The 57,671-nt window shown below is 39.3% G+C and carries 52 protein-coding genes, 7 tRNA genes, 3 rRNA genes and 2 pseudogenes (1 of these 64 running past the window's edge); 49 read left to right on the plus strand and 15 right to left on the minus strand.

Annotation, left to right across the window (positions count from 1 at the left end):
- The first annotated feature begins 383 nt into the window (after positions 1-383).
- From AC0L3W_RS00005 to rrf, 5 genes are all read left to right on the plus strand, one after another.
- Positions 384-1,926, plus strand: a 16S ribosomal RNA gene (locus AC0L3W_RS00005).
- A gap of 109 nt (positions 1,927-2,035) precedes the next feature.
- Positions 2,036-2,112, plus strand: a tRNA-Ile gene (locus tag AC0L3W_RS00010).
- 44 nt (positions 2,113-2,156) lie between these two features.
- A tRNA-Ala gene (locus AC0L3W_RS00015) sits at positions 2,157-2,232 on the plus strand.
- A gap of 476 nt (positions 2,233-2,708) precedes the next feature.
- Positions 2,709-5,597 (plus strand): 23S ribosomal RNA (locus tag AC0L3W_RS00020).
- Between the two features lie 148 nt (positions 5,598-5,745).
- Positions 5,746-5,861, plus strand: a 5S ribosomal RNA gene (gene rrf / locus AC0L3W_RS00025).
- Together the 16S, 23S and 5S rRNA genes with 2 tRNA genes alongside form the textbook arrangement of a ribosomal RNA operon.
- A gap of 501 nt (positions 5,862-6,362) precedes the next feature.
- Here rrf and AC0L3W_RS00030 read toward each other — a convergent pair.
- A tRNA-Arg gene (locus AC0L3W_RS00030) sits at positions 6,363-6,439 on the minus strand.
- Positions 6,440-6,663: 224 nt separating this feature from the next.
- On the opposite strand from AC0L3W_RS00030, the gene AC0L3W_RS00035 reads away from it, so the two are divergent.
- Both AC0L3W_RS00035 and AC0L3W_RS00040 read left to right on the plus strand, forming a co-directional pair.
- On the plus strand, positions 6,664-7,422 hold the full coding sequence (locus tag AC0L3W_RS00035) for a FlgO family outer membrane protein (protein WP_290040068.1): 759 nt from the start codon (positions 6,664-6,666) through the stop codon (positions 7,420-7,422).
- 295 nt (positions 7,423-7,717) lie between these two features.
- Entirely contained in the window at positions 7,718-8,197 is a 480-nt protein-coding gene (locus AC0L3W_RS00040) for an LPP20 family lipoprotein (protein WP_409439967.1), read from the plus strand.
- 45 nt (positions 8,198-8,242) lie between these two features.
- On the opposite strand, the gene flgN is transcribed toward AC0L3W_RS00040, so the two are convergent.
- From flgN to flgA, 3 genes are all read right to left on the minus strand, one after another.
- A complete protein-coding gene (gene flgN / locus AC0L3W_RS00045) occupies positions 8,243-8,662 on the minus strand; it encodes a flagellar export chaperone FlgN (protein WP_409439966.1) in 420 nt (139 codons plus the stop codon).
- Positions 8,663-8,686: 24 nt separating this feature from the next.
- Positions 8,687-9,007 (minus strand): flagellar biosynthesis anti-sigma factor FlgM, encoded by a 321-nt coding sequence (gene flgM / locus AC0L3W_RS00050; RefSeq protein WP_290040065.1) that lies wholly within the window; start codon positions 9,005-9,007, stop codon positions 8,687-8,689.
- Positions 9,008-9,091: 84 nt separating this feature from the next.
- Positions 9,092-9,781 carry a flagellar basal body P-ring formation chaperone FlgA gene (flgA, locus tag AC0L3W_RS00055; protein ID WP_473574089.1) on the minus strand — a complete coding sequence of 230 codons (690 nt, stop codon included), beginning with the start codon at positions 9,779-9,781 and terminating at the stop codon, positions 9,092-9,094.
- A gap of 105 nt (positions 9,782-9,886) precedes the next feature.
- On the opposite strand from flgA, the gene AC0L3W_RS00060 reads away from it, so the two are divergent.
- The 9 genes from AC0L3W_RS00060 (at position 9,887) to AC0L3W_RS00100 (ending at position 17,871) form a co-directional block, all read left to right on the plus strand.
- The gene (locus tag AC0L3W_RS00060) at positions 9,887-10,792 is read left to right on the plus strand and encodes a chemotaxis protein (protein ID WP_290040063.1); all 906 of its coding nucleotides are present in this window, start codon (positions 9,887-9,889) and stop codon (positions 10,790-10,792) included.
- 106 nt (positions 10,793-10,898) lie between these two features.
- The gene (locus AC0L3W_RS00065) at positions 10,899-11,729 is read left to right on the plus strand and encodes a CheR family methyltransferase (protein WP_409439965.1); all 831 of its coding nucleotides are present in this window, start codon (positions 10,899-10,901) and stop codon (positions 11,727-11,729) included.
- 276 nt (positions 11,730-12,005) lie between these two features.
- A complete protein-coding gene (gene flgB / locus AC0L3W_RS00070) occupies positions 12,006-12,407 on the plus strand; it encodes a flagellar basal body rod protein FlgB (protein WP_290040061.1) in 402 nt (133 codons plus the stop codon).
- 20 nt (positions 12,408-12,427) lie between these two features.
- The gene (flgC, locus tag AC0L3W_RS00075; RefSeq protein WP_113820364.1) at positions 12,428-12,844 is read left to right on the plus strand and encodes a flagellar basal body rod protein FlgC; all 417 of its coding nucleotides are present in this window, start codon (positions 12,428-12,430) and stop codon (positions 12,842-12,844) included.
- A 10-nt stretch (positions 12,845-12,854) separates the two neighbouring features.
- Positions 12,855-13,550: a flagellar hook assembly protein FlgD gene (locus tag AC0L3W_RS00080; protein ID WP_290040060.1), complete on the plus strand. Its 696-nt coding sequence runs from the start codon at positions 12,855-12,857 to the stop codon at positions 13,548-13,550.
- Positions 13,551-13,565: 15 nt separating this feature from the next.
- Positions 13,566-14,939: a flagellar hook protein FlgE gene (gene flgE, locus AC0L3W_RS00085; RefSeq protein WP_290040059.1), complete on the plus strand. Its 1,374-nt coding sequence runs from the start codon at positions 13,566-13,568 to the stop codon at positions 14,937-14,939.
- 195 nt (positions 14,940-15,134) lie between these two features.
- Positions 15,135-15,881: a flagellar basal body rod protein FlgF gene (locus AC0L3W_RS00090; protein WP_290040058.1), complete on the plus strand. Its 747-nt coding sequence runs from the start codon at positions 15,135-15,137 to the stop codon at positions 15,879-15,881.
- Between the two features lie 36 nt (positions 15,882-15,917).
- Positions 15,918-16,706 (plus strand): flagellar basal-body rod protein FlgG, encoded by a 789-nt coding sequence (gene flgG, locus AC0L3W_RS00095; RefSeq protein ID WP_290040057.1) that lies wholly within the window; start codon positions 15,918-15,920, stop codon positions 16,704-16,706.
- A gap of 40 nt (positions 16,707-16,746) precedes the next feature.
- Positions 16,747-17,871, plus strand: coding sequence for a flagellar basal body P-ring protein FlgI (locus AC0L3W_RS00100; protein ID WP_409439964.1), 1,125 nt, complete (start codon positions 16,747-16,749; stop codon positions 17,869-17,871).
- A gap of 83 nt (positions 17,872-17,954) precedes the next feature.
- Here the strand turns inward: AC0L3W_RS00100 and AC0L3W_RS00105 are convergent, their stop codons facing one another.
- Entirely contained in the window at positions 17,955-19,280 is a 1,326-nt protein-coding gene (locus tag AC0L3W_RS00105) for a Na+/H+ antiporter family protein (RefSeq protein WP_290040055.1), read from the minus strand.
- Between the two features lie 178 nt (positions 19,281-19,458).
- On the opposite strand from AC0L3W_RS00105, the gene flgJ reads away from it, so the two are divergent.
- The 4 genes from flgJ (at position 19,459) to AC0L3W_RS00125 (ending at position 26,078) form a co-directional block, all read left to right on the plus strand.
- The gene (flgJ, locus tag AC0L3W_RS00110) at positions 19,459-20,487 is read left to right on the plus strand and encodes a flagellar assembly peptidoglycan hydrolase FlgJ (RefSeq protein ID WP_290040054.1); all 1,029 of its coding nucleotides are present in this window, start codon (positions 19,459-19,461) and stop codon (positions 20,485-20,487) included.
- Complete coding sequence (gene flgK / locus AC0L3W_RS00115; protein WP_409439963.1) at positions 20,480-22,489, plus strand: flagellar hook-associated protein FlgK; 2,010 nt, start codon at positions 20,480-20,482, stop codon at positions 22,487-22,489. The genes flgJ and flgK overlap by 8 nt, the downstream gene beginning before the upstream one ends.
- Before the next feature lie 65 nt (positions 22,490-22,554).
- Entirely contained in the window at positions 22,555-24,042 is a 1,488-nt protein-coding gene (gene flgL / locus AC0L3W_RS00120) for a flagellar hook-associated protein FlgL (protein WP_409439962.1), read from the plus strand.
- A gap of 302 nt (positions 24,043-24,344) precedes the next feature.
- Complete coding sequence (locus AC0L3W_RS00125) at positions 24,345-26,078, plus strand: flagellin N-terminal helical domain-containing protein (RefSeq protein WP_290040051.1); 1,734 nt, start codon at positions 24,345-24,347, stop codon at positions 26,076-26,078.
- Between the two features lie 138 nt (positions 26,079-26,216).
- Here the strand turns inward: AC0L3W_RS00125 and rrtA are convergent, their stop codons facing one another.
- On the minus strand, positions 26,217-26,789 hold the full coding sequence (gene rrtA, locus AC0L3W_RS00130; protein ID WP_409439961.1) for a rhombosortase: 573 nt from the start codon (positions 26,787-26,789) through the stop codon (positions 26,217-26,219).
- A 33-nt stretch (positions 26,790-26,822) separates the two neighbouring features.
- Between rrtA and AC0L3W_RS00135 the strand changes: the two genes are divergently transcribed.
- From AC0L3W_RS00135 to AC0L3W_RS00145, 3 genes are all read left to right on the plus strand, one after another.
- Entirely contained in the window at positions 26,823-27,440 is a 618-nt protein-coding gene (locus tag AC0L3W_RS00135) for a tRNA-uridine aminocarboxypropyltransferase (protein ID WP_409439960.1), read from the plus strand.
- Positions 27,440-27,865, plus strand: a complete 426-nt coding sequence (gene arfB, locus AC0L3W_RS00140) for an alternative ribosome rescue aminoacyl-tRNA hydrolase ArfB (protein WP_409439959.1) — start codon at positions 27,440-27,442, stop codon at positions 27,863-27,865. The genes AC0L3W_RS00135 and arfB overlap by 1 nt, the downstream gene beginning before the upstream one ends.
- A 167-nt stretch (positions 27,866-28,032) precedes the next feature.
- Positions 28,033-28,338, plus strand: coding sequence for a hypothetical protein (locus AC0L3W_RS00145; protein ID WP_409439958.1), 306 nt, complete (start codon positions 28,033-28,035; stop codon positions 28,336-28,338).
- A 132-nt stretch (positions 28,339-28,470) separates the two neighbouring features.
- Here AC0L3W_RS00145 and AC0L3W_RS00150 read toward each other — a convergent pair whose 3' ends face one another.
- Entirely contained in the window at positions 28,471-29,106 is a 636-nt protein-coding gene (locus AC0L3W_RS00150; RefSeq protein WP_409439957.1) for a carbonic anhydrase, read from the minus strand.
- Positions 29,107-29,208: 102 nt separating this feature from the next.
- On the opposite strand from AC0L3W_RS00150, the gene AC0L3W_RS00155 reads away from it, so the two are divergent.
- The 8 genes from AC0L3W_RS00155 to cydX all read left to right on the plus strand — a co-directional run bounded on the left by AC0L3W_RS00155 (position 29,209) and on the right by cydX (position 37,117).
- Positions 29,209-30,150, plus strand: a complete 942-nt coding sequence (locus tag AC0L3W_RS00155) for a LysR family transcriptional regulator (RefSeq protein ID WP_290040045.1) — start codon at positions 29,209-29,211, stop codon at positions 30,148-30,150.
- A 189-nt stretch (positions 30,151-30,339) separates the two neighbouring features.
- Positions 30,340-30,861, plus strand: a complete 522-nt coding sequence (gene ruvC / locus AC0L3W_RS00160) for a crossover junction endodeoxyribonuclease RuvC (protein ID WP_409439956.1) — start codon at positions 30,340-30,342, stop codon at positions 30,859-30,861.
- A gap of 60 nt (positions 30,862-30,921) precedes the next feature.
- Positions 30,922-31,809 carry an EamA family transporter RarD gene (rarD, locus tag AC0L3W_RS00165; RefSeq protein WP_409439955.1) on the plus strand — a complete coding sequence of 296 codons (888 nt, stop codon included), beginning with the start codon at positions 30,922-30,924 and terminating at the stop codon, positions 31,807-31,809.
- 90 nt (positions 31,810-31,899) lie between these two features.
- Complete coding sequence (ruvA, locus tag AC0L3W_RS00170) at positions 31,900-32,523, plus strand: Holliday junction branch migration protein RuvA (RefSeq protein WP_409439954.1); 624 nt, start codon at positions 31,900-31,902, stop codon at positions 32,521-32,523.
- Between the two features lie 48 nt (positions 32,524-32,571).
- On the plus strand, positions 32,572-33,585 hold the full coding sequence (ruvB, locus tag AC0L3W_RS00175) for a Holliday junction branch migration DNA helicase RuvB (RefSeq protein WP_409439953.1): 1,014 nt from the start codon (positions 32,572-32,574) through the stop codon (positions 33,583-33,585).
- A gap of 698 nt (positions 33,586-34,283) precedes the next feature.
- A complete protein-coding gene (locus AC0L3W_RS00180; RefSeq protein ID WP_409439952.1) occupies positions 34,284-35,849 on the plus strand; it encodes a cytochrome ubiquinol oxidase subunit I in 1,566 nt (521 codons plus the stop codon).
- A complete protein-coding gene (gene cydB, locus AC0L3W_RS00185) occupies positions 35,849-36,988 on the plus strand; it encodes a cytochrome d ubiquinol oxidase subunit II (protein WP_409439951.1) in 1,140 nt (379 codons plus the stop codon). The genes AC0L3W_RS00180 and cydB overlap by 1 nt, the downstream gene beginning before the upstream one ends.
- 15 nt (positions 36,989-37,003) lie before the next feature.
- Positions 37,004-37,117 (plus strand): cytochrome bd-I oxidase subunit CydX, encoded by a 114-nt coding sequence (gene cydX / locus AC0L3W_RS00190; protein ID WP_409439950.1) that lies wholly within the window; start codon positions 37,004-37,006, stop codon positions 37,115-37,117.
- A gap of 289 nt (positions 37,118-37,406) precedes the next feature.
- Here the strand turns inward: cydX and cydC are convergent, their stop codons facing one another.
- Positions 37,407-39,206, minus strand: coding sequence for a heme ABC transporter ATP-binding protein/permease CydC (gene cydC, locus AC0L3W_RS00195; protein WP_409439949.1), 1,800 nt, complete (start codon positions 39,204-39,206; stop codon positions 37,407-37,409).
- The gene (cydD, locus tag AC0L3W_RS00200; RefSeq protein ID WP_409439948.1) at positions 39,206-41,017 is read right to left on the minus strand and encodes a heme ABC transporter permease/ATP-binding protein CydD; all 1,812 of its coding nucleotides are present in this window, start codon (positions 41,015-41,017) and stop codon (positions 39,206-39,208) included. The genes cydC and cydD overlap by 1 nt, the downstream gene beginning before the upstream one ends.
- 517 nt (positions 41,018-41,534) lie before the next feature.
- On the opposite strand from cydD, the gene ybgC reads away from it, so the two are divergent.
- The 15 genes from ybgC to AC0L3W_RS00275 all read left to right on the plus strand — a co-directional run bounded on the left by ybgC (position 41,535) and on the right by AC0L3W_RS00275 (position 51,104).
- A complete protein-coding gene (ybgC, locus tag AC0L3W_RS00205; protein ID WP_290040035.1) occupies positions 41,535-41,939 on the plus strand; it encodes a tol-pal system-associated acyl-CoA thioesterase in 405 nt (134 codons plus the stop codon).
- Complete coding sequence (gene tolQ / locus AC0L3W_RS00210) at positions 41,929-42,612, plus strand: protein TolQ (protein WP_290040034.1); 684 nt, start codon at positions 41,929-41,931, stop codon at positions 42,610-42,612. Before ybgC ends, tolQ begins: the two co-directional genes overlap by 11 nt.
- Before the next feature lie 5 nt (positions 42,613-42,617).
- Positions 42,618-43,049, plus strand: coding sequence for a protein TolR (tolR, locus tag AC0L3W_RS00215; protein ID WP_290040033.1), 432 nt, complete (start codon positions 42,618-42,620; stop codon positions 43,047-43,049).
- The gene (gene tolA, locus AC0L3W_RS00220; RefSeq protein WP_409439947.1) at positions 43,050-44,198 is read left to right on the plus strand and encodes a cell envelope integrity protein TolA; all 1,149 of its coding nucleotides are present in this window, start codon (positions 43,050-43,052) and stop codon (positions 44,196-44,198) included.
- A 3-nt stretch (positions 44,199-44,201) separates the two neighbouring features.
- Entirely contained in the window at positions 44,202-45,521 is a 1,320-nt protein-coding gene (tolB, locus tag AC0L3W_RS00225) for a Tol-Pal system beta propeller repeat protein TolB (protein ID WP_409439946.1), read from the plus strand.
- A gap of 28 nt (positions 45,522-45,549) precedes the next feature.
- Positions 45,550-46,104 carry a peptidoglycan-associated lipoprotein Pal gene (pal, locus tag AC0L3W_RS00230; RefSeq protein ID WP_290040030.1) on the plus strand — a complete coding sequence of 185 codons (555 nt, stop codon included), beginning with the start codon at positions 45,550-45,552 and terminating at the stop codon, positions 46,102-46,104.
- A 7-nt stretch (positions 46,105-46,111) separates the two neighbouring features.
- A complete protein-coding gene (gene ybgF / locus AC0L3W_RS00235; RefSeq protein WP_409439945.1) occupies positions 46,112-46,840 on the plus strand; it encodes a tol-pal system protein YbgF in 729 nt (242 codons plus the stop codon).
- A gap of 318 nt (positions 46,841-47,158) precedes the next feature.
- Positions 47,159-47,234, plus strand: a tRNA-Lys gene (locus tag AC0L3W_RS00240).
- Positions 47,235-47,416: 182 nt separating this feature from the next.
- Positions 47,417-47,492 (plus strand) — tRNA-Lys (locus AC0L3W_RS00245).
- Between the two features lie 93 nt (positions 47,493-47,585).
- Positions 47,586-47,661: transfer RNA gene (locus tag AC0L3W_RS00250), tRNA-Lys, on the plus strand.
- 142 nt (positions 47,662-47,803) lie between these two features.
- Positions 47,804-47,879: transfer RNA gene (locus AC0L3W_RS00255), tRNA-Lys, on the plus strand.
- A gap of 108 nt (positions 47,880-47,987) precedes the next feature.
- Positions 47,988-49,046 (plus strand): quinolinate synthase NadA, encoded by a 1,059-nt coding sequence (gene nadA / locus AC0L3W_RS00260; RefSeq protein WP_290040028.1) that lies wholly within the window; start codon positions 47,988-47,990, stop codon positions 49,044-49,046.
- Positions 49,047-49,105: 59 nt separating this feature from the next.
- Positions 49,106-49,606, plus strand: coding sequence for a YehS family protein (locus tag AC0L3W_RS00265; RefSeq protein ID WP_290040027.1), 501 nt, complete (start codon positions 49,106-49,108; stop codon positions 49,604-49,606).
- A 412-nt stretch (positions 49,607-50,018) separates the two neighbouring features.
- Complete coding sequence (locus AC0L3W_RS00270) at positions 50,019-50,558, plus strand: hypothetical protein (protein ID WP_409439944.1); 540 nt, start codon at positions 50,019-50,021, stop codon at positions 50,556-50,558.
- A 126-nt stretch (positions 50,559-50,684) separates the two neighbouring features.
- On the plus strand, positions 50,685-51,104 hold the full coding sequence (locus AC0L3W_RS00275) for a GFA family protein (RefSeq protein ID WP_290040024.1): 420 nt from the start codon (positions 50,685-50,687) through the stop codon (positions 51,102-51,104).
- A 186-nt stretch (positions 51,105-51,290) separates the two neighbouring features.
- On the opposite strand, the gene AC0L3W_RS00280 is transcribed toward AC0L3W_RS00275, so the two are convergent.
- The 3 genes and pseudogenes from AC0L3W_RS00280 to AC0L3W_RS00290 all read right to left on the minus strand — a co-directional run bounded on the left by AC0L3W_RS00280 (position 51,291) and on the right by AC0L3W_RS00290 (position 53,283).
- Positions 51,291-51,896 (minus strand): DUF3157 family protein, encoded by a 606-nt coding sequence (locus AC0L3W_RS00280; RefSeq protein WP_409439943.1) that lies wholly within the window; start codon positions 51,894-51,896, stop codon positions 51,291-51,293.
- A 180-nt stretch (positions 51,897-52,076) separates the two neighbouring features.
- Positions 52,077-52,328 (minus strand): annotated as a pseudogene (locus AC0L3W_RS00285) (endonuclease III); the annotation flags it as partial.
- A gap of 58 nt (positions 52,329-52,386) precedes the next feature.
- Complete coding sequence (locus AC0L3W_RS00290) at positions 52,387-53,283, minus strand: AraC family transcriptional regulator (RefSeq protein WP_409439942.1); 897 nt, start codon at positions 53,281-53,283, stop codon at positions 52,387-52,389.
- Between the two features lie 171 nt (positions 53,284-53,454).
- Here AC0L3W_RS00290 and AC0L3W_RS00295 point away from each other — a divergent pair, with 171 nt between their 5' ends.
- The 3 genes and pseudogenes from AC0L3W_RS00295 (at position 53,455) to AC0L3W_RS00305 (ending at position 55,936) form a co-directional block, all read left to right on the plus strand.
- Entirely contained in the window at positions 53,455-54,405 is a 951-nt protein-coding gene (locus tag AC0L3W_RS00295; RefSeq protein ID WP_409439941.1) for an SDR family oxidoreductase, read from the plus strand.
- A 68-nt stretch (positions 54,406-54,473) separates the two neighbouring features.
- Positions 54,474-55,157: pseudogene (locus AC0L3W_RS00300) on the plus strand (fibrobacter succinogenes major paralogous domain-containing protein).
- An 8-nt stretch (positions 55,158-55,165) separates the two neighbouring features.
- Complete coding sequence (locus AC0L3W_RS00305; RefSeq protein WP_409439940.1) at positions 55,166-55,936, plus strand: lipase family alpha/beta hydrolase; 771 nt, start codon at positions 55,166-55,168, stop codon at positions 55,934-55,936.
- An 18-nt stretch (positions 55,937-55,954) separates the two neighbouring features.
- Here the strand turns inward: AC0L3W_RS00305 and nth are convergent, their stop codons facing one another.
- The 3 genes in view from nth to rsxG are tightly spaced (at most 41 nt apart) and all read right to left on the minus strand, a layout consistent with a single transcriptional unit that may run on beyond the window.
- Positions 55,955-56,587 (minus strand): endonuclease III, encoded by a 633-nt coding sequence (gene nth / locus AC0L3W_RS00310; RefSeq protein WP_409439939.1) that lies wholly within the window; start codon positions 56,585-56,587, stop codon positions 55,955-55,957.
- The gene (locus AC0L3W_RS00315) at positions 56,587-57,273 is read right to left on the minus strand and encodes an electron transport complex subunit E (protein ID WP_290040071.1); all 687 of its coding nucleotides are present in this window, start codon (positions 57,271-57,273) and stop codon (positions 56,587-56,589) included. Before AC0L3W_RS00315 ends, nth begins: the two co-directional genes overlap by 1 nt.
- A gap of 41 nt (positions 57,274-57,314) precedes the next feature.
- Positions 57,315-57,671: the 3' portion of an electron transport complex subunit RsxG gene (gene rsxG, locus AC0L3W_RS00320; protein WP_290040021.1), read on the minus strand. The gene runs 279 nt beyond the window's last position; only the last 357 of its 636 coding nucleotides appear in the window; its start codon lies beyond the right edge, outside the window — the gene reads right to left on this strand; the stop codon is at positions 57,315-57,317.

Consider the following 57,671-nt stretch of genomic DNA (forward strand, 5'->3'; position numbering starts at 1 on the left):
TAAAACGCTTGCCAATGAGATCTTAATCCCTATAATGCGCACCCACAGACACGGGATGTAGCGCAAGTTACTAACGCAGTCTGAACCATTAAACTCAACGAGTTTGAGTCAATAAAAACTTTTAAAGTTTATTGTTGACAAGGTTGAAGGTTAGCGTAATATACGCCGCCTAGCCGAAAGGCACGCTCTTTAACAATTTAATCAAACAATCTGTGTGAGCACTTATTGTTGATGTGATTTCAAAAAATCAAAGTCCTACTTGTTAGGCAACATCAATAGAAGTGACACACGAATTAATTCATTAATTCAGAATAACATTGTACTTAGGTACATAGTTTTAGTCAGTAATATTGAGTCGCAACTTAGGTTGCAAATTAAACTTTAAATTGAAGAGTTTGATCATGGCTCAGATTGAACGCTGGCGGCAGGCTTAACACATGCAAGTCGAACGGTAACAGAAAGTAGCTTGCTACTTTGCTGACGAGTGGCGGACGGGTGAGTAATGCTTGGGAATATGCCTTATGGTGGGGGACAACAGTTGGAAACGACTGCTAATACCGCATAACATCTCCGGATCAAAGTGGGGGACCTTCGGGCCTCACGCCATAAGAGTAGCCCAAGTGGGATTAGCTAGTTGGTAAGGTAATGGCTTACCAAGGCGACGATCCCTAGTTGGTCTTAGAGGATGACCAGCCACACTGGAACTGAGACACGGTCCAGACTCCTACGGGAGGCAGCAGTGGGGAATATTGCACAATGGGCGCAAGCCTGATGCAGCCATGCCGCGTGTGTGAAGAAGGCTTTCGGGTTGTAAAGCACTTTCAGCGAGGAGGAAAGGTTGTACTTTAATAGAGTGCAGCTGTGACGTTACTCGCAGAAGAAGCACCGGCTAACTCCGTGCCAGCAGCCGCGGTAATACGGAGGGTGCGAGCGTTAATCGGAATTACTGGGCGTAAAGCGCGCGTAGGCGGTTAATTAAGTCAGATGTGAAATCCCAGGGCTCAACCTTGGAACTGCATTTGAAACTGGTTAACTAGAGTTTTGTAGAGGGTGGTAGAATTTCAGGTGTAGCGGTGAAATGCGTAGAGATCTGAAGGAATACCAGTGGCGAAGGCGGCCACCTGGACAAAGACTGACGCTGAGGCGCGAAGGCGTGGGGAGCAAACGGGATTAGATACCCCGGTAGTCCACGCAGTAAACGATGTCTATTAGAATTTTGTGGCTATATGCCGTGGGATTCAAAGCTAACGCATTAAATAGACCGCCTGGGGAGTACGGCCGCAAGGTTAAAACTCAAATGAATTGACGGGGGCCCGCACAAGCGGTGGAGCATGTGGTTTAATTCGATGCAACGCGAAGAACCTTACCATCCCTTGACATCCAGAGAATCACCTAGAGATAGATGAGTGCCTTCGGGAACTCTGAGACAGGTGCTGCATGGCTGTCGTCAGCTCGTGTTGTGAAATGTTGGGTTAAGTCCCGCAACGAGCGCAACCCTTATCCTTATTTGCCAGCGGGTTATGCCGGGAACTCTAGGGACACTGCCGGTGATAAACCGGAGGAAGGTGGGGACGACGTCAAGTCATCATGGCCCTTACGGGATGGGCTACACACGTGCTACAATGGCAAATACAAAGGGCTGCTAACCAGCGATGGTATGCGAATCTCCTAAAGTTTGTCGTAGTCCGGATCGGAGTCTGCAACTCGACTCCGTGAAGTTGGAATCGCTAGTAATCGTGGATCAGAATGCCACGGTGAATACGTTCCCGGGCCTTGTACACACCGCCCGTCACACCATGGGAGTGGGCTGCACCAGAAGTCATTAGCTTAACCTTCGGGATGGCGATGACCACGGTGTGGTTCATGACTGGGGTGAAGTCGTAACAAGGTAGCCCTAGGGGAACCTGGGGCTGGATCACCTCCTTACGTAAAGAAACACATCCTTTGTACTTAGGTACATTGGCGCAAGTAATAATGAGTGCCCACACAGATTGTTTGATTAGAAAGTAAAGAGACGTATAGATAGACTCTAGATGGGTCTGTAGCTCAGTTGGTTAGAGCGCACCCCTGATAAGGGTGAGGTCGGCAGTTCGAATCTGCCCAGACCCACCAATTTCTTGTATTGAAATTGGATTTCTATTTATACATACCATGTTGGGGCTATAGCTCAGCTGGGAGAGCGCCTGCCTTGCACGCAGGAGGTCTGCGGTTCGATCCCGCATAGCTCCACCACTTCATCTTGTTTCAAGTTTGATGTGACCAACATGATAGAAGCCTTAGATAAGTTACACTATTTATCTAAGGCTTTTTTTAACGAAAAAGTCTGCTCTTTAACAATTAGGAAAGCTGATAAATGTTCTTATTTATCGCACAAAAACAATGACACTTAGTGTTGATTGGTGTGATAAATAAAACGAAATGTTTAATTCATTACGATGAATTAAACGAGTTCTCAATATTAAAACTTCGGTTTTAATATTGTAATCAAGCAAAAATAAAATGCACATTACATGCAAATGTAATGAGTACGTATCTACACACTCTTTTGAGTGTTAGGTGCACGAAAAACGTAAACGTTTTTCATATGTAAATATGAGAGTCGCAAGCGTCTTGGAAACAACATACAGCAACCCAGTTGCGTATTTATGCAATTTAGGATGTTTTTAACATCATATAAATTGCTTAATGACACTTCTTAGGTGTTGTATGGTTAAGTGAATAAGCGTGCACGGTGGATGCCTAGGCAATTAGAGGCGATGAAGGACGTGGTAATCTGCGATAAGTCCAGGGGAGTTGATAACAAGCGTTATATCCTGGAATTTCCGAATGGGGCAACCCGGCACTTAGTGTCATCGTTATGTGAATACATAGCATAACGAAGCAAACGAGGGGAACTGAAACATCTAAGTACCCTTAGGAAAAGAAATCAACCGAGATTCCGAAAGTAGCGGCGAGCGAAATCGGAACAGCCCTTAAGCTGTTTAAAAGTTAGTGGAAGGCTCTGGAAAGTGCCACGGTACAGGGTGATAGTCCCGTACACAAAAACTTCTTTACAGTGAAAACGAGTAAGTCGGGACACGAGAAATCCTGATTGAATATGGGGGGACCATCCTCCAAGGCTAAATACTCCTAATTGACCGATAGTGAACCAGTACCGTGAGGGAAAGGCGAAAAGAACCCCTGTGAGGGGAGTGAAATAGAACCTGAAACCGTGTACGTACAAGCAGTAGGAGCGGATTTATTCCGTGACTGCGTACCTTTTGTATAATGGGTCAACGACTTAATTTCAGTAGCAAGGTTAACCATTTAGGGGAGCCGTAGGGAAACCGAGTCTTAACTGGGCGAATAGTTGCTGGGATTAGACCCGAAACTTGGTGATCTAGCCATGAGCAGGTTGAAGATTGAGTAACATCAATTGGAGGACCGAACCCACTAATGTTGAAAAATTAGGGGATGACTTGTGGCTGGGGGTGAAAGGCCAATCAAACCAAGAGATAGCTGGTTCTCCTCGAAAGCTATTTAGGTAGCGCCTCATGTATCACTGTTGGGGGTAGAGCACTGTTAAGGCTAGGGGGTCATCCCGACTTACCAACCCTTTGCAAACTCCGAATACCAACAAGTGCAATCATGGGAGACACACGGCGGGTGCTAACGTCCGTCGTGGAAAGGGAAACAACCCAGACCGCCAGCTAAGGTCCCAAAGTATATGTTAAGTGGGAAACGATGTGGGAAGGCTTAGACAGCTAGGAAGTTGGCTTAGAAGCAGCCATCTTTTAAAGAAAGCGTAATAGCTCACTAGTCGAGTCGGCCTGCGCGGAAGATTTAACGGGGCTAAACATATCACCGAAGCTGCGGACGCGTATTTATACGCGTGGTAGAGGAGCGTTCTGTAAGCCGTCGAAGGGAAAGGTGTAAACCATCCTGGAGGTATCAGAAGTGCGAATGTTGACATGAGTAACGATAAGGGGGGTGAAAAACCTCCCCGCCGGAAGACCAAGGGTTCCTGTCCAACGTTAATCGGGGCAGGGTGAGTCGACCCCTAAGGCGAGGCCGAAAGGCGTAGTCGATGGGAAACGGGTTAATATTCCCGTACCCTTATATTTTGCGATGGGAGGACGGAGAAGGCTAGGTGGGCCTGGCGATGGTTGTCCAGGTTCAAGAGTGTAGGCGGGAGATTTAGGTAAATCCGGATTTCTATTAACGCTGAGACTCGATGTCGAGCTACTAAGGTAGTGAAGTCATTGATGCCATACTTCCAGGAAAAGTCTCTAAGCTTCAGAAATATAAGGATCGTACCCCAAACCGACACAGGTGGTCAGGTAGAGAATACCAAGGCGCTTGAGAGAACTCGGGTGAAGGAACTAGGCAAAATGGTACCGTAACTTCGGGAGAAGGTACGCCCTTGACGGTGATGAGACTTGCTCTCTAAGCTGTTGGGGGCCGAAGATACCAGATGGCTGCAACTGTTTATTAAAAACACAGCACTCTGCTAAATCGTAAGATGACGTATAGGGTGTGACGCCTGCCCGGTGCCGGAAGGTTAATTGATGTGGTTAGACTTAGGTCGAAGCTATTGATCGAAGCCCCGGTAAACGGCGGCCGTAACTATAACGGTCCTAAGGTAGCGAAATTCCTTGTCGGGTAAGTTCCGACCTGCACGAATGGCGTAATGATGGCCATGCTGTCTCCACCCGAGACTCAGTGAAGTTGAAATCGCAGTGAAGATGCTGTGTACCCGCGGCTAGACGGAAAGACCCCGTGAACCTTTACTATAGCTTAGCAGTGAACTTAGAGCCTACATGTGTAGGATAGGTGGGAGGCTTTGAAACCGCGTCGCCAGATGCGGTGGAGCCAACCTTGAAATACCACCCTTGTATGTTTTGAGTTCTAACCATGGCCCCTGAATCGGGGTTTGGGACACTGTTTGGTGGGTAGTTTGACTGGGGCGGTCTCCTCCCAAAGAGTAACGGAGGAGTACGAAGGTTGGCTAATCACGGTCGGACATCGTGAGGTTAGTACAATGGTATAAGCCAGCTTAACTGCGAGACAGACACGTCGAGCAGGTACGAAAGTAGGTCATAGTGATCCGGTGGTTCTGAATGGAAGGGCCATCGCTCAACGGATAAAAGGTACTCCGGGGATAACAGGCTGATACCGCCCAAGAGTTCATATCGACGGCGGTGTTTGGCACCTCGATGTCGGCTCATCACATCCTGGGGCTGAAGTCGGTCCCAAGGGTATGGCTGTTCGCCATTTAAAGTGGTACGCGAGCTGGGTTTAGAACGTCGTGAGACAGTTCGGTCCCTATCTGCCGTGGGCGTTTGAGAATTGAGAGGAGCTGCTCCTAGTACGAGAGGACCGGAGTGGACGAACCGCTGGTGTTCGGGTTGTTATGCCAATAGCATTGCCCGGTAGCTACGTTCGGAATCGATAACCGCTGAAAGCATCTAAGCGGGAAGCGAGCCTCAAGATGAGTTCTCACTGGAACTTTAAGTTCCCTGAAGGGCCGTTGGAGACTACAACGTTGATAGGCAAGGTGTGTAAGTGCGGTAACGTATTGAGCTAACTTGTACTAATTACCCGTGAGGCTTAACCATACAACACCTAAGTAGTGTTGCTGTTAACCAAGATTGTCAAAGAAGACATTAAAATATAACGCTTGTGATAGCGTATTTACATAACTGCTACGATTATACAGAACGACTAAAGAACATTAGACTGTCACTTTCCTAATTAAATTTTATGCTTGGCGGCCATAGCGCTGTGGTACCACCTGATCCCTTGCCGAACTCAGAAGTGAAACGCAGCTGCGCCGATGATAGTGTGGGGTCTCCCCATGTGAAAGTAGGTCATCGCCAAGCGCCTAATTCGAACAATCCCTGTTGACTATGTCAGCAGGGATTTTTTCGTTGTTGGCTGTTGGTTTTATAGCAACTTGCACATCGGGTAAATAAAGTGCCACGGAGTGGCTGGCCTTATGTGTGATAGCTAGGGGCGAATGATACGCCAGTATCGGTTTATGAGCGGGCTAAGCTCCGCGTGACCTGGTGGATCCGCGACAGCGATGGCCCACGAGTAGAGGAGCTCCGCGACGACTTTCCATCGCCAAGCGCCTCATTAAACAACCCCTGTTGATTAACATCGACAGGTTTTTTTATGTCTAAAATTCATTGATGTGGAGATGGAATCGAGGGTGAATAATACGTAGGTATTATCGTTCTATGTTTAATTTTATTGCTTTAAAAGCTTTATTACGCACCTTTAAGCTACCTTGAACAAGGTTATAGCAATAAGCAGAAGAGCTCTGCTAGTGCCTTTTATGCTGTTTGTTTTTTATTATGGTTTTCTTTTGATTGGTGTGATGGTCGGAACGGTGGAAATCGAATCCACAACCTGCCGCTTAGGAGGCGGCTGCTCTATCCCATTGAGCTACGTCCCGTATATCAATCTAATTGTAATGAATTAGGAAAGTTTATTTTTTATCATAAACAGCTTAAAGGCAAGATATAGGCAATCATATTATTGATTTTTATTATTATTCTTTAAGGTCTAGAAGTATTCTATATTTTTACTTTCTTAATTTTTATCTCTTTATCTCTAAAGTTATAGCTCATCGTGCCGATAGTAATATCAGATAACATTTTATTACCAAGGCAGGGCTTAATGAAAATACTACTTATTATTTCAACATTGATTTTTATGCTTCAAGGATGTGCCTCTGTAAAGCTTATGTCAGCTAAAGAGTATGAAGCGATCAAAGAAAAAGAAGTTGCACGTAATAGTGAGAATTATCTTTATTATTATATTGCCCATTCAACGAGCAATAATTACTTATCTGACGATGACAGTGACACTGGCGGCGTTAAAACTGGCTCTAATGGATATGGACATCTTTATACTTTCCAAGGTAAGAAATCATTAATCTTATCTGAGATCGTCAGTAAAATGGCGGATCAATTACTTCATAACTATCACGACCAATACCATAACAGCTCATTAGCATTAACTTCTTTAGTTGATCTCAACGATTACAACAATACTAGTTGGTTAGGGCAAACTATTTCTGAACAGTTTATACATGAGTTGCATATTAGACAACTACGTGTAGTTGATTACAAGTTAACCGGTAGTATCCAGGTTACTCCTGCAGGTGAATTTGCTGTTACCAGAGATTGGAAGAAACTCAATAAAAATGTTGATGTTGGTCGTATTTTAACAGGGACCATTTCACGTAATGAAGAAGGGGTTATTGTGAATGTCCGTATCGTTAATGCATTAGATAATGCAGTAGAATCAACCTCTAGTGCATTTATACCAGAGCGTATGTTCGTCGGTGGCATTTATGATTACCGTCCTAGAAACTATATTTCACGTAATAGTAGTAGCAACGATAATCGTGTGTTAGTTCGTTTAGTTGAGTAATTACAGCTATCTAATTTAAAGTGGGTTGCATCGTTTATGAGTGCTACCCGTTCCGACTGTTGAAAAATCATTGAGGTAATGAATGATTTTTCTGTTTATAAATCTAAGCCGTTCAGCTATTTTTTTAGCTTCCTATTGTGGTTCCTAGCAGCCAATTCTCCATTATCTATCAATAAGACTCCCTTAAGTGCCACTCAATAACATTAATAATTATAGTGGGTATGAATATTGCTTAATCTAAATTATAAGAAATTATATTCAGACAGCTTATCAGTTTATATTTAAGGAGTTTTCGATGTCCAAGAGTAAGTTACAAGGGCACCTATTTGTAACAGCATTATTTTCTAGTCTGTTGTTAACGGGGTGTTCTTTGTTTAAGAAAGAAGTTGTAGAAGTTGAAAAGGTGGATACCTATAAATTTGTCGCCATCGGATATGCAACAATGAGTGCTCAGACTGGCGCTACCGATGATATTAAAATGCTGAATGCTATTAAGGCTTCAAAGTTAGAAGCTTATAAAGAGCTCGCTGAGCAGGTCTATGGCGTAATGTTGAGTTCTGAGAATAGTGTACAACAATATCAACTACGCAATGATGGCATGAGCACTAAGGTGAAAGGTTTAGTAAGGGGGGCTAAGGTATTGCGTAGTTACCATGAAAAAGACCTCTATATAACTGAATTAGGTTTGAACATGGAGACTTTACCTTATCTTAAAAGTGCTGAATTTACTGACAGAAGTGAAGTTATAAAAGTGCCAAGCCAAATATATTACTAACGTGCTCTTTATTGTTAGCTGATGATAGGGGAAGGATTAAAAGTGTTAAGCTTGAATGTTCTTTCCTAACAAACTCGCACTATTTAAGACTCCTTTTTGATCATAGGTTACAGTATTTTTTCCTTTAGCTTGTGTCAGTACTTGCATTAAGTGCTTATTACTTTGCATGCTTAACTCTATTAAACGTCCGTTAATATCATTATCTTTTTGACAAGCTAACAAGCGACTTTCTATATCTTGCTTCAACGCTAATAACTGACTATCTTCTTGGATTAAACGTAAATTATCTTTGCTGCTAATTGCTTTATTTGAGCCACCAATGCTTTGCAGCAGCTTTTGTTTGTTGGATAGTGTTAGATTTAAATTGTCGAAGGACTTTTCTTTAAGGCATGTTCTTTCTTCATCAAGTAATCCATGGAGTACTTTAATCGATTCGAGTAGTTCAATTAACTGATCTTTTAACATGCAATATTCTTTTTAGGTAACAGGTTAACTTGGATATGCGTCGCTAAAGTCATTTTCAAATTTACCGATGTTTTCAGCTAACTGCGCGGAGTTAATCTTGTAATCACCTTTCAAAATAGCTGCTTTTAATGTTTCAACACGTTTCATATCCACTTGAGACTCACTTGAAGCTTGTTTTTGCATTTTATTTAAATTCACTGCTTGCGATGTTAGTTGTACAGAGTCCTTATGGGGATTTTGCACATCTTTTTTATCGGCTATGTTGCCACTATTTTTCTTGAGTGAGTTATTTTGGTCAATCGCAATACTATTTTGTAATGATTGACGGTTGATATTTATACTCATAATCGTATTCCAATTAGTCTACATAGTTAACGTATCGGCAAGGGAGTAAATAACTTTAGCTAAAATTAGCGAAAAGCTGACTTTTTAAAAAGAAACTTGTACTTCTTTTAAAGCATATACTGTTCCAACTACTTCGCGTTGGGTACGAGTATTTTTTACTCTTACTGTACTGCCTATATTACCATCTGTTAAAGCAATACCCGAGGCTTTTATTTTTAGTCCGCTTTGGTTTGCGGTAATAGTCACCTTATCGCCTTTACAGACATAACAAACATCTTTAAAACGAATACTTCTTTTAGAGGAGACGTTGCGTTTAAGTCTGACACCATTTAAAGGAGCTAGTTCAGAGAAAGTACTGCCTCTTACTTGTGATTTCGCTTTGTAAATTAGCTCGATATTTTCTTCATCTAATGTTTCACCTTTACTCAGTGGACGACTGCTAACAATTAATGGGATCAGCGTTTGTACTTTAACTCTTACGTATAAATCCCACGGATTATTATCTTTGCAAGATACTTTAACAGCGGTATTACTTTTTATTTTATCGCCAACAATATACCCCTCTAAAGGGACTTTACATTCAGTAAAATTGACTCTATTGGTAATTGGATTTGCTTTTATATATAACTTTTGTTCTTCTGTTAATTCAAAAGTAGCCTGATATTTATCAAAAATAAGCGTTTCAGCAAACTTTTCTACCTCTTTTGAGTAATTAGATGATGCAAAAATATGAGAAGTACCTAGACTTAGGACTATGAAAATAAATCGAAGCAATTTGCTCACCTTAAGTTAAGTGAATTTGTTTCATGGTGAAATAACGTAGTAAAATATTATAAACTTTTTTTACTTAACAATAACCATAACAAAAAGGACTAGAATATGGCAGGAGTTTTAGACTCAGTTAACCAACGTACTCAGTTGGTAGGACAAAATAGACTTGAGCTATTGCTTTTTAAATTAGGCGGAATTCAACGTTATGGCATTAACGTTTTTAAAGTAAGAGAAGTTCTACAATGCCCTCCTTTAACTGTTCTACCTAAATTAAATGGCGCTATTCGTGGTGTTGCTTATGTGCGTGGACAGGCAATTTCTATTATTGATATGAACCTAGCAACTGGTGGTAGAGCAATTGATGACATTGAAAATCGCTTTATTATCGTTACTGAATATAATCGCTCGGTACAAGGCTTCTTAGTGGGTTCTGTTGAACGTATCATTAATATTAATTGGGAAGATATCTTACCACCGCCAGCAGGAAGTAGCCGTTACAGTTATTTAACTGCTGTGACTGAAGTAGATAACTCATTGGTTGAAGTACTTGATGTTGAAAAAATACTGGATGAAATCGCGCCAGTTAACACAGAGGTCACAGAGCAAATTACCATTGATAATATGGAAAACAAAAAAATCTTAGTGGCAGATGACTCATCGGTGGCACGTAAACAGATACAACGCACTTTAACGGCTCTTGGTTTGGAATGTGACCTAGCAAAAAATGGTAAAGAAGCGCTGCAAATTTTACAAGAAGTCTCTAAAACACAACCAGTATTTGAAAAATATGCATTGATGATCTCCGATGTGGAAATGCCTGAAATGGATGGGTATACCTTAACATCTGAAATAAAAACACATCCTGATATGAAAGACTTATACATTATTTTACACACTTCACTCAGTGGTATCTTTAATCAGGCGATGGTTGAAAAAGTAGGGGCGAATGACTTTATTGCTAAATTCAATCCAGATGAACTGGCGATAGCAGTACAAAAGGTCATTAACTGTTAAGAAGTATAATAAATAGAATAGCTTTTAATGGTAAGTTATTTACAATATTTTTTGTTTATTAACATATATGACTTCAACTCAAACAATGGAATGCAGGTAATTATTAGTGAAAATTTTGTCTGATCAACTTTATAAAAAATTTGCTCTTTTTCTAGAAAAACAATGCGGCATCGTATTAGGGGATAATAAGCAATATTTAGTTAAAAGTCGTTTAAGTCCACTTATAACTCAATTTAACTTAACTGATTTAGATGAATTAATAGAAAAAGTTATTAACAGTATGAACTCACAGTTACGTAGTGCTGTGGTTGATGCGATGACAACCAATGAAACTTTATGGTTTCGTGATACTTATCCTTTTGAATTATTAACTCATAAGCTTTTCCCTGAGTTATTAGAGACAAAGAAAAATATTAAAATTTGGTCTTCTGCTAGTTCATCGGGCCAAGAAGCTTATTCAATAGCGATGACTGCACTTGAGTATGTAAAAGCTAAACCTACGAGCAAGCTGACAACACAAATTATTGGTACTGATATTTCTGACTCAATGTTGGCGCAATGCAACCTGGGGCAATACGATTTGTTAGCTTTATCTCGAGGTTTATCAGAGACTCGTAAACGCCAGTTCTTTATTCCAGTACATGGTTTAACTAACAAAATGCAAGTCAGACCAGAGGTCAAAAAATTGACTTCTTTTAAACGTCTTAATCTATTAGATAGTTATGCATCACTAGGCAAGTTTGATTTAATCTTTTGCCGTAATGTTTTGATCTACTTTTCTAATGACGTTAAAGCTAAAATATTAAACCAGTTTGCAGGTGCTTTAAATCCAGGTGGTTATCTTATTTTAGGTGCTTCTGAATCCTTAAACGGATTAACAGATAAGTTTGAAATGGTACGTTGTAACCCGGGTATTATTTATAAATTGAAAAAGTAGCAATAAAGCGGTTTTAAGATGATATTAAAGAGGCAACTATTGCCTCTTTTTTTTGGCACTTTATCGATGTGCCATTTTTCATTAACAGGGTATTGCTTTCATTTTCAGTATTGGCCAAGATTAGATAGAATTGAGGCTTTATGATATTTATCTAATTGATATAAATAAACACTTATAGCTTTCTATCCCTCGCTCTTGACAAAAACTCACCTTATCAATTCTATTGTTTATATTTTTGGCACAAGCTTTGCATTTATCTAAACAAAGGAGAAATTTATGGCACTTAACTTTGAAAAAGCATTAGGCATTCATCAGCACACATTAGGTATTCGCTCTCGTCGTACTGAGATTTTAGCGTCGAATATTACTAATGCAGATACACCTAATTACAAAGCAAAAGATATCAATTTCAAAGATGCTTTAAATGCAGCTAAGTCAGGGAGTGGTATGTCGTTAAATCGTACCGACACGCTTCATAAGCCTGGTTTCTCAAGTTCAATGGCACAAAATGGATTATTGTATCGTGCTTCCAATCAACCAGACACCGGCGATGGTAATTCTGTTGATTTAGAAGTTGAACGTAATTTGTTTATGAAAAACAGTATGGAATATCAAGCTAGTTTAGATTTTTTGAATAGTAAGATTTCAGGATTACGCATGGCCATTAAAGGTCAATAATTGCTAGTGGGAGAAAAATCATGAGTTTATTAAAAGTATTAGATGTTGCCGGCACTGGGATGAGTGCGCAATCTGTGCGATTAAATACCACTGCTAGTAACTTAGCGAATGCCAATAGCGTTAGTAGTAATATTGATGAAACTTATAAAGCGCGTCACCCTGTTTTTGCCGCAGAGTTAGACAGAGCAATGGGTGGACTCGATAGTAGTGTCGGAGTGAAAGTGCAGGGGATTGTAGAAAGTACTGCCGAATTAAATCGAGAATATGCGCCTAATCATCCTAAAGCGGATGAAGATGGTTTTATTTTTCACTCTAATGTCAATGTAATGGAAGAGATGGCTAATATGATAAGTGCTTCACGCTCGTACCAAACTAATGTGCAAATTGCCGATGCAGCAAAACAGATGTTAAGCCGTACATTGCAAATGGGTAAATAAGGATAATTAGATGACTACTATAACCTCATCAGGTCTCAGTTTAACCAAGCCATTAACTGAAGAACAAATTAAGAAAAATACAGAAATTGATGCTGAGCAACAATTAGATCAAGAAGATTTTTTCTCCTTGCTTTCACAGCAACTGGCTTATCAAGACCCATTTTCACCCGTTGAAAATGCGGAAATGATTTCTCAAATGTCATCATTTACTACAGCCGAAGGTATTGCCACATTAGGAACAGAATTTGCCGGTATAAAAGAAGTGCTTAATTCTAGTCAAGCCTTAGAAGCTTCTTCACTGGTTGGTAAAAAAGTATTAGTGCCAAATAATCAAGCTTTCCTTCCTGAAGGCGGGATCGCATCGGGTTCTATCACCAGTAATACTGGTGCAATCAATACTACCGTTTCTGTTAAAAATAGTGCTGGTAATGTTGTTAAAACCATTGAGTTAGGTGAAATTGGTGCGGGTAACCAACGCTTTGATTGGGATGGGTTAGATGCCGACGGCAAACCTGCCCCACAAGGCACCTATACTTTTGAAGCTTTTGGTTCTGTGAACGGAAATGGAGAGGCATTAACAACTGCGAGTTATGCGCATGTTGAAAGTGTCAGTTTAGGTGGTGGTTCTGCAAGCGTTTATTTAAACCTGAAAGGGTTAGGCGGTATTGAACTGGATGAAGCAATTGAAGTTGCAGAAAATATATAATTAAAGGAAATTACTATGTCATTTAATATAGCATTAAGCGGAATTTCAGCTGCACAAACAGATTTAGATGCAACTGCTAATAATATCTCTAATGTCAGTACTGCTGGTTTTAAAGAGTCTCGTGCCGAGTTTGATAGTGTATACGCAAACTCCTTATTCACTAATAGTGCGACAAAAGTGGGCGATGGTGCGGCAGTATCTGCTGTAGCGCAACAATTCCATCAAGGTAGCCTTAAGTTTACCGATAACCCATTAGATTTAGCGATTACTGGTAGTGGTTTTTTCGCTACCGCACCTGGTCTTGACGATAATAATGTTAACTATACGCGTTCTGGTACATTTAAATTAAACTCAGAAAACTATGTGGTTGACAACAGTGGTAACTATTTACAAGCATTTCCTGTTAACCCTGATGGTAGTTCTTCTTCGCTAAGTTTGGCTACAACACAACCAATTAAGATTCCTGAAACAGCGGGTACACCCGTTAAAACAGATGCGGTTAGTATTAGCCTTAATTTACCTGCGGGAGATGAAGAGAAACCACTTGCTGATTTCGATCCTTCAGATCCAGATACCTACAATAATGCCACTTCGGTTACTATTTATGATTCTCTAGGTGAGCCGCATGTTCTAAATACCTACTATGTTAAACCGGAAAATGGTTCTGCCGATGGCACTAACCAATGGGTTTCATTTGTAACTGTCGATAACAAGCCTGTGGATAGCGTTGAGGCGGCCAACTACTTCCAAGATGCAAATGGCGACGGCGCTTTTGATGATGCAATTGGTACTTCAGCAAGTTACACAGATGCTGATGGAGTAGTGCATAATGGTATCGTACTTAACTTTGATGAAAACGGTGGTTATGTTGATTCAAGCCCTGAAGTCTTGGCCTTTGAAAATTTAGGTGTTGACGGCGCAGATGTTTTATCTGCAGGTGCTGATGGCACTCAAGCAATTACACTTGAGTTTGAAGAGCCTACTCAATTTGCTTCTGCTTTCCAAGTAACGGGACTAGAGCAAAATGGATTAACGGTAGGTCGTTTGACGGGTATTGAAATTGGCTCAGATGGTCTAGTACAAGTTTCTTATAGTAATGGTACTTCAGATCCATTAGCTCGAGTGGCAATGGTACGTTTTAGAAATGAGCAAGGTTTATCGCAAACTGGCTCTAATTGGACTGAATCTCAAAGTTCTGGCGGCCCACTTACTGGAGAAGCTGGATCAGGTACGTTTGGTAGTATTAGTTCTGGTGCTTTAGAGCAATCTAATGTTGATTTAACCACTGAGTTAGTTGATTTGATTAGTGCACAACGTAACTTTCAGGCAAATTCTCGTTCATTAGAGATTAGCTCTTCATTACAAGAAACAATCCTACAAATTCGTTAATAGAAGCTAATTTATATTATTTTTAAACGCACCCATTTGGGTGCGTTTTTGTTTAAGGTCCTTCCAGTATTTTTATCCAACCTATTTTATTCGCTCTAATTACTTTGTTGGCACAATGTTTGCAATTATATATTTATCGAAACAGTAAACACCTTGTTCGCTGTTATTTACCTTTGAATTGTTAAGGAAGTCAAAATGGATAATTTTCTTTATGTATCAATGTCTGGCGCTAAAGAGAACATGAATGCCTTAGCGATTCACAGTAATAACCTAGCAAATGCAAGCAAAACTGGGTTCAAAGCTAGCTTTGAACAAGCTCGTAGTATGCAAGTTCATGGTGATGGATTACCGACTCGCGTCTTTTCATTAGCAGAATCTCCAGGACAAAATTTTGACAGCGGTATAGTACATGAGACTGGTCGAGAGTTAGATGTTGCCGTCGAAGGCGAAGGGTGGTTTGTGGTGAGAGCTGATGCTGGAGATGAAGGGCTAACACGTAGCGGGGATTTTAATATTACTGCTGATGGCTTCTTAATTGATGCAAATGGGCAGGAAGTACTGGATAGCGTAGGCAATAGTATTTTTGTGCCGATGCCTATTGAAAAGTTTTCTATTCGTCATGATGGTGTTATTGAGATTCGTCCTGAAGGAGCACCCGCAGACGGTATGGAAGAGGTTGCACAGCTAAAATTAGTGAACCCCAATATTCAAGATTTAATGCGTGGAGAAGACGGCTATTTTCGACGTATAGATGGGCAACAGCCTGAAGTATCTAATGAGGTAGTAGTTACTAGTGGTGCTTTAGAAGCCTCAAACGTAAATTTAAGCGGTGAGTTGACGAGTTTAATCAACCTGCAGCGTAATTTTGAAATGCAGGTCAAGATGATGAAAAAAGCGGAAGAGATAGATCAGAGTTCAGAATCTCTATTAAAGATCGTTTAATCATTGATTATAAATTAAAAGTTTAAGGAGAAGTGTATGCATTCCGCTTTATGGATTAGTAAAACAGGGTTAGATGCACAGCAAACTAACGTTGCCACCATTTCAAATAACTTAGCCAATGCAAGTACCGTTGGTTTTAAAAAAAGTAGAGCTATTTTTGAAGATTTACTTTACCAAAATGTTAATCAACCAGGCGCTAATGCGACACAGGATACTAAACTACCTTCTGGTTTGATGATTGGTTCGGGAGCAAAAGTCGTTGCGGTGCAAAAGAACTTTTCACAGGGTAATGCGCTAACGACTAATAATTCATTGGATGTGATGATCGACGGTAAAGGTTTTTTTGAAATCGAGATGCCTGATGGTAGCTCTGCATTTACTCGTAATGGTCAGTTTATGCTAAATGAAGAAGGAGTGATGGTAACGCCTGGCTCTGGTTACCCTTTAGTACCGCAAGTACAAATTCCAGATGATGCACAATCAATTAGTATTGGTGCGCAAGGTGAAGTATCAGTAAGTATTGCTGGTCAAGCTGCGAACCAAGTAGTGGGACAGTTAAATGTCAATGCTTTCATTAATGCATCAGGCTTAGAGCCACTTGGTGAAAACTTATTTGCAGAGACTGGCGCATCAGGTGCACCGATTGAAGGTGTACCAGGTGCTGATGGTTTAGGCTTTATCCGTCAAGGGATGTTGGAAACTTCAAACGTAAATGTGACAGAAGAATTAGTGAACCTGATTGAGAGTCAACGTGTTTATGAAATGAATTCAAAAGTGGTTTCTGCTGTGGATGAAATGTTGTCTTACATTAGCCAACAGTTATAACGTAAACATTGCCTTAATGGGTAATGTATTGGAGAAGAATATGCCATTTACTATATTGAATAACACCAAGTTACTGCTAAATACTTGTATTGTATTTAGTTTACTACTGTTTGCTAGCATTGCTGATGCTGCGAGAATTAAAGATATTGCTAGTGTGCAAGGGGTACGTAGTAACCAATTGGTTGGTTATGGTCTAGTAGTTGGCTTACCTGGAACTGGTGAAAAGAGCAGTGCTTTTACCGAGCAAGCTTTCTCAACTATGTTACGAAATTTTGGTATTAACGTGCCACCAGGTGAAACCTTAAAAATTAAAAATGTAGCGCCAGTTGCTATTACAGCGGAATTAAAACCTTTTACTAAACCTGGTCAAACCATTGATATTACCGTATCTGCAATTGGTGAAGCTAAAAGTTTACGTGGTGGTGAGTTGCTACAAACTTTTTTGAAAGGGGTTGATGGTAAAGTGTACGCACTAGCTCAAGGTAGTCTAGTCGTTGGAGGCTTAGGGGCAGAAGGTGCCGATGGCTCTAAGGTAGTGATTAACACTCCAACAGTTGGTCGCATTTCAAATGGAGCAATTGTTGAAAGAGAGGTATTATCACCTTTCGGACAGGGTGACACTATTACCTTTAATTTACACAAAGCTGACTTTACTACAGCTAAAAAAATGGCTGATACCATTAATAACTTAGTGGGCCCTCACACGGCGAGTATGTTAGATGCGACTTCAGTACAAGTACTAGCGCCACGCGATGTATCGCAACGAGTTTCATACTTATCAACCTTAGAAAATTTAGAATTTGAACCTGCGCGTTCGAGTGCCAAAATTATTGTTAATTCACGTACAGGTACCATTGTCATTGGCCAAGACGTTAAGTTGTTGCCAACAGCTATTACCCATGGTGGTATTAGCGTCACTATCAGTGAAAACAAAACTGTTTCTCAGCCGAATGCGTTTGCTAATGGTAATACTGAAGTGATTGATAGTAGTACCATTGATGTCACTCAAGCTGATAGCCGTATGTTTAGGTTTGACCCAGGCGTGAACCTTAATGACTTAGTGAGAGCGGTTAATGAAGTAGGTCTTGCTCCTGGTGACTTAATGGCCATATTAGAAGCGCTTAAACAAGCCGGGGCATTAGAAGGTGAGTTAATCATTATCTAATAATCAAGTAGAACAAACTAAAAAGGAAAGCAGATGCTTTCCTTTTTTGTTATGGCTGTTATTTACAGTATATGGCTTATTAGTTACAAGGTCATTGCAGCTATCCAACCAAAGGTGATAACAGGTATGTTGTAATGCAAGAAAGTTGGGATCACGGTATCTCTAATGTGGTCGTGTTGACCATCTGCATTAAGACCCGATGTTGGACCTAATGTAGAGTCAGAGGCTGGAGAACCGGCATCACCTAGTGCTGCAGCTGTACCCACTAAGGCAATAATTGCCATCGGAGAGAAACCAAAAGCAATCGCTAATGGTACATAGATAGTGGCAATAATTGGGATGGTTGAGAACGATGAGCCTATTCCCATGGTAACCAATAAACCAATCACTAACATTAATAGTGCGGCTAATGCTTTGTTATCGCCAATGCCTGATGATAATGCTGATACCAATGTATCAACACTGCCCGTTGCTTTCATTACTGCCGCAAAACCTGCTGCTGCAATCATAATAAAGCCGATCATTGCCATCATGTGTACACCTTTAGTGAATACATCATGCGTTTCTTTCCAAGCAATTACGCCACCAAATGTGAATACACTAAAGCCAGCTAATGAACCAACAATCATTGAACCTGTAATTAATTGTACGCTTAACGTCGCCACAATCGCTATTAAAGCGACAATAATATGACGTTTGTTTAGCGTTTTAAATTCAGTGGTGCTGTTTGCTTCAATTTTCTGTTGATACTCACGTGGTTTACGGTAGCTAATAAAAATCGCAATTAATAAACCTGTGACCATACCTAATGCAGGTAAAATCATTGCAGTCGGTACTTGGCTAGCTGTTACATCTAAGCCGTTATCATGCAGGTTTTTTAACAAGATGTTGTTTAAGAAAATACCACCAAAACCAACAGGCAATACCATATATGGTGTTACTAAACCAAAGGTTAAGATACAGGCTGTTAAACGTCTATCGACACGTAAACGGTTAAACACGCCTAATAGTGGAGGAATAAGGATTGGAATAAATGCGATATGTACAGGAATAATATTTTGTGAAGAGATAGTCATTAATAAAATAACTGAGAACACACCATACTTAATAAATTGCGATGTGTTTTGAGCTTGTTGGGCATTTAATCGTTTAATGATTGCCTGCGATAAAAGATCTGTAATACCTGACTTTGAAATAGCAACAGCAAAGGCACCAAGCATTGCATAACTTAATGCAATCGTTGCACCGCCACCTAAACCACTTTCAAAAGCTGAAATCGTATCAGGTAAAGATAAACCAGCGGTTAAACCGCCAACTAATGCACTCAATGTCAGCGCGATAACAACATTGATACGCATCATCGACAGTATGAGCATGATACATACCGCCAGTAAAACAGGGTTAAGCATAATTATTCCTTGTGGTAGGGTCAAAAATCCGCAGGCATTCTACTCGATGCGACAGCGCTTTGCTTAAAAAACTGCATCTGCTTTGATGATTAGTTAGTAAATGCCACTTATTCACGAAAATTAAATAAGTGGCATTTTTTTTGCTTTATTAATATTACAGCAAAAATGAGGTTGGTTAATGAGCAGTCAAACGATTACGCAAGCAAGCAATTACTTTGATTTACAAGGGTTAGAGCAATTGCGTCAAAAAACCAAGACAAACGATAAAGAAACGATACGTGAAGTCGCGAATCAATTCGAATCGATGTTTGCGAGCATGCTAATTAAATCAATGCGCCAAGCTAATGAAGCTTTTGAGACGGAAAGCCCATTTAACAACCAACAAACTAAATTTTATACAGATATGCAAGATAAGCAGCTCGCTGTTGATATCAGCCGGCATGGTACTTTGGGGTTAGCGGATGCTTTGGTAAGACAACTCGACCCAACTTCGATGGTACGTTTGCAATCTGTAGATCAAGACAAGTTAACCATGCCTAATCAAGCGCAACCAATGGCAATGCATGAGCTAAACCCAGCACCAGCTAATATTCAATTCAATAAGCCGGATCAATTAAGAGAGTTATCAATAACCAGAGTTAATGACAGTACTAAACAAAATCAATTGAATGGGGTTAGTGAAGTGACTGAACAAGTCAAGCAAACTAAGGCGGCTGACTTTAGTACTCCTTCATCATTTATTGCGTCGTTATTGCCGTACGCTAAAAAAGCGGCAAAAGCATTAGGCGTTACACCTGAAGTACTTGTTGCACAATCTGCTTTAGAAACTGGGTGGGGTAAGAAAGTTCTACAAACGTCTGAGCAAGAAAGCAGTTTTAATCTATTTAATATTAAATCTCATGGTGGCTGGCAAGGCGAGAGTGTCAATAAGAATAGCCTTGAAGTAGAAAATGGTGTGGGTGTTAAACGTCGCTCTAACTTCCGTGTTTATGAAGGGCTGCAAGAAAGCTTTAATGATTACACTCACTTCATTAAAAATAATAAACGTTATGAGCAAGCTTTACAGCAAGGTGGTAATGCAGATCGTTACATTGAAGAGTTGCAAAATGCAGGTTATGCAACGGATCCACAATATGCTGAAAAAGTGAAAAAAATTATGAATAGCGATAGCTTCAAAGCTGTTGTTGCAGGAGATAACAATGGCTGATCTATTACAAATTGGACTGTCTGGGGTTTATACCTCTCAAGCTAACTTAGCAACAACCAGTCACAATATCAGTAACGTAAGTACTGAAGGCTATTCTCGTCAAAGTGTTGATGTGAGTACAACGGGCGCTCAACGTTTAAGTTCTCATTTTATTGGCACTGGCTCAATGGTAAGTAGCATTGACCGCGCTTATGATCAGTTTGCTTTTACCGAAAATATGATCAACACCACTAACCATGCTTATTACAAAGAAAAGTATACTCAGGCAAATCAAATGGATAGCTTGTTATCCAACGAGAGCACATCTGTAACTACCCCGGTTATTAATATGTTTTCATCATTATCCAGTGTGGCTGACAATCCTAATCTATTAGAAGCGCGTACGGTTTTTTTAGAAGATGCTGGCAGCATGGTTAACCAATATAACACCCTGTATAAGCACTTAGACAATCAATACAAAGGTATCAATGCAGATATCGAGAATTCTGCATCAGTGATGTCAGAACTAGCTGCAAGTATTGCCAGTCTCAATGATCAAATAGCGTCTGTCGGAGGTCCTGGTAACGGAGCGGGAGCTAATGATTTATTGGATAAGCGTAATTTAGCAATCACTGAACTGAGCAAATATGTTAATACGTCAGTAGTGGCAACCGATAATCATATGGTTAATGTTTATATTGGCAGTGGTCAAGGCTTAGTCATGGGGCAGAATGCACAAGAAGTATTAGCTGTTGATGGAGACCCTGATCCTGCGCGTAAACAGTTGGCGCTGCAGTTTAATGGTAAAGCCGCTGTGATTAATGGTAATCAACTTGGTGGAGAAGTAGCTGGGCTATTTAATAGTCGAGATAAAGATTTAGAAGTTGCGATGAATCAACTAGGGCAAAGTGTCATCGGTTTGACTCATGCACTGAACGAACAGCAGAAGCAAGGGCAAACGCTGGATGGTCAAATTGGTCAAGACCTATTTAATGATATAAACAGCAAAGACTCTATGGAAAGTCGCGTTCTAAGTCATAACGATAATTTAGGAAAAGCGGCATTAAGTGTGCGTATCGATGATTTAACCACGCTTTCACCAGACGAGTTAACATTGAAAGTTACTGAGCATATTCCAGGAACGTCTATCGCTTTTTCTGTTACTAACAATAGAACGGGTGAAACAAATCAAGTCGCGATTGATGATTTAGCTACTGATAATCGCTTTGATATTCCTGGGGCTGGTATTAGCGTTGGTATTGACTCAATGGTGACTCCATTGCAGGAAGGTAAAACATTTACCTTACGCCCAACGCGTTATGGCGCCCTAGAAGCTAGTTTACAAGAAACTGATCCTAAGAAAGTGGCTGCTGCTGAAGCAGAGGTAAAAGCTTTAGGCGGTGAGTTAAATACAGGAACTGCTGAGTTACGTGTGAGTGGCCTGGTGGACAAATCTCATCCTCACTACGTTAAAGAAGATAATCCGTTAACCATTAGAGTTTCTGCAAATAGCAATAATAGCGTGTTGGCTTATAACGTATTTGATAAAAATGGTTCTAAAGTTAACGCAGCAGAATTAACTGCACCTGTTGATCCATTAAGCGGTAAAGCGACACTTATCGCTGGTGGTGTCGAGGTGGAATTAACGAAAGGTGCTCCTCTGCCTAATGATGAGTTTACCTTAGTCTTTAATGAAACCGGTGATAGTGATAACCGTAACATGTTAGCTATGACTGATTTGCAAGATGCAAAAATCATGAATGGTAAAAAAGCGACATTTCAAGATGTTTATAACGGCATGATATCAGAAGTCGGTGCAAAGACCGCCAATGCCGATGTAGCCATGCAATCTGCTTCTATTTTGAAAGACCAATCATTTGAAAGGATTCAGTTAGTGAGTGGTGTAAATATGGATGAAGAAGCTGCTAATTTATTAAAGTATCAACAATACTATAGTGCTGCTGCTCGTGTTATTACAGTGGCAAATGAAGTCTTTGAGAGTATTTTAAATGCATCTCGTTAATCGATTTCACCTATTTTTTAAGTGTAAGTTGGCGTCAGCCTAGTAAAGATTCATAGAGAGGTTATATGCGCGTTTCATCGCCACTATTTTTTATGCGAAATACCACTTCAATGATGGAGCAACAAGCCTCATTGAGTGATAAGAACTTACATTTATCCAGCACCAAGCGAGTGATCAATGGTAGTGACGATCCGGTCGCTATTGCAACGATCCAGCGTTTAAAGCAGGATCTTTCGGTTGGTGAACAATATATTAAAAATGGTGAAACAGCTAAATCAAGTAATGGCTTATCCGATACGGCGTTATCGCAAAGTACGCATATTATTCAGCGTGTGCGAGAGTTAATGGTTAGTGGTAGTAATGGCACCATGAATGAAGGTAATCGCGAGGCTATTGCTATTGAGTTAGCTGGATTGCGTGAAGAGTTAATGGGGGTGGCTAATACAAAAGATGGTAATAACCAATATATTTATGGTGGTTATGAAGTCGATGTTGCTCCTTTTCAAAAAAATGAATTTGGGGAAGTGGTTTACCACGGTGATAACGGAGAACGTGAATACCGTATTGGCACTGGTGTATTGGTACAAGGTAATGATTCTGGTGCAAAGATCTTCATGGATATTCCAGAAGGGAATGGGACGTTTGTCTCTGAGCTAGGTGCAGGCAATATGGGGGCCGGTGTAGTCAGCGCAGGACATGTTGTTGATAAAGATGCAGCACGCGATTTTTTAGATCAAGATTATACGATTTCAATTAATACAGCTGAAGAAGGTCCTGAGTACTCTGTTTATGGAGTAAAAGAACAAGCTGTAAAAGGTAATGCAAAGGTCACAATTAGTAGTGTTGATCTAGAAGCTGGCGGTATTAACAGTGTTAATCCTAATGTAAACAGTACAATGGGAATTCAGTTTACTGAGACAAGTCAAGGTAGCAAACAGTTTAATGTGGCAATAAATGGTACGTCAGCATCGACAACTTTTGATGCAAATAATGCTGATCCGCAGCTATTAAATATCAATGGTATTACATTGGAAGTCGATGGATTACCTGCCGATGGTGATAATTATGGATTAACCAAGTTTATTGCGCCTACACCTTATGAAGATGAGCAAGCTATTGCCTTCAATGGTATTAAAACTCAGATCAAAGGGGATGTAGAAAATTTAGACTCTTTTACATTACGTCAAAGTGAAGAGAAAGATATTTTTGCCTCTATCCAAACTGCCATTGACGCATTACGTATGCCGGGAACCGATAAAACTACCTTAGCCAAACAGAATACTGCTTTTGATATGTCTTTATTACAAATTGACGGTGCCTTAGATAAAGTCTCCAACGTGCAAAGTGCCGTAGGTGCAAGGTTAAGAAGCATCGACAATCAATATGAATCTACTCTGGATTTTAACTTAACTATTCAAACGACTTTATCCTCTTTAGAAGACTTAGATATGGCCGCAGCAATCAGCGAGTACCAACAAAAACACAGTATGTTAGAAGTGTCTCAGCAAACTTTTGTACAGCTGCAAAAACTCAGCTTGTTTAATCATATGTAAAACTAATTCTGCCGCTTTCTTTAGATAAAGAGAGACCAGGAACTGTATTTAAAAAGAGGCAATTGTTTGCCTCTTTTTTTTGCCTATTAATTTTAATTATTTGGTGAACATGTACCGACTGTTTAATGACTCTTAGAAATTAAGGTTAAGTGACTGATATAAAATGGTTATTTTTATTTTAAAAGTTGGCACATTAATCGCATTAATAACTGTGAGAGTAAAAATTGACGGCAAATTACAACACTGAAAGTGTATTGCCACACTCCCTTATTGGGGTCACCAAGACATAAAAGGATTACATCATGGCTCAAGTCATTAATACGAATATCATGTCGCTGAATGCACAACGTCAGCTCAACAAAACTCAATCAATGCAAAATGAGGCAATGGAGCGTTTATCATCTGGTCTGCGTATTAACAGCGCTAAAGATGATGCTGCGGGTCTTGCGATCTCTACTGCGATGCAATCACAGATTAAAGGTTTAACACAGGCCGTACGTAACTCGAATGATGGTATTTCGATGGCACAAACGGCTGAGGGTGCGATGGATGAGATGACAAACATACTACAACGTATGCGTGAGCTATCTGTTCAAGCTGCCAATGATACAAACTCTGCAGAAAATAAAGCTTTCATCCAAGAAGAAGTGGATCAGCTTTACTCTGAACTAGATCGTATTGCCAATACAACACAATTTAACGGCAGCAATTTATTAGATGGCTCAAATGCCTCAACGACCCTACAGATTGGTGCTAATGCAGGACAAAATTTAACTTTCTCTATTGATCCAGTTACGACTGCAGCTCTAGGGTTAGATGGCGGTGTAAATAAAGGCGACTTAAATAGTGGTCGAGTAAGTGCAAACGCGTTGGTCGATGGACAAGTTGCCATTAACGGTATCGATTTATCTGCAGTGGAAGCGGGTGGCGGTGCAGTTGAAATAGCTAAAGCAGTTAATCTACAAACTGCATCAACAGGTGTGGTGGCAGATGCTTATAATATTGTTGAAGGGCGTGCTTTAGATGATAATGGCGTTGCATTAACTGGTGTAACAAACGGATTAGAATTTACCGTTGGTGATAACCAAACTGTGACCCTAGGTCCAACATCATCAATGGAAAACTTAGCAGAAACAATTAACCGTGATGTGGCAGGCTTGCAAGCTAATGTCGGTGACGATGGTCAGCTTATCTTAAATAATGATACAGGTGAAACTATTACTATTGGCGGACCAGATAGCATGCGTTCAAACGCTGGTTTACAAGCTGGCGCAACAGCTGGGGAAGAGGTTCGTTACGAAGGTTACTTAGGCTTAACAAGTCAATCAGGTGAGCCTATCAGTGTTGATATTGGTACTAATGGTGCTACTGGAGATACTAAGAATATTGGTTTCATGGTAACGAATGGCGCAGCGGTAACGGGTGACTCTATTTCAGATTCAAGTGCGATTACTGAAGCGGATGCATTAACGATTAATGGTGTTGAATTAGATATTAAAGGTGCATCTGCCGGTTCATTGACACTGGAAGAAAAAATTACAGGTATTAATCGACTAACAGAGCAAACGGGAGTATCTGCTGTACAAGATGCTTCTGGTGGAATTTTATTTACCAATGAAACTGGTGGTGATATTACGATTGCTAGTGCGGCAGATAGTGATGCTGGCAAAGCAGCGGCTTTAGCTAAACTAGGTGTGATTGATGTAGGTGGTACTGCGGTTACTGAGCTTAAACTCAACGTAACGACCACAAGAAGTGCAAGTGATAGTTTAGCAAAAGTAGATAATGCCTTAGCAAGTATCTCATCATCACGTGCGAATTTGGGTGCGATTCAAAACCGCTTAGATTCAACTATCTCTAACTTAGAGAATGTATCGCAAAACCTATCCGCTTCTAACTCTCGTATTCAAGACGCTGATTTTGCCGCTGAGACATCAAATATGAGTAAAGCGCAGATCTTACAGCAAGCGGGTACTTCAATGTTGTCACAGGCAAATGCAAGTACACAGAACGTATTGTCATTATTACAACAGTAATTGAGATAAAGCGTTCTTTGAATCCCTAAGGTAGATGAAATGAAATATCTTGGTTTTTTACTCTCATGATCTCCTCTATTTCAGTTCATTTTAAAGGTAGCTTCGGCTACCTTTTTTGCTTTAGGGCCTTATGACTCCCTATTTTATTGAAGCTTTGGAGTAGACTTGCATTAAAGAAAAGTAAATTACTCCAGCAATAGCGCCGTATAAATGAGCATTGATCAATACAGTTGCTCCAATTAAAGCCTCAGTCGTTGCTGAAGGACCATTGATCTGTTCGTAAGCCACTTTAATAATAAAACCTAAGCCTAAAATGACTCCCCACTTGTCTCTTTTTTTCAATTCATCGCAAACACCAAAAGCAAATAAACCATGCAGCACCCCAGATAAACCAACATACCATTGTAAATCAGGTTCAATCCAATATAGACACAGACTAATCAATAAACCGATTGTGAGCATCATGGCTAACATTGAGTAATGTTTGAAGGTATCTAAAAATAATGCCGCGACCACCATCAACCCGGTTCCATTAAGCAACAGGTGGTAACCATTGGTGTGGCAAAAGTGTGCCGTTAGTAAACGCCAGACTTGCCCCTTTGCAATGCCGTTGTGGTAATATGCTAACCATTGATTACTATTATCTTGGAATAAAAACAGTAGTGTACTGAGTGTCAAAATAATAGCAGTGTGGACCCATACAGTGCGCATTGAGCAAACCTTAATAAAAGATGAAAGAGATAAATGACAAAACGAGCATTCTGCACTGAGTGTAACAAAGCACTAACTGCCTGTATTTGCGATGCAATTTGTGCACTTGATAATCAACATTTTTTGCATATATTACAAGATCCCAGTGAGCAAAACAAAGCGATAGGGACGGCACGTATCTTAGACTTATCCTTATCTAAGGTAAAATTAACCATTGCGGATATCTTTGATGCGGCACAATTTGATTTAAGTAATACGTTCTTAGTGTTTCCCAGTGAGCAGTCTGAAAGCGTTGATTCTTTGAAGCAAACAGCACAGATAAATAGTGATTCACAGTTTATTCTACTCGACGGTAGTTGGAAGAAAGCCTATAAACTATTAATGACTAATCCCTTTTTACAGTCATTACCTAAGTTAACTATTAATGTGAAGGAACAAAGCCGTTACCGAATTCGTAAATCACCTCGAGAAGATGGACTATCAACAGTCGAGGCAGGTTATTACCTATTATCTGAATTAGAAAATGATTACGATAAATTTTTGCCTTTATTGAATGTGTTTAAACAGATGATCGATTTTCAAATTGCCAGTATGCCCGCTGAAGTTTATCAACAGCATTACCTCAATAAAACAACACAGGATGACCTCTAATGCCATTAGCTATTTCCGCTGGCGTGACTATTCCCGATTGGCAATTACAATTAACTGCGATTCGTTCTCAAGGCGCTGGTGGACAAAACGTCAATAAGGTGAATTCAGCGATTCATTTACGTTTTGATATTAAAAGCTCTACTTTGCCAGACTTTTATAAACAACGTTTATTAGCATTGTCAGATCATCGTGTTACAGAAGATGGTGTGATTGTGTTGAAATCTCAAGAGCACCGCACGCAAGAGAAAAACCGTGAAGAGGCTTTGAGTCGCTTAAAGGCCTTGATTTTAGATGCGGTAAAAATTAAAAAATCACGTAAAGCAACCAAACCCTCCCGCAATGCTAAAAAGCGTCGCGTTGATGAAAAAAAACGTGTTGGTACTAATAAAGCCTTACGCGGTAAAGTACTGCAAATTATCAGGTAGTTTTTGACAAAATCAACACTCTCATCTATTTTACGTTAGTGTTTATATTGGTCTGTTAAAGCATATTAGGTGTCATAAAAATGCCATCGAATCTTGTTATACCAATACTATAAAATAAGTGGTTGGTATTAGTTTTAAAAGTTGTGATTATTAAGGAAGGGGCAGTTATGTCATTAATGGGTTTTTATGCAATTCGTAACGAAGATACGGAAGAAGAGTACACGTTAGATGCAGATGACTTTATTTGGGAAGATGCAAACCAATCGGGTGAGCAATATCGCTTTATTCATGTTGAAACAGAAGATTTGCCAGAAGTAGTTGCTACTTTCGATGTTGACGCGGAAGAGTTTGTTGTGCAAATGCCGGCGGGTTATGAAGAGTTGGAAGACGGTTTATATATTAATGCCGATGAAGACGATTACGATAGTGATAGTGATAGTGAGTATGGTTATGATGATGGCTACGATGATTAATCGCTGTTAAACAACTCGTTATTAGATAAAAGAAAGCCAGTGTAAAGGGCGGGGGATAGTACTACTTTTACACTGGCTATTGCTAACTGTTTATATGACTGACCTCAGTTTTGCTGAAACTAAGGTAAGCCATTAGCTAATGCGGAAAAACCTACCAGTTTTTTCTTCTAAGGCGCATAACTCTGAACTTGAAAGGTCGTAACGCCAGCCGTGTAGTTTTAACGTACCTGCTTCTACACGTTCTTTGATCCAAGGGAAAGTCATTAAGTTTGTTAATGATTGCTCGATACCTTTTTTCTCACAGCAATCGTAGTGTGCTGTTTTATCTGTTAATTCAGTATCCGCTAAAATTTCATCACGAACATCTTCTAACTGCATCATCCATTTTGAAATAAAGCTTTTATCTACTTGTTTGCCTGCGCCATCCATTAATGCTTTGATACCACCACATTGTGTGTGACCTAATACAATAATGCTTTCTACTTCTAACCCTGTTACTGCAAACTCTAATGCAGCACTCGTGCCGTGATAGTTGTCATCAATTTCACAAGGTGGTACTAAGTTCGCTACATTACGAATAACAAATAGGTCACCTGGTTCACAGTCTAAAATGAGTGTTGGTTCTACGCGCGAATCAGAACAACTAACAATGGCTATTTTAGGGAACTGCCCCTCTTCAGATAGCTTTGACAACTGTTCTTGATGATCTTTGTAATAACCTTGGCGAAAGCGTTGGTAGCCGGCAATTAACTTATCAGTAGCTAACATTGGATTTTCCTTATAATTGACATTGTGTAGATAATAAAGGATAAATGGCATTTATAAAAATTAATATATTTTATTTTTACCATAAATAAAGGTTAATGTTAAATGCGAGCCACCCTTCATCAGTTAAAAGTCTTTCGTCAAGTTGCCATCTCAATGAACTATACCAAAGCAGCGGACGAGTTAGGTTTATCTCAACCAGCGGTGAGTATTCAATTAAAGCAACTGGAAAATAATTTAGATATCTTTTTATTTGAAAAAATTGGTAAAACGCTATTTTTAACGCCAGCAGGAAAAGAGCTAAAGGTATTTTGCGATCAGCTATTTATTAATTTTGATAATATCGATATGACATTAAGTGGCTTAAAAGGGGAGCTAGCAGGCGATCTTTATTTATCGGCAGTAACCAGCGCTAAGTACTTTACGCCGCACTTATTAGGAGCATTTCATAAGCGCTACCCTAAAGTTAACTTTCACCTCGATATCGTTAACCGTGAGCAGATTATTAAACGCCTTCATGACAATAAAGATGACTTAGTGATCATGGGGTTAGTACCTGAAACCATGGCTTTAGCAAAACACTCTTTTGTTGATAATCCGATTATTATAATTGCTAGTCCACAACACCCACTTGCTCAAAAGAAAAATATCCCTCTGTCTGAGTTAGCAGAGCATGCCTTTATTCACCGTGAGCAAGGATCTGGAACACGAAAAGCCTTTGAGCAAGTGATTAAAACCAATGCGGTGTCATTAAAAGTGAATATGACTTTAGGTAATAGTGAAACAATTAAGCAGGCAGTGATGGCAGACTTGGGTATCTCTGTTGTTTCACGGCACAGTGTGACATTAGAATTGGCAACTGGTGTACTGAAAGAGTTAGATATAGAAGGTTTCCCATTGCAAAAAAGTTGGTCATTAGTACACCATGAAACAAAGCACTTATCACCGATTGCGAAAGCATTTGTAGAGTTTGTCTTGTCTCCTGAAGAAAACGTTCCTGCGTTATGTAATCGTTTTTTAGCACACCATTTTGTAAAAAAAGCTTAAGATTATATTTATACAGTCTTTAATAGTACTTTTGCTGTTGTTTATCCTAGCTTGTAATTGTTTGATTATAAATAATTTTGCTATTTCATCATCCCGAATTGAGGTGAAATAGTTTATGATAGCGCAATTGAAACAGCTAATATTGATGGGCTTATATTTGAGCCATTAGCGTAAAAGTATGGAGTCTCTTTGAGTATTATATTAGGTATCGACCCTGGGTCGCGTATTACTGGATATGGGATTGTCGAACAAAAGGGCAGTCGCTGTATCTATATTGCCAGCGGTTGCATTCGTACCAAAGGTGAAACCCTCGCGCCTAAACTTAATATGATTTTTGATGGTATAGCTGAGATTATTAAGCAATATCAACCGACTGAGTTTGCAATCGAACAAGTATTTATGGCAAAGAATCCTGATTCAGCGTTAAAACTTGGACAGGCCAGAGGCGCGGCAATTGTTGCTGCTACCCAGTCGGATTTATATGTTTGTGAATATTCTGCTCGTCAGATTAAACAAGCGGTTGTAGGTACAGGTGCCGCAACAAAAGAACAAGTACAATCTATGGTAATGCAGGTGTTAAATCTGTCCGGTCGACCACAGGCTGATGCTGCAGATGGTTTAGCCGTTGCGATTTGTCATGCCCATACAGCACAATCACTGGTAGCAATGGCAGGACAAGTTAAAAAAACGGTACGTGGACGTTTCCGTTAAGCTCTCTTCAAAGGTTTTGTTTTCATGGAGTGATAGCAAAGCACGGATAAATATCAACGCATGAATAAATTATCTGAAACCCAGGTTGGCGTATTATATGCTCTCTCTGCTTATTTTATTTGGGGGATTGCACCCCTTTATTTTAAATATTTAGATTTTATATCTGTCTATGAAATTTTATCTCACCGAGTTATTTGGTCGGTGGTCGTTACCGCATTATTAGTGAGTTATTTAAAAGACTGGTCGAATGTAGCTTCAGTATGTCGGCAATATAAAAGTTTATTAATGCTGGTGGTCACTTCGTTGTTAATTAGCAGTAACTGGTTAGTTTTCATTTGGGCTATTAATAATGAAAAAATGCTTGAAGCGAGCCTAGGTTATTTTATTAATCCTATTGTTAATGTCGTACTAGGGCTAGTGTTCTTGAGTGAACGTTTATCCCGTTTGAAATGGTTTGCTGTATTTCTAGCTTTTATTGGCGTTTCTGCGCAAGCTTGGCAATTAGGTGAATTACCTTGGGTTTCCCTAGTGTTGCCTATTACCTTTGCGCTGTACGGCTTATTACGCAAAAAAGTAAAAGTGAAAGCGATTACTGGTTTATTTTTAGAAACGTTAGCGGTATTACCTATCGCTATTGTTTATCTCGCGACGGTTACAGGTAGTGAAACAGCTAATTTATTTAATAATGAATGGTCTTTGAACCTTTTGTTTATGATGGCGGGTCTTGTGACAGCGATGCCGCTGATCTGTTTTGGTCAAGCAGCACTGCGTTTACCCTTGTCGACGTTAGGCTTCTTTCAATATTTAGCGCCTTCTATCGTGTTCCTTTTTGCAGTGTTTGTTTATGGAGAGCCGATCTCTTTTATTAAGCTATTTACCTTCGCATGTATTTGGACTGGAATACTGGTGTTTGTTTTTGAACATAAAATCACGCGATGGTTAAAATAAAGCAAAACTAATACTGGATATTTACTCAGTTGTTTTTTATGCTTGTTACTATTATTACGTTAAAATTGATGAGATAAGGTAAAGGCAACTATGATTGGATTATTACGTGGCATTTTATTAGAAAAACAACCGCCAGAAATATTATTAGATGTGTCTGGGGTAGGTTATGAAATCCAATTACCGATGAGTTCATTCTATCCTTTACCAGCGGTAGGCGAAGAAGCGATTGTTTATACGCACTTTGTTGTTCGTGAAGATGCACAGCTGTTATACGGTTTTGCTGATAAGCATGAAAGAGCGATGTTTCGTGAGCTGATTAAAGTCAATGGTGTAGGCCCTAAATTAGCCTTAGCTATTTTATCAGGCATGTCTGCAAATCAGTTTGTACAATGTATTAATAACGATGCCGTAACCACTTTAGTTAAATTACCGGGTGTCGGTAAGAAAACAGCAGAACGTTTGGTCGTTGAAATGAAAGATCGCCTGAAAAACTGGGGGGGATCAGATCTATTAACGCCTGAGTCTGATAAATTGTCGCTGACTAATGATTTCGAGAATACTTTTGTTAGCGGTAATGCTAAAGATGAAGCTATTAGTGCGTTAATTTCATTAGGCTATAAACCGGCAATTGCAGAGAAAACTGTACAGGGTGTATATCAAGAAGGGATGGATTGTGAAGCGATCATTCGTAGTTCATTAAAGAATATGATGTAATTATTACCCATTAAGCTAACTGAATTTCTAAACTAATAGAGTAACTCCATGATTGAAGAAGATCGACTGATTTCAGGTACCCAAAAGATTGATGATAGTTTAATAGACAGAGCAATCCGTCCTAAATTATTGGCTGATTATGAAGGGCAACCTCAAGTTAATGCGCAAATGGAGATCTTTATCGAAGCGGCTAGACAGCGTGAGGAGGCTTTAGATCATTTACTTATCTTTGGTCCTCCTGGTCTTGGTAAAACCACCTTATCGCATATTGTAGCTAATGAGTTAGATGTAAATATCAAAACTACATCTGGCCCTATTTTAGAAAAAGCCGGTGACCTGGCTGCTTTATTAACTAACCTTGAAGAAAATGATGTGTTATTTATTGATGAAATACATCGTTTAAGTCCGCTGGTGGAAGAGATTTTATATCCAGCAATGGAAGACTATCAATTAGATATTATGATTGGAGAAGGGCCTGCAGCGCGTTCTATTAAACTAGACCTGCCTCCTTTTACATTAATTGGTGCGACAACTCGTGCTGGCTCCTTGACATCACCATTACGAGACCGTTTTGGTATTGTACAACGCTTGGAATATTATGATTTAAGATCATTGACCAAAATTGTAATGCGTAGTGCAACCCATTTAGGGTTAGCGATGGAAGAGTCTGGTGCGGTTGAAGTGGCGAGACGATCTCGTGGAACACCTCGTATTGCTAACAGATTATTACGTCGTGTACGAGATTATGCTCAGGTAAAAAAAGCGGCGGTTATAGATACTGCTATCGCACAACAAGCTTTAGATATGCTTGAAGTTGACCAGCAAGGTTTTGATTATATGGATCGCAAATTACTTATGGCCATTCTAGATACCTTCCAAGGTGGGCCGGTAGGTTTAGATAACTTAGCCGCAGCTATTGGTGAAGAAAAAGAAACTATCGAAGATGTTTTAGAGCCTTACCTTATTCAACAGGGGTTTTTACAAAGAACTCCGCGAGGTCGTATTGCCACTAATCGTACTTATTTGCATTTTGGTTTTGATAAACCGAAAGATTCGCTATAATTTTATTTTTTAATTGCTTACTTAAACAGCGCTGACATTTGATGTCAGCGCTGTTTTTTTTGCTCTAAAATCCCCTCTTTTTTATCGATATTCTCTGCTTTTATTGACGTAATTAAATAGTAACTATTGTGTGTATTGTTTAACCTCCCTTTGTTTACCACAACCATAAAATAGGCACTCTAAAACCGATTTTGAGACTTGATCTAGATCACTATAAGCAGTATAAAGAAGTCAGTTTAGGCTATTCAAGCTAGATGTTAATGCTAGGTTACATGCTTGTTTTACAAGGGTTAACGCAACATGTGGTTAACTTCTATACGCAACATAAAATTAACAAACAAGCCGTAAAATGTGTTTTGAATTTTTTAATTTACAAGCATGAAACAAGTTAAATTTTTTATTCTCTGACACGCTTTCTTTTACTCTTTTTAAGGGGATATTTACATCAGGTTAATGATCAAAATGGTGTGACTTTAAGTCGTTAATATTCTTAATTAAAGTTTCTGCATTATTACTAACTATTCTTTGATCTAGGATAAGAAAAATAAGTTATTCACCATTTAAAATACCCGGCTTCCCCTAGCCAGCCCGGTATTTTAACAGTGCAAAATACTCAAGGGTTTAACAAGTAATAAAGTGCAAGAGTTTACTGGTTGACTCACTTACAGATTTTATTTTTATACGTTTAGGAGAATATAATGGACGATATAGTTGATTTATCGCGATTTCAGTTTGCCATGACTGCGATGTATCACTTTTTATTTGTGCCTTTAACCCTCGGGTTAGCATGGATCTTATTGATTATGGAATCACTGTATGTGATGACTAAGAAAGAGATCTATAAGGATATGACCAAGTTTTGGGGAAAACTATTTGCGATTAACTTCGCAATAGGTGTAGCTACAGGTTTAACCATGGAGTTCCAATTTGGTACTAACTGGGCATATTATTCTCACTACGTGGGGGATGTATTTGGCGCACCTTTAGCCATTGAAGGCTTAATGGCATTCTTCTTAGAATCAACCTTTGTGGGTCTATTCTTCTTCGGGTGGGATAGGCTTTCTAAGTTACAACATCTTGCAGCAACTTTCTTCGTTGCCTTTGGGTCTAGCATGTCGGCATTATGGATTCTGGTGGCAAATGCTTGGATGCAAAACCCAGTAGGGGCAGAGTTCAACTATGAAAGTATGCGTATGGAGATGGTTAACTTTGCAGACGTTGTGTTTAACCCTGTTGCACAGGTTAAATTTGTTCATACAGTAGCATCTGGTTATGTTGCTGGTGCGATGTTTGTATTAGCAATCAGTTCATATTACTTATTAAAAGGCCGTGATTTACCTTTTGCTAAGCGTTCATTTGCGATTGCAGCTGCATTCGGTACTGCAGGTATCTTATGTACTATTGTACTGGGTGATGAAAGTGGTTATGAAGTCGGTGACGTACAGAAAGTAAAATTAGCTGCTATCGAATCAGAATGGGAAACTCATCCTGCTCCAGCTTCATTTACTATGATTGGTTTACCAAACCAAGAAGAGCAACGCACTGACTACGCAGTTAAGATTCCTTATGCATTAGGTATCATTGCAACACGTTCTCTTGACGGCGAAGTAAAAGGCTTAAAAGAGTTAATGGATGAGCATGATGTACGTATTCGTAACGGTATGCTTGCTTATGGCTTGCTTGAAAAATTACGAGCAGGTGATGAAACCCCTGAAAATATCGAACAATTTGAAGCGCTTAAAGTTGACCTAGGTTATGGGTTACTGGTTAAACGTTATGCACCGAATGTAGTTGATGCTACCGACGAGCAAATTCAAATGGCCGTTGACGATAGTATCCCAGGTGTTGCTCCAATGTTCTGGTCGTTCAGAATCATGGTGGGGGCGGGGATTGCAATGTTAGGTATATTCCTATTTGCACTATACCAATCAGCGACTAACCGTATTGGTCAAAGTAAACTATTTGCTCGTATTTGTTTGTACAGCTTACCATTACCTTGGGTTGCTATTGAAGCCGGTTGGTTTGTTGCCGAATATGGTCGTCAACCATGGGCTATTGCGGAAGTGTTACCAACGCATATGGCGGTATCTTCACTTTCAGCGGATCAAATTTGGTTCAGTATTCTATCTATTATTGGTTTCTACACTGTATTGCTGATTGTTGAGACTTATTTAATGTTTAAGTTTGCCCGTTTAGGACCAAGTAGTTTAAAAACAGGTAAGTACCATTTCGAGCAGCTTGAAAATCAACAGGAGTTAAAATAATGTTTGATTACGAAACGTTAAGATTAATTTGGTGGGTGTTGATTAGCGTATTGCTAATTGGTTTTGTGGTAACTGATGGCTTTGATATGGGCGTTGGTACGCTTTTACCTGTGATTGGTAAAAGTGATGATGAACGTCGTATGATGATTAACAGTATTGCCCCTCACTGGGAAGGGAATCAGGTTTGGCTAGTATTAGCTGCTGGTGCTATTTTTGCGGCTTGGCCTGCTGTGTATGCAACGGCATTCTCAGGCTTCTATGTGGCAATGATGTTGACACTATTTGCATTATTCTTCAGACCTGTTGGGTTTGACTACCGAGGTAAAGTGGCAGACCCTCGTTGGAAATCTAGTTGGGACTGGGGAATCTTTGTTGGTAGTACTGTACCGCCAATCGTGATCGGTGTTGCATTTGGTAATTTATTACAAGGTGTTCCTTTTGTATTAGACGAATTTCTACGTGCTAATTACCAAGGTGGTTTCTTTGCACTATTGAACCCATTTGCATTATTAGTGGGTGTATTCAGTTTATGTTTATTTGTATTGCAAGGTTCAACTTGGTTACAAATGAAAACTGAAGGGGCGTTATACGAGCGTGCTCGTAAAGTGACATTGATAATTGCTCCATTAACAACCTTATTATTTGCTCTTGCTGGCCTTTGGTTAGCAAAAGGTATTGATGGATTTGTTATTACCTCTGCGATTGATTTGAACGGTGTATCTAACCCATTAGCGAAAGTTGTAGAAATACAGCCAGGTGCTTGGTTACAGAATTACAGCGATTACCCAATTTCGATGCTTGCACCTATTGTTGGTTTACTGTTCCCATTAATTGCTTTTGTAATGAGTATCTTTAAACGCAGTGGTTTTGCTTTCTTCGCAACCAGTATTACACAATTTGGTGTGCTATTAACTTGTGCGGTTAGCATGTTCCCGTTCATTATGCCTTCAAGCTTAAACCCGAGTCATAGTTTGACGGTATGGGATGCGACTTCAAGTGAGTTGACATTAAACATTATGACAATTGCTGCTGCGATATTTTTACCTATCATTTTACTTTACACCAGCTTCGGTTATATCAAGATGTTTGGTCGTGTAGGTAAAGAATTTTTAGTTAAATATAAACATTCAGCGTACTAATTAAGGAATTATATTATGTGGTATTTTGCATGGATTTTAGGTGTATTACTGGCTTGCTCATTGGGCATTATCAATGGACTTTGGTATGAACAAACTGAAGCCAATGAACAAGAAGAACAAGACAAATAACACTAGTCTTTAAATTAAGCGGTTACTTTTTAAAGTAGCCGCTTTTTTTTGCCTTTTTTCTGACACTACTCAGGCCAGCTTAAGTGCAGTCTCCTTTTAGAGCGAATAATATTACGTCAACTTTGTAAGGGAGAGAAATGGAGTTAAGTTTGAGAAGGCATATATTGAAGTACTAAAGCCATATTTTAATGGCTCACATAAGCGTTTATTTACAATTGAGCATTTTTAGTGAGCGTCACTAACACAACGTTTAAGTTGATTGTTACCAACCTAAACGTTGTCAGTCGCGTTAACACAAGTGTTTATGTAAACAGGCATAATAATCATCTGTCTTAATAAGAGTTTGATGAGTACCTTGATTGCGTAATGATCCTTCTTCCATTAAGTAGATGTTATCCATTTTATCCATGGCGGTTAAACGGTGGCTGATCATAAGTAGCGTTTTATGCTCTGCAAACTCAAATAACAGCTTTAATATATCGCGTTCAGTTCGTTTATCTAAACCTTCAGTAGGTTCATCGAGTAATAATATTGGTGCATCATGCAATAAAGCGCGGGCGACACCAATGCGTCTCTGTTCACCGCCGGATAATTGTCTACCACCTTCTCCTAACCACGTATCGAAAGGATTTTCTCCTTCGGTTAATGTATTCAACCCCACTTTATTTAATATAGAACCCAATAATTGATCGTTAATATCACGTGCTGCTTTTTGCTCTGCGGCATTGTTAAAGGTTTGCTGGTTAGTATTGGGTTGAGCAAGTATTAAGTTATCACGTAATGTGCCAGAGAAAATGTAAACACGTTGACTCACGACTGAAATTCCTGAAGTTAGTGCTGCCTGTGAGTATTGGTCAATAGCGGTACCATCGAGTGTGATCTTGCCTGAGTTCGCTTCCCATTCTCGAGTGATTAACGATAATAAAGTCGATTTACCACAACCGGTTTTACCTAATAAAGCGACTTTTTCGCCGGCTTTTATGGTCAAGTTAATGTTATTTAATACTGGCGTATTTGTTTGCTGCGATGTTTCATCTTGGTAAGCAAATTGGATATCTTTAAAGTGAATATCACCCTGTGTAATACGTTGTGTACTTTGCTCGTTAAACACAATATCAGGTGTTTGTTCTAATAGATCGTTGACGCGTGTTGCCGCGTTAATGCAAGAGGATAAATGTTGGAAAGCCCCTGAGATTGGTAACAGTATTTCAATACTTGCTAAGGCCATAAAACCAACCATAGCTAGCATCGCGCCTGGTGGTTGGTATTCACCTACACCTGATGAGGCAATATATAAAATGCTTAACACAATAAAACCGTGGCATAGGATCAATAATGACTGACTAAATGCCATTACATTGGCGGTCATCTGTTGGCTAGCTAATAGCTTTTGTTCAGATTCAGCTAACTGTTGACGAAAACGATCCGTTGCTGAAAATAGAGATATTTCAGAAAAACCCTGTAAAAAGGACAATAGTTGCACACGGTATTGACGTTTATTTTGTAGTTGTTCAATACCTGGTTTACGTCCTAAAAAGTAGAATAAAACCGGTAATACAAGCCACAGTACTAATAAGCTCGACGTTAAAATGATAGCAAGGTGTAGGTCAAACCATGCTAAGAAAAAAAACATCGCAAGCAGGACAAAAAAAGCGCTGAATAGAGGAGTTAGCAAGCGTAAATATAAATGATCTAATGTATCAATATCAGAGACTAAACGATTGAGTATTTCACCTTGACGCTTACCTTGCATATTGGAAGCACTGAGTGGCAATAATTTCCGCCATGCCCATACACGTAATTGAGTCAGTAATTTAAAAGTAGCTTGGTGTGTTGCTAAGCGTTCACCGTAACGACTCGCTGTTCGAAGAATAGACAAGAAACGTACACCGCCGGCAGGGGTGAAGTAGTTAAAGCTTTGCGTGGCTAAAAGCGTTAGACCCGCAACAGCCGATGCAGATAAAAACCAGCCAGATAAAGATAACAAACCAATACCAGCAAGTACGGCGATAACACTCAGTAACAAACCCACTGACATCATTAGCCATTGTTTTTTGAAAAGTCGAATAAAGGGAAGTAATACTGTCATTATATTTCCGCCTGAGAGTTCATTAAAATTGCACTATCGAGATGACTCATATCTTGTTGCATATCATTAAATAGACCCGGTGTTTTATTGAGTGTTTGGAAGTCACCTTGTTGCACTATTTTCCCTTGATCCATAACAATGATGTTGTCCATGTGTTGTAGCTGATCTAAACGGTGGCTGATCATGATACTGGTCATATCTTGGGTTGCATCTTGAATTGTATTGAAAATCACTCTTTCGCTGTCTTGGTCTAAACTCGCTGTTGGTTCATCTAGTAAGAATAGTTGTGCGTTTTTAGTTAATGCACGAGCGAGGGCAATACGTTGTGCTTGACCTACGGAAAGGCCTGACATTTGTTCACCGATAGGGTGGTTAAGCCCCAATGGTTTTTGCTCAATAAAGTCCCAGATAGCGACTTGCTGTAAGTATGTCTTTATTGTGCCGTCTGTTACTGTGCTATCACCCATCGAGATATTTTCACGCACGCTACCATAAAAGAGTTGAGGATCTTGTCCTAACCAAGCTAAGTTTTTACGCCATTGTGCTTTATCGATATTGGATAACTCTACACCGTTAACAAGCAGTGAACCCTGGTAGGGTAAAAAGCCCAATAGCGCATTCAGCAAACTGGTTTTACCTGAACCACTAGGGCCAACCAGAGCAACATCTTGCGCTGGGTCGACAGTAAAGCTGATTGGCCCAACTAACAAGCTCCCGTCTAGGCTATAAACACAAAGCTCTGTTGCCTGTAATGTTAATGCTTGCTCGGTATCGATAGCATGAGCGTTTTCAGTATCGCTTTGCTGTTGATGTGGAATCTGGTAGTCCAATAACTCTTTAAGGGCTTCAGCTGCACCAATAGCCTGTGCTTTGGCATGATAATGTGTCCCCATATCACGCAAAGGTTGATAAAACTCAGGGGCTAACATTAATACAAACACACCAATAAATAAGGTAATGCTTTCTCCGTAATGGCCAAAGTTGAGTTCACCTAAAAAGCTGAATCCAAAATAAACAGCTAATACAGCAATAGAGATAGCAGCAAAAAACTCTAAGACAGCTGAACTTAAAAATGCCAAACGTAATACTGCCATCGTGCCAGCTCTGAATGACTCTGAAGCTGACTCAATGTTCTTTAACTCAGTTTCACCTTGGTTAAACAACTTAAGGGTTTTCAAACCTTTTAGACGATCCATAAAGTGGCCACTTAATTGGGTTAATACTTTAAAGTTTTTACGGTTAGCATCCGCTGCACCTTTGCCGACTAAAATCATGAAGATAGGGATCAACGGAGCGGTGGTTAATAAAATTAAACCTGCTGCCCAATTCAGCGGGAAAACCGCAATTAAAATGGTCAGAGGAATAAAGCCTGCCAATAACATTTGCGGCAAATAGCGAGCATAAAAGTCGTGTAGATCTTCAATTTGTTCTAAGACGATGGTTGCCCAACTTCCTGCAGGTTTACCTTTAATATAAGCAGGGCCTAATTCGCATAGTTTGTCTAATACCTGCTGACGGATTTGTAAGCGTAAACGTTTACCTGCCTCGAAACTGGTGCGTTCACGAGCAAAAGCTAAGAGTGCTCTGACCGGAATTAAACATAATAAAGCGATAAACTGATTGCTTAATGCTTGTGTGGGTAACTCGAGGATCACAATGTTATGAATGATAGAGGCAATTAAATAGGCTTGAACTAAAAGAGATAAGCCTGTTAATACACCAAAAGTAACGGTTAGATTAAGGAAGAAACCGCAGGATTTTTTCTGTTGTTTTAACCATTTTGTTAATTGCTTTTCTAAAGGGATATTCATTTATGTAGCTCATTGTCGTGTTGTGCTGAAGTAACCAAAAAACAGCTGATCAGATCATCATCTTTTGTTTATTCTGGGTTTAAATTAGTTGTACGTTGCGTCTACTATTTTGGACCTATTTTACTCACCTCAGTTATCGATAAACAAAGCGGGCTTTTACAATTATTTTTATGAACTTGTACTGCGAACCATGCAAAAATAGCTGCGTTACATACTAAAAACTATAACGTAGTGACTATTGGAATAATCATGCCTAAATTAATGAAATGAGGTCACACAATACTGAGAGGAACAGTTAAATTCAATAGTAATTACAGCTTACTGATGCAACCTTGTTTTTAATCAACTATTGAGCAACATGCAACTTCATTATATCTGTGTAAAATAAGCGTTATATATAACATAATTGAGTGAGTATGATGAGTACTTTTACTAGTAATCTATGGACATATTAATTTACTATCAGATCGACTATTATTAGTACTTACCTCAATAGAATTAGCATAAGGAAAACAGTTTGTTAACCTCAACATTACCAGTTCGAATATATTATGAAGATACAGATGCAGGCGGCGTTGTTTATTACGCAAATTACCTGAAATTCTTTGAGCGTGGTCGAACAGAGTTTTTACGCGATTTTAATATCCAACAAGATACGCTACTAGACGAAGGCATCGCTTTTATGGTGAAAAAGGTGGATATGGACTGCATTAAGTCTGCTCGATTTAATCAACTACTTAGTATTGAAACAGAGGTTGCATCATACCGTAAAGCCAGCTTATTATTTACACAGAAAGTTTTTGATGAAAACAGGGAACTTCTTTGTCAGGCGGATACTCTAATCGCTTGCGTAAATTTGAATAAAATGAAACCAACCGCTATTCCAACAGAAATAATTGAGGTAATTACTCGTGCACGCTGATATGTCATTTTTAGGGTTATTCCTACAAGCTAGTTTGCTTGTAAAAACGGTTATGTTATTGCTCTTAGGCATGTCTATCTATTCATGGACGTTGATTTTCTCACGTTCAAGAATGTTGAAGTCGGCTAAGTTAGCACTGAAACATTTCGAAGATCGCTTTTGGTCAGGTCATGACTTAAGCCGATTATACAAAGAAACCGCTGCTCGTAGTGAACGAGTTAATGGTGGCGAAAAAATATTCTACATGGGCTTTAAAGAGTTCTCTCGTTTACATCGCATGCCGGGGCGTAACGTTGATAGCGTTATCGAAGGGGCACATCGTTCAATGCGTGTCACCTTATCGCGTGAAATGGATGAGTTAGAATCTGGTTTACCTGCATTAGCAACAATTGGTTCTATTAGCCCATATATCGGCCTATTCGGTACGGTTTGGGGGATCATGAACTCATTTATCGCTTTAGGTGAAGTACAACAAGCTACTTTATCTATGGTTGCTCCAGGTATCGCAGAAGCCTTGATCGCGACTGCAATGGGTCTATTTGCTGCGATTCCTGCTGTAATGGCTTACAACAAGTTTTCTACTCAAGTTGGTCATTTAGAAGCGTCATACATTAACTTAATGGAAGAGTTCACCTCGATATTACAGCGCCAAGCAATGACTGAGAGTGAGTAACTATTATGCGACATTCTTATCGAACGCCTAGACGAAAACGCGTTATTGCGGAAATTAATGTAGTACCTTACATCGACGTGATGCTGGTACTACTGATCATCTTCATGGTAACGGCTCCGCTAGTCACACAGGGTGTTAAAGTCGATCTGCCGCAAGCCGCAGCAGAATCGTTACCTGAAGATTCCAAGCCGCCTTTAATTGCTTCAATTGATAAACAGGGGCGTTACTATTTAAGCGTAGGTGATGAGTCCGATACACCGTTAGATGCATCGCAAATGTCATCGCTTGTAGCGGGACAAATTGAGCTTGATCCTGATGCTCAATTTATCGTGAAAGGCGATGGTGATGTCGACTATAAAAGTGTGGTGAAATTGATGGTGTTGCTACAGCAAGCAGGCGTGCCTTCTTTAGGTTTAATGACAGAGCCCGACGAATAGATGAAAAATAGCACAAATATTATTGCATTTATTACTGCATTTGCTTTGCATCTCATTATTGGAGGTGTGTTGTTGATGAACATTGATTTCTCGCTGCCGAAAGATAAACCTGAGGCAGCATCAATCATTGATGCCACTGTTATTAATCAAGATATGCTTGATAGTATGGCAAAGCATTCAGAGCAACAAAAACAAGCTCAGCAAAAGATAATAGATCAACAGCGTAAATTACAAGCAGAGCAAGAAGCTGAAAAACAACGTCAGCAAGCACTGGTGCAGAAGCAAAAAGATGAAAAGCTAAAGGCTGAAAAAGCAGAAGCAGTACGTCAACAAGAAGAACAAAAGCGTATTGAAAATGAAAAATTAGCCGCGGCAAAAGCAGCGGAAGAGCAAAAACAGGCTGAACAAGCTGCTATCGCCGCAGCTGAAAAGAAAAAAGCAGATAAATTAGCTGCCGAAAAAGCGGCGAAAGAGAAAGCAGACAAACTAGCAGCCGAAAAAGCGGCAAAAGAGAAAGCAGATAAATTAGCTGCCGAAAAAGCGGCGAAAGAGAAAGCTGACAAACTAGCTGCCGAAAAAGCGGCAAAAGAGAAAGCAGATAAATTAGCTGCCGAAAAAGCGGCGAAAGAGAAAGCTGAAAAACTAGCTGCCGAAAAAGCGGCGAAAGAAAAAGCTGATAAATTAGCTGCTGAGAAAGCCGCGAAAGAGAAAGCTAAAAAATTGGCGGCTGAGAAAGCTGCAAAAGAAAAAGCAGCTAAAATTGCTAGAGAAAAAGCAGCAGCTGAAAAAGAACGTTTAAGACAAGAAGAGTTAGATAGACAAATGGAAGCTGAGTTTTCTGATGATTTCTCAAGTGCAAGAAGTGCAAAGCAAACCTCTGAAATCGCTAGATACCAAGCACTGATTCGCTCTAAAATAAGTCGTAATTGGAAAGTTGATCAAAGCATGAGCGGTCAAACTTGTACATTAGCCATTAAATTAGCTTCTAACGGATTAGTATTAAGTGCAGTGATGAGTAAAGGTGATCAAAAGTTATGTGATTCTGCTCGTCGAGCAACACTGCAGGCTAAAACGTTACCTATTCCTAAGGATCCTGATATTAGTGGTCAGTTTAGGGATTTCGATATTACATTAGAGCCAGACCTATAAGGAATGAACATGTTTGTTCGATTAATTAGTTTGATAATACTGGTTGCAGCTTCAAGCAATGCATCAGCACGTTTAGAAATTTTAATTACAGAAGGCGTTAATAGTGCACGTCCTATTGCTGTTGTGCCTTTTAAATGGCTAGGCAAAGGCAAAAAACCACAAAATTTCTCTGAAATTGTTGCTGCTGATTTACAACGCAGTGGTAAATTTAGCCCTTTATCAATTGATAAAATGCCAAAAACACCTTCTAACAGCAAAGATATTGATTACTCTACCTGGACTGAGTTAGGTGTTGAAGCGATTGTTATGGGTGAAGTAAAACCAGATACCACTGCTGGTAAATACATCGTCACTTTTGAGCTGTTAGACGTATTAACCGGTAATGTTAATATGCCTAACTTTGATCCAGTGATGGATAAGCGCCGCAGTACTATAACTACAAGTCAGTTAAGACAATACGCACATCGCATTAGTGACATTGTTTATGAAAAATTAACTGGTGAGCGTGGTGCCTTCTTAACGCGTATCGCTTATGTTGCGATCGACAGAGATAGTACACACCCATATCAATTACGTATCTCAGATTATGATGGTGAAGGCGAGAAATTAGTATTACGTTCAAAACAGCCAATTATGTCTCCTTCTTGGTCTCCAGATGGGCGTAAACTGGCTTATGTAAGCTTTGAGAAACGTCGTTCTCAAGTATATATTCAAGATCTTTATACTCAGCAACGTGAGTTAATGACTTCTTTCCCTAAAATTAATGGTTCACCAACTTGGTCACCAGATGGAACTCAATTAGCATTAGTGTTGTCGAAAGATGGACAACCAGAGATATATACTTTTAATATAAAGACAAAAGCATTGAAACGATTGACAAATAATCGTGTCATAGATACTGAACCTAGTTGGACACCTGACGGAAAGTCGATTATATTTTCATCTGAACGAGGCGGAAGACCACAAATTTATCAAGTGTCTTTAGCAACGGGCAAAGCGAAACGCCTTACTTGGGAAGGTGAGATTAATTTAGGTGGTACAATGACCCCAGATGGTGATAATCTTGTACTTGTAAGTCGTCATAATGGGAATTATATGATTGCGGTGCAAGACCTTGAATCTGGTGAGTTAAGAACCTTAACAAAAACACAGTTAGATGAGTCACCAAGTATTGCTCCAAACGGCAGTATGATTATTTACAGCACTGTTTATCAAGGTAAACAAGGCTTAGCACTAGTTTCGATGGATGGTCGATTTAAAGCGAATATACCAGCGAATAATGGTGAGGTTAAATCACCGGCATGGTCACCATTTTTACAATAATTTAATTAAAACGTACTAAGGAAATAAAATGAATCGTTCTATGATTTCAAAAGGCTTATTAATTGCACTACCAATGTTAGCATTAGGTGCTTGTTCTTCAACTACTGATGCAGATGCAGAAGCAGCAGCGAAGCTACAAGCTGAACAAGCAGCGGCAGCAGCTAAAAAAGCAGCTGAAGATGCAGTACAAACAGATACAATTCAAGCAATTGAATTAACTGCTGAAGAAAAGTTAGTTGAGCAATACACTAGCGCGATTTTAGAGACAACAATCAACTTTGAGTTTGATAAATCAGTTATCTCTCCAAAATACGCAACAATTTTAGATGCTCATGCTAAATACTTAGTAAACAATACTGATAAATCAATCACTGTTGAAGGTCATGCTGATGAACTAGGTACGCCTGAGTACAACATCGCACTTGGCGAACGTCGTGGTCTAGCTGTTTCTACTTACTTAGAAAACATGGGTGTTTCTGCAAGTCAAATCACAGTAGTAAGCTACGGTGAAGAGAAGCCAGTTAACCTAGGTCATAACGAAGCTGCTCGCGCTGAAAACCGTCGTGCAGAATTAGTTTACTAATTTCTATATGAAAAAACGTAATCTATCAGCGGCCATGCTTATGACCGCTTTTTTCTCTTTCCCGAGTTACGCTGCTGCACCTGTTTCAGATGCAACGGTCAGTACGGCTAGTAATGCAGAATTACTAAAACGTATGGATGAGTTAACAAGAGTGATGACGATACGCAATAAAATGCAGATTCGTTTTCAAACTCAGTTAGATCAATTAGGACAAGAGATAAATCAGATAAAGGGTTCAATGGAAGTCTTTTCCAATGACCTAGAGCAAATTGAAGAGCGTCAACGTAACCTCTATCAAATGTTAGATGAACGTCAACAAACTTCACAACCTGTTGCTGCATCTGCAACACCAGCTGCTCCTGGTACAGACAAAGCCGCTTATCAAGCTGCTGTTGATTTAGTGCTTAATGATAAACAGTATCAGCAGGCTATTACTGCTTTTGAAGCGTTTGTTATTGATCATCCTGAATCAAGTTATGTTCCAAACGCGCAATACTGGTTAGGGCAACTCCTCTATAAAGAAAAGAAACGAGATGAAGCTAAAGTTGCATTCTTAGTTGTCACTGAAAAATACCCTGACTCTAATAAACGCGCCGATGCATTACTTAAAATTGGTATCATTGATGAATATGCTGGTTCGATTGATTCTGCGAAATCTTTCTATCAGAAAACGGTCTCTGAGTATCCAAATTCATCTGCAGCAAACTTAGCTGCTAAACGTTTAAAGACTCTTTAAGCACATATTTTACCTAGAATAATTGTGCTTAAATCTATTATTGTTTAATTTCTCAGCACATGAAATAAAAGTCGCATTTTTTTGTTGCGCTCTGAAAATATTTGTATATTATACGCCGCAGTTGAGAGCAACACGTGATGCAAATCATGTTCTAGCTTAAACTTAAAGCTCAGTTGGTAGAGCTTTTAATCTATTTTAAGATTAAACAAAACCAAAACGTTATAAAATACGTATGTAGCTCAGTTGGTAGAGCTATTGATTCACTTTTAATCTAAAAGTGAATTGAAAATTAAAACCATAACCATATGTAAATTATATGGGCCGTTAGCTCAGTTGGTAGAGCAGTGGACTTTTAATCCATTTGTCGAAGGTTCAAATCCTTCACGGCCCACCACTTTTATATAAGCTCAGTTGGTAGAGCTATTGATACACTTTTAATCTAAAAGTGAATTGAAAATTAAAACCATAACCATATGTAAATTATATGGGCCGTTAGCTCAGTTGGTAGAGCTATTGATACACTTTTAATCTAAAAGTGAATTGAAAATTAAAACCATAACCATATGTAAATTATATGGGCCGTTAGCTCAGTTGGTAGAGCAGTGGACTTTTAATCCATTTGTCGAAGGTTCAAATCCTTCACGGCCCACCACTTTTATATAAGCTCAGTTGGTAGAGCCATTGAAGCACTTTTAATTTAAAAGTTAATTCATTAAATAAAACCATAACCATATATAAATCATATGGGCCGTTAGCTCAGTTGGTAGAGCAGTGGACTTTTAATCCATTTGTCGAAGGTTCAAATCCTTCACGGCCCACCACTTTTATATAAGCTCAGTTGTAGAGTTAAAAACAAACCATATAAAACTATATGGGCCGTTAGCTCAGTTGGTAGAGCTATTGATACACTTTTAATCTAAAAGTGAATTGAAAATTAAAACCATAACCATATGTAAATTATATGGGCCGTTAGCTCAGTTGGTAGAGCAGTGGACTTTTAATCCATTTGTCGAAGGTTCAAATCCTTCACGGCCCACCACCTTTTTATCTCCCCATTATATATCTAACTACTCGTAAATATTTCATTACTTTTTTTCTTCTAAGTTGCTATAATCTGCACCCATTTTTCTATATCTAAGAGTTAATAATGAGCCAATTTTCCCCGCTTGTTGGATCTGATTATCCATTTCCTGGTAAACCTGTTGAATTAACTTCACAGGAAAAGATTGATTACAAAGCTAAAATCAAACAACTACTTGTTGAAAAAGATGCGGTACTTGTCGCTCATTATTATACCGATCCTGAAATCCAAGCGCTGGCTGAAGAAACGGGTGGTTACGTTGCAGACTCTTTAGAGATGGCTCGCTTTGGTCGAGATCATAAAGCAAAAACATTGATTATTGCTGGTGTTCGCTTTATGGGAGAAACAGCAAAAATTTTAACACCACATAAAACCGTACTAATGCCTGAACTTGCCGCTACTTGTTCTTTAGACGTGGGTTGTCCTGTGGAAGAGTTTTCTGCCTTTTGTGATGAACATCCAGAACGTGCTGTGGTTGTATATGCAAATACTTCAGCTGCTGTTAAAGCACGCGCAGATTGGGTCGTGACATCGAGCATTGCGTTAGAGATCGTTGAACATTTAGATAGCGAAGGTAAAAAAATCATATGGGGACCAGATCGCCATTTAGGTAGTTATATTGAGCGCAAAACTCAAGCTGACATGATTATGTGGCAAGGTGACTGTATTGTTCACGATGAGTTTAAAGCTAGTGCATTACGCGATATGAAAGCAATCCACCCTGATGCTGCTATACTAGTGCATCCAGAGTCGCCTGAGAGTGTCGTAAAATTAGCTGATGCAGTAGGATCTACAAGCCAACTGATCAAAGCAGCGCAATCTCTACCTAATAAAAAATTAATTGTAGCTACTGATACAGGCATCTTTTATAAAATGCAGCAAGCATGTCCAGATAAAGAGATGATGGCTGCACCAACAGCTGGTAACGGCGCAACGTGCCGTAGTTGTGCACATTGTCCTTGGATGGCTATGAACGGCCTTAAGGCAATATATGATTCATTAACTGATGCTTCAGGGCATGAGATAGATGTTGATCCTAACGTTGCTAAAGGCGCGTTAGTATCGCTAGATAGAATGTTAAACTTTGCCGCTGAGCAACAGTTAAAAGTTAAAGGTAACGCGTAAGCGTTTTATTGTAAGCTCTGACATAATGAGCTTACTATCACTCAACTTATTGAGAATTTATGATTACTAATGATGTTTTACGCCGTGTACGTTATGCACTGCAATTAAATGATACAAAAATGCTAGCCATCTTTGCTTCAGTTGATAACGAAATGAGCGTTGATTTTTTACATAGTATTATTGCTAAAGAAGACGCAGAAGGTTTTGTACTTTGTCGTGATAGCGTTTTATCGTTGTTTCTTGACGGCTTAATCTATGAAAAACGTGGCCGTAAAGAGGGCGCAGTACCAGCTGTATTACCTGCTAAAGCGATTTTATCTAACAACGATATTCTTCGTAAGTTACGTATCGCGTTAAACTTTAAAGATGAAGATATGCTAAATGCATTATCACTTGCTAACTTCCCAGTATCTAAAGGTGAGTTATCAGCATTATTTAGAAAGTCTGATCACCGTAATTACAAGCCTTGTGGTGATCAACTACTACGTCGCTTTATTGACGGTATTACAGTGCAGTTCCGTGGAACTAAACCAAGTACTGACGCAGTTGACGCTGAGTAAACGTACTTAGTTTCAATCTAATACTAAAGCCGAGTTAATTAACTCGGCTTTTTTATGCCAGTTGTTTCCACATTTTTAAAATAAAGGCTTGTGTAAATATCGGGTATCGTCCTGTGATTATAACTAACTATCACTGGTGATTAATACAATTACCTTTTAGTCGAAAGTGAAAATAATAACGATAGAGAAGTTGAAGTTAAGGTATAGTTTACATTAATCCAAGGGCTAAGCCCTTAAACCGCAATAATCCAATCTAATTAATCTTATAAACACTCTTACAAGTCAATTTAATCAATCATTTATTGAAAAGTGAATAATCTATTTGAATCTCAAGTAAATGTGATTTTTTTTAAAAAATCAGGCTGAGAATGAAAAATTCTACAGCCTCGTTATATGAATCTAGAGTTTAGCTATGCATTCTAAAGAAGTACTTGAGTTATTCGTTTCCAAAGCAGACAAACTTATTGCCAGCTCATTTTCGAAGCAAATGCAAAAGGAGCATAAAGTCACAATTGGAGCAGAAGTATTAGATTACGTAGGTCCAACTGACGAAGGGCTTGATGCATTTCTTTTGACGCATAGATTGTTTTTTCAAAGAAACGAACACTTCCGTATCAATAATTTACATTCTCACTTTAAAAAGCTTAAAGCGGATGATAATAAGTTAGAAGCACTAATAGAGATGCAGGCTTGGATTAAAAAGTATTGGAACTCTGATTCACCACTTATTTACGATGGTGAAAGAATGTCCAACTGGGATATTTACCAAGGTTTTCTTTATGGTGACCTTGCGCATACAAATAACATTGAACACCGTGAGAAATTTATAGCTTGGACTAAGAATACAATTTCTAAAGAATCATCATATTTTGACTTCAGAGACATACTAGGAAAAACGCTTATAATTATTGCACAAACTAAATATCTAACTGAAGATGTTCTTTCGAAGTAAATTTATATAATAAAACGTTTAAACGTAACTAAAACAGCGGATTACGTTCCGCTTCGCTATACATTACAACAAATCAATTTTGTCTACTTAATGCGGCCTAAGCTGCCCTAAACATTGGAGTCGATTATGGAAAGCGTTAAGTACCCAATTAAAGGTTCTTGCCAATGTGGCGAAGTAACTTATGAGCTTCTTGAACCACCTTTAATGGTTGTCGCTTGTCATTGTAAAGAGTGCCAAAAGTTATCTACTAGTGCATTTAGTATTACGGCTGTGGTGACAACTAAAAGTGTTAAGTTTAGTGGGGTAATGAAAGAATGGAGTCGTCCCTCGGATAGTGGAAATATTAATGGCGCTAAATTTTGTCCGTCATGCGGCAATAGGCTTTATCATTTCGACCCTAATGAACCTGACAAGCTAAAACTAAAACCAAGCAACTTAGCAGACACTCGTATAATAAAGCCAACTGTGCATGTATGGCTTAGTGAAAAGCAAGATTGGTATCAGATTCCTGAGGGCGTTAAAACTTTCGATAAGCAGCCTTCGTAGCAAGTACAGTTTACAAGTCATTACAGCAGTAAAATTTACAGTTAGCTATCTTCACTACACTCAGTGTTTTAGCTAACGATAAATTTCTTATTATGCGCCATGAGCTTGTAGAGCTTCTCCAAAAGGGAACTCGCTATACGAACACAACTCCCCCATTGACAATTCATTATTTTTAAACATAAAAACCTAACGAGTTTCTATTTCAACGATTTTTAGGCTGAGCAATTTATCTGCCCAGTTAGCTTTGTCGATACCATCAACCCAAATTATTCGACTGTCTCGTGTTTCACCTTTGCGTAAGTAAGTATTTGGCAATCTGTAGCTGGCTTGCCATACGTTGAAGGTTTGCTCGGAAATTTGTTTAGCTTGATCATCATAAAAAGTGGCTGCAACTTTTACTATTACGACACCCTCTGCGTTATTACTGGATAAGGCAAACTTTAAACCAAGGGATCGCTCTCGCCAAGTGGCTTCAGTAAAGGTCACTTTGACATCACTTTTTACGGCCGTATTTAACAATCCTGAACGCACTAGTGATGATTTATCTTTTGCTGTTTGTTCTGTGTTAGCAGGTATTACTGTAGTCGAGGCGATGACGACAGGTATAATTGTATTATCAGCTTTTGTAGTTATCTCAGTATTAACGGCGATATATTCCCAGGTGTGGTCATCGTTTAATTGAACTGTGGCACCATTATCTAATGTTACGGTGCCAATACTTGCTGCTGAGAGCCCAAAGGATACTGAACTGAATAGGATAAATAGTGTGTGCTGTAGGTGGCGAAAATGCATAAGTTTCAACTTTTTATTATTTGATTTAAGACAGAATATCTTTCTGTTGGATAAAGGCAAGTGGCCTTTATGTTTTAGTGTTCATTGTTTTAAGTCTGAAGTTTTAAATCGTTTTGGAGAGATGTTGAGTTTGTTGAAGAGAGGCTAACGCAACCCATTAATATTGGGTTGCGGTTAAATTTAATAATTGGTTTTTTCTTTAAACTCACATAGGTCTTCTATTAAGCATGAGCCGCAGCGTGGTTTTCTAGCAATACAGGTATAACGACCGTGTAATATTAACCAGTGATGTACATCTACTTTGAATTCCGCTGGAACAACTTTTAACAGCTTTTTTTCTACATCATCAACATTCTTGCCCATGGCTAACTTAGTGCGGTTAGAAACACGGAAGATATGTGTATCGACAGCAATGGTTGGCCAGCCAAAAGATAATAAGGCTAGATGTCAACTGAACAGTATCAAATTAGCTATTAATTGAATTAATTTACTATAACGCCGAACTTTCAGTCATTTCTTTTGATTTCGCCCACTGCTTTGGTGATAAGCCATACATTCTTTTAAATTCACGACTAAATTGAGATGAACTAATATAACCAACATCCATTGCTGCAACATATACACTAGTGCCTTTTGCAATATTCATTGCTGCGTGATTAAGTCGCATCGACTTAACAAATTGAATAGGGGACATGTTGGTTGCTTGTTTAAACTTACGATGAAGCACGGCACGGCTCATGCCTATATATTCCGCTAAATCATCAATAGTGATAGTTTCTGCTAAATTAGAGGATAAAAATTCAATAGAACGAGCTATTTCATTACCAACGCCAAACGCGCGTGTAAACGAATTACCAGCTTCGCCTTTTAATATTGCGTAATAAAGTTCGCGTAAGCGACTTTTTCCAAGGATCGCTAAGTCCATCGAGTGCTCGTCCAATAGTAAAAGCCGATATAGAGCATTTGTAAATTCGGCATCCCAAGCCGCAGTAGTAACGCCTTGTGGTGTAGCTGCGGTTTTGAATACGCGAGAAGAGTTTCTGGTGCTTTCAATCTCTAACGCCAATTCTGTCATCAACCTAGAATCTAACGAAATATAAACACCTAATAGTGGGCTATTTGGTGTGGTTTCTGGTGTACCTGTCTCAATTGGCATCGACATAGTACAGCATATATATTTGCTATTGTCGTAAATATGCTTATTTCCTCCCCATATCGCTTCTTTACTACCCCGAACTATTGCTGTTATTGATGGTTCATACACAGCGGGGGCACACTGAATTGGTTCGGTTACTTTAAATAGTTGCACACCTTGAATACCTGTTTCTACTAGGCCACTTGTTGTCATTTTTCGGTTGATGATATGTTCTATTTGCTCTTTATTCATTGTGTAATCTCAATACTCAATATGAACAAACGTTAACACCGTCAATACTCAGTTTCAATTGGGTGATATAAATAGGCATGTTTTAGCGAGTTTTTCGCCTATTTAAGTAGTTTGTATGAGTTTATAGTGCATGTTACGTAAATGTTGCAATTTAACTAATAGGGTTAAGATATGACTCGCGAAAATCAATTCGGTCCAAAAGGTTGGACACCAGAACACTTAGATTCTTTAGTAGGTAAAACGTACCTAATTACTGGGGCAAATACAGGAGCAGGGTTCCAAGCTACGCGTATTTTATTATCGAAAGGTGCGCAGGTAATTATGTTGAATCGTAACCCTGAAAAATCTGAAGCGGCAATTGTGGATTTAAAGAGCGAATTTGGCAATGATGCTAAGGTAAGTTTTATAACAATGGATTTGGCGGAGCTAGCATCAGTTCGAAAAGCAGCGCTAGAAATTAATGAAAAAGTGCCGAAAATTGACGCATTGATTTGTAATGGGGCTATCGCGCAAATAGCGGAGCAGAAGCTAACCGTAGATGGCTTTGAAAGCCAGTTAGGTATTAATCACTACGGTCACTTTTTATTATCTGGTCTGTTGTTTGAAAGAATAAATGAATCAAAAGGCCGTATCGTAGTTGTGTCTAGTGAAGGGCATAAAATGGGGCTAAGAACCATGCAATTTGACGATATGAACTGGGATAAAAACTATAATCCAAACAAAGTTTATAGCCAAAGTAAGCTGGCTCAAATGATGTTCGCCTATAAGTTGCAAGATAAGATCAAACAGCATGGTAAATCAGTCGAGGTTTTTGTTTGTCACCCCGGAGCATCTAATACGTCGTTAATTCGAGACAATGCTAGTTTAGCTACGCGACTGTCTTGGTCGATTATGGTGAAGTTAGGGGTGGCTCAATCCGCAAGAAAGGGTGCGTACCCAGAAGTGATGTGTGCAACGGCGAATGACCTCGAGCAAAGAGCTTACTACGGTCCAACGGGACTTTTGAATTTTGGTGGTCCAGTAGGCGAATGCAAGCTTGAGTCATTTGTTTTAGACGATGAGGTGTTAACTAAATTGTGGAAGTTGTCTGAAAATGAAACATCACACAATTGGCAGATTTAGATCATCGAGTTTGTTAGAAGGGAAAGTTATTGAAAACACTCATTTATATGTTCGGTATAGGTATGATAATGGCAACATCAACAGGTCGTAGCTCAACAGGTGAGTTAAATAGCTCATTCGAAACTCATTTAATAGATAAGACTTCAGTCGGTAAAGTGTTAGATAGTGAAAGCAATGAATACCGAACATTAACCATAGGCAAACAAACGTGGTTGGCGGAAAATTTAAGGGTTACCAAATTTCAAGACGGCTCATAGGTTAGCACTGGGTATATACCAGATGATGATGAAAACAAACTTACTAAATATGGCCGCCTATATGATTGGAAAGATGTTAGCGACAAACGCAACCTTTGCCCTGAAGGCTGGCGGGTAGCCTCTGACGAAGATTGGCAAGAGTTAGAAAAAGCCATAGGTATTGAGGAGTCAGAACTAAATACATTAGGCTGGCGAGGTAAAAATGATATTGCTATTGCATTAAAAGCAGAACAACCAAATACGTTATTTAAGCAATTTGACCAATCACTGGTTAACAAGTTTAATTTCTCTGCAACTCCAGCAGGGGTGAAACTAGGGAGTTGGTATATCACACAAGGAATGTATACCGAATTTTGGACCAGCACTAGCGCTAGTGAGAAAAAGGCGTTTGCTAGAACGCTTGCTTATTCTTGGTGGAATTCACATAAAGGACAAATTCGTCGAGCGAAACTAACAAAGTCGTTTATGTTTTCGGTTAGGTGTGTAAAAAATTAGGAAACTGTATGATAGCAAAGAACGTAATTTTACAACTTGCGAGCGGTACAATATCAATTAAAATTGTGCTACTGACACTTTTGTTAGTGACAGGCTGTGCTAACTCGGAAGTAAAATACACCTCATATCAATTAGATAAAGAACTTGTTGTGCTTGCTCATGGGTTAGGCCGAAGTGATTGGGCCATGTGGCGGTTAGAGCAAAGATTAGAAGACGCAAATTATCGTGTTTGTACGCTAGATTATGCGACCATAGGTGAAAGCATTGAAAGTGTTTTAACTGAAACTAGCAAGCAAATAGACGCATGTTTGCAAAATGCTAATAAAGCACATTTTGTTGGACACTCTCTTGGTGGATTGGTTATAAGATCTTATTTGCAAGAAAACAAAGACAGTCTAATTAATCAAAATATCGGTGAAATTGTACTGATGGGAACTCCTAATACAGGTAGCGAGTTCGCTGATTACTTAAGTGATTCTTGGTTAATGAAAATAGGCGGTGAAATAAGCACTGCATTAATGACAGGTGAAAATAGTTTAGGCAGTAACCTTGAAGAGATAGACGTCAACTTAGGCATTATTGCAGGGACTAAAGCCTCTAGCCTAACCAGTGAATATTTTATCGGACCAAATGACGGATTGGTGTCGGTAGAATCAACAAAGCTAAAAAGTATGAGTGACTTTATCGAGATAGAAGTCACTCATACGCAAATGCGATACGATTTGGAGGTTGCAGAACAAACTATTCACTTTTTAAAACAAGGGAAATTTAAACACTAACAAACGTTTGTGTGATACTTAATCAGTTTTATCTTTAAACTCACATAGGTCTTCTATTAAGCATGAGCCGCAGCGTGGTTTTCTAGCAATACAGGTATAACGCCCATGTAATATTAACCAGTGATGTACATCTACTTTGAATTCCGCTGGAACAACTTTTAACAGCTTTTTTTCTACATCATCAACATTCTTGCCCATGGCTAACTTAGTGCGGTTAGAAACACGGAAGATATGTGTATCGACAGCAATGGTTGGCCAACCAAAGGCGGTGTTTAAAACGACGTTAGCTGTTTTTCTACCAACGCCTGGTAAGGCGACAAGTGCGTCTCTGTCTTGCGGTACTTCACTGTTATGAAGGTCGATTAACATCTTACACGCTTTAATGACATTTTCGGCTTTACTGTTATATAAGCCAATGGTTCTAATGTAGTTTTTTAGCCCATCAACCCCTAGTGCGTAAATAGCTTCTGGTGTGTTGGCGACGGGAAACAGTTTATCAGTGGCTTTGTTGACACTGACGTCTGTTGCTTGCGCTGAGAGAGTGACGGCAACTAATAACTCAAAGGGAGAGCTGAAGTTTAGCTCTGTCTCTGGGTGAGGGTTGTTGTCTCTTAAACGGGTTAAAATTTGTTTACGTTTTATAGTATTCATTATTTTTTCAATAGGTTATCAATGCTGTTTTTAAAGGCGATGATTAAGCCCATCAGGATAAAAGCACCTGGTGGTAATGCTGCAATTAAAAAGCTAGTGTCTGTATTGTACAGGCTAATGGTCATAAAGCTTGCCCAGTCGCCCAATAAGGTTTCTATACCATCAAATAGTGTTCCTTGCGCTAACACTTCACGTGCTGCGCCTAATATGATTAATACGGCGGTGAAACCTAAGCCCATCATCAAGCCATCAAAGGCAGAATGTTTAACGCTGTTTTTTGAGGCAAATGCTTCAGCACGACCAATGATCATACAGTTGGTTACAATTAATGGAATGAAGATACCTAGCGACAGGTAAAGTTGGTAAGTATAAGCATTCATTAATAATTGAATACAGCTTACTAAAGAGGCAATGATTAATACAAATACCGGAATACGGATAGCCTTTGGAACATGGTGTCTGATTAATGAAATTAATATATTAGACGCGATCACTACAAATAATGTTGCTAAGCCTAAACCAAGCGCATTGGTTAAGGTGTTGGTCACCGCCAGTAATGGACATAACCCCAGTAACTGGACTATGCCTGGATTATTTTTCCATAAGCCTTGTAGGCTCAGGTCTTTATAAACAGCCGCATCGCTTGCTTGGGGTGCAACTTCTCCTGCATCTATCTCTTCCGTCATATCATTCGCGATAGTGGCATTAGCCTTGTTTTCTTGTGTCATTACAGGTCTCCACAAGTTGCTTCAGTATTGAATAAAGTTGATTTATGTTGGTTAAAATACATGAGTGTATTTTTAACGGCAAATACCACTGCACGTGGCGTGATAGTCGCTCCAGTAAAGGCATCAAAGCTTCCACCATTCTTTTTCACTTCCCACTTAGCATCTTGTTCTGCTTGGTAGTCACTACCATCGAATGAATAGATCCAATCTGACTTGTTAGTTTGTATTTTATCGCCTAATCCAGGTGTTTCCGTATGGCTATTAATACGCACTCCTGCCACTGTACCGTCGGCATAAATTCCCACTAATAACTTAATTTCACCGGAGTAACCTTTAAAGGTACTGGTTTGAATTAA

It is taken from the genome of Psychromonas sp. KJ10-5 (genome assembly GCF_055808325.1).

Bases quoted from the DNA above. Each gene is read 5' to 3' on its own strand.
- AC0L3W_RS00035 (WP_290040068.1), top strand. From the start codon at position 6,664: ATGAAAATACTACTTATTATTTCAACATTGATTTTTATGCTTCAAGGA.
- AC0L3W_RS00040 (WP_409439967.1), top strand. From the start codon at position 7,718: ATGTCCAAGAGTAAGTTACAAGGGCACCTATTTGTAACAGCATTATTT.
- flgN (WP_409439966.1), bottom strand. From the start codon at position 8,662: ATGTTAAAAGATCAGTTAATTGAACTACTCGAATCGATTAAAGTACTC.
- flgM (WP_290040065.1), bottom strand. From the start codon at position 9,007: ATGAGTATAAATATCAACCGTCAATCATTACAAAATAGTATTGCGATT.
- AC0L3W_RS00060 (WP_290040063.1), top strand. From the start codon at position 9,887: ATGGCAGGAGTTTTAGACTCAGTTAACCAACGTACTCAGTTGGTAGGA.
- flgB (WP_290040061.1), top strand. From the start codon at position 12,006: ATGGCACTTAACTTTGAAAAAGCATTAGGCATTCATCAGCACACATTA.
- flgC (WP_113820364.1), top strand. From the start codon at position 12,428: ATGAGTTTATTAAAAGTATTAGATGTTGCCGGCACTGGGATGAGTGCG.
- AC0L3W_RS00080 (WP_290040060.1), top strand. From the start codon at position 12,855: ATGACTACTATAACCTCATCAGGTCTCAGTTTAACCAAGCCATTAACT.
- flgE (WP_290040059.1), top strand. From the start codon at position 13,566: ATGTCATTTAATATAGCATTAAGCGGAATTTCAGCTGCACAAACAGAT.
- AC0L3W_RS00090 (WP_290040058.1), top strand. From the start codon at position 15,135: ATGGATAATTTTCTTTATGTATCAATGTCTGGCGCTAAAGAGAACATG.
- flgG (WP_290040057.1), top strand. From the start codon at position 15,918: ATGCATTCCGCTTTATGGATTAGTAAAACAGGGTTAGATGCACAGCAA.
- AC0L3W_RS00100 (WP_409439964.1), top strand. From the start codon at position 16,747: ATGCCATTTACTATATTGAATAACACCAAGTTACTGCTAAATACTTGT.
- AC0L3W_RS00105 (WP_290040055.1), bottom strand. From the start codon at position 19,280: ATGCTTAACCCTGTTTTACTGGCGGTATGTATCATGCTCATACTGTCG.
- flgJ (WP_290040054.1), top strand. From the start codon at position 19,459: ATGAGCAGTCAAACGATTACGCAAGCAAGCAATTACTTTGATTTACAA.
- flgK (WP_409439963.1), top strand. From the start codon at position 20,480: ATGGCTGATCTATTACAAATTGGACTGTCTGGGGTTTATACCTCTCAA.
- flgL (WP_409439962.1), top strand. From the start codon at position 22,555: ATGCGCGTTTCATCGCCACTATTTTTTATGCGAAATACCACTTCAATG.
- AC0L3W_RS00125 (WP_290040051.1), top strand. From the start codon at position 24,345: ATGGCTCAAGTCATTAATACGAATATCATGTCGCTGAATGCACAACGT.
- rrtA (WP_409439961.1), bottom strand. From the start codon at position 26,789: ATGCGCACTGTATGGGTCCACACTGCTATTATTTTGACACTCAGTACA.
- AC0L3W_RS00135 (WP_409439960.1), top strand. From the start codon at position 26,823: ATGACAAAACGAGCATTCTGCACTGAGTGTAACAAAGCACTAACTGCC.
- arfB (WP_409439959.1), top strand. From the start codon at position 27,440: ATGCCATTAGCTATTTCCGCTGGCGTGACTATTCCCGATTGGCAATTA.
- AC0L3W_RS00145 (WP_409439958.1), top strand. From the start codon at position 28,033: ATGTCATTAATGGGTTTTTATGCAATTCGTAACGAAGATACGGAAGAA.
- AC0L3W_RS00150 (WP_409439957.1), bottom strand. From the start codon at position 29,106: ATGTTAGCTACTGATAAGTTAATTGCCGGCTACCAACGCTTTCGCCAA.
- AC0L3W_RS00155 (WP_290040045.1), top strand. From the start codon at position 29,209: ATGCGAGCCACCCTTCATCAGTTAAAAGTCTTTCGTCAAGTTGCCATC.
- rarD (WP_409439955.1), top strand. From the start codon at position 30,922: ATGAATAAATTATCTGAAACCCAGGTTGGCGTATTATATGCTCTCTCT.
- ruvA (WP_409439954.1), top strand. From the start codon at position 31,900: ATGATTGGATTATTACGTGGCATTTTATTAGAAAAACAACCGCCAGAA.
- ruvB (WP_409439953.1), top strand. From the start codon at position 32,572: ATGATTGAAGAAGATCGACTGATTTCAGGTACCCAAAAGATTGATGAT.
- AC0L3W_RS00180 (WP_409439952.1), top strand. From the start codon at position 34,284: ATGGACGATATAGTTGATTTATCGCGATTTCAGTTTGCCATGACTGCG.
- cydB (WP_409439951.1), top strand. From the start codon at position 35,849: ATGTTTGATTACGAAACGTTAAGATTAATTTGGTGGGTGTTGATTAGC.
- cydX (WP_409439950.1), top strand. From the start codon at position 37,004: ATGTGGTATTTTGCATGGATTTTAGGTGTATTACTGGCTTGCTCATTG.
- cydC (WP_409439949.1), bottom strand. From the start codon at position 39,206: ATGACAGTATTACTTCCCTTTATTCGACTTTTCAAAAAACAATGGCTA.
- cydD (WP_409439948.1), bottom strand. From the start codon at position 41,017: ATGAATATCCCTTTAGAAAAGCAATTAACAAAATGGTTAAAACAACAG.
- tolR (WP_290040033.1), top strand. From the start codon at position 42,618: ATGCGACATTCTTATCGAACGCCTAGACGAAAACGCGTTATTGCGGAA.
- tolA (WP_409439947.1), top strand. From the start codon at position 43,050: ATGAAAAATAGCACAAATATTATTGCATTTATTACTGCATTTGCTTTG.
- tolB (WP_409439946.1), top strand. From the start codon at position 44,202: ATGAACATGTTTGTTCGATTAATTAGTTTGATAATACTGGTTGCAGCT.
- pal (WP_290040030.1), top strand. From the start codon at position 45,550: ATGAATCGTTCTATGATTTCAAAAGGCTTATTAATTGCACTACCAATG.
- ybgF (WP_409439945.1), top strand. From the start codon at position 46,112: ATGAAAAAACGTAATCTATCAGCGGCCATGCTTATGACCGCTTTTTTC.
- nadA (WP_290040028.1), top strand. From the start codon at position 47,988: ATGAGCCAATTTTCCCCGCTTGTTGGATCTGATTATCCATTTCCTGGT.
- AC0L3W_RS00265 (WP_290040027.1), top strand. From the start codon at position 49,106: ATGATTACTAATGATGTTTTACGCCGTGTACGTTATGCACTGCAATTA.
- AC0L3W_RS00270 (WP_409439944.1), top strand. From the start codon at position 50,019: ATGCATTCTAAAGAAGTACTTGAGTTATTCGTTTCCAAAGCAGACAAA.
- AC0L3W_RS00275 (WP_290040024.1), top strand. From the start codon at position 50,685: ATGGAAAGCGTTAAGTACCCAATTAAAGGTTCTTGCCAATGTGGCGAA.
- AC0L3W_RS00280 (WP_409439943.1), bottom strand. From the start codon at position 51,896: ATGCATTTTCGCCACCTACAGCACACACTATTTATCCTATTCAGTTCA.
- AC0L3W_RS00290 (WP_409439942.1), bottom strand. From the start codon at position 53,283: ATGAATAAAGAGCAAATAGAACATATCATCAACCGAAAAATGACAACA.
- AC0L3W_RS00295 (WP_409439941.1), top strand. From the start codon at position 53,455: ATGACTCGCGAAAATCAATTCGGTCCAAAAGGTTGGACACCAGAACAC.
- AC0L3W_RS00305 (WP_409439940.1), top strand. From the start codon at position 55,166: ATGATAGCAAAGAACGTAATTTTACAACTTGCGAGCGGTACAATATCA.
- nth (WP_409439939.1), bottom strand. From the start codon at position 56,587: ATGAATACTATAAAACGTAAACAAATTTTAACCCGTTTAAGAGACAAC.
- AC0L3W_RS00315 (WP_290040071.1), bottom strand. From the start codon at position 57,273: ATGACGGAAGAGATAGATGCAGGAGAAGTTGCACCCCAAGCAAGCGAT.